The organism is Aeromonas sp. MR7 (assembly GCF_963899385.1).
GTDB classification, from domain to species: domain Bacteria; phylum Pseudomonadota; class Gammaproteobacteria; order Enterobacterales; family Aeromonadaceae; genus Aeromonas; species Aeromonas bestiarum.
Genome location: NZ_CAWQXH010000053.1, coordinates 1 through 56421 on the forward strand (window position 1 = coordinate 1; position 56421 = coordinate 56421).

Consider the following 56421-nt stretch of genomic DNA (forward strand, 5'->3'; position numbering starts at 1 on the left):
GCGGCCATAGCGCCGTGGAACCACCTGATCCCATGCCGAACTCAGAAGTGAAACGCGGTAGCGCCGATGGTAGTGTGGCATTCGCCATGCGAGAGTAGGACACTGCCAGGCACCCAATTAAACAGCGCCGTGCACATCACGACGTTGGCCGAGAGGATGACACCTCATTGAAACGGCAGACAATTTAGCAAAAAGCTAACCAGACAGCGGAGCGGTAGTTCAGTCGGTTAGAATACCGGCCTGTCACGCCGGGGGTCGCGGGTTCGAGTCCCGTCCGCTCCGCCACTATTTGAAAAGCCCTGAACGCAAGTTCAGGGCTTTTTTTCATTTTGGATATCCAAAATCCAGCACTCGCTGCTATTCCTTCCCCTCTTCCTGTATCCATACCACCTCATCCGATGATGTCGTGGGCCCTTGTTGCCGCTATAATGGCCGCCCTCAAGCAAGGTGGTGGTATGAAAGCAGAATATCTACAGCGATTCGGGGGCATTGCCCGTCTTTATGGTCAGAACGCACTCGGCTCCTTCAGCCAGGCCAGGGTCTGCGTGGTGGGCATTGGCGGGGTGGGTTCCTGGGCCGCAGAGGCGCTGGCGCGGGCCGGTATCAATCAGATCACCCTGATCGATATGGATGACATCTGCATCACCAACACCAATCGCCAGATCCACGCCATGCAGGGTACGGTCGGCCGCCTCAAGACCGAGGTGATGGCGGAACGCATTCGGGCCATCAATCCCGATTGCGAGGTGATAGAGGTGGACGACTTCGTCACAGCCGACAACCTGGCCGAGCATATCAAGCGGGAGTTTGACTATGTGGTGGATGCCATCGATTCGGTCAAGGCCAAGGTGGCGCTGATCGCCTTCTGCAAGCGCAACAAGATACCCGTAATAGTGGCGGGTGGTGCCGGCGGGCAGATGGATCCGACCCAAATCACGGTGGCCGATCTCGCCAAGACCATTCAGGATCCGCTGGCGGCCAAGGTGCGATCCGATCTGCGCCGCCTGCACAACTTCAGCAAGAACCCGGCGCGCAAGTTCGGGGTGGAGTGTGTCTTCTCAACCGAGCAGTTGAGCTATCCCGACGGCAATGGCGGCACCTGCCAGGCCAAGGCGAGCAGCGACGGCAACATGAAGATGGATTGTGCCTCCGGCTTCGGGGCGGTGACGCCGGTGACGGCGACCTTCGGATTGGTTGCCGCTTCCCGGGTGCTAAAGAAGATTGCCGAGCGGGGGGCTAAAGTGGAGCGCCTTGAGGCAGCCGTGAAGGCGGAAGAGATACCACCGATGGCAGGGGATCAGACCGACGCCTGATCCCGGATCGCCAGCACTATTGCCCTGAGCCCGTTACCCCGTGACGGGCTCAGGTGTTTCTCCAGCCCCAGTTCGGTGAAATAGCCGTCCATATCGAAGGCCAGGATCGCTTCCGCCGTCTTATGGTTGAGCGCCGCCAGCACGATGACGATAAGGCCGCGCACGATGCGGGCATCGGAGTCGCAGGCGAAGTGCCAGCAGCCATCTTCGCTCTTTTCACCTTTCAGCCAGGCCTGGCTTTCGCACCCTTTCAGGCGGTGCTCTTCGGTCTGCCACTCGGCGGGCTGCGCGGGTAGCGACTTGCCGAGCTGGATGATCAGTCGGTACTGGTTCTCCCAGCCCTTGACGGCGGCGAACTGTTGACGGATAGCATCGGCGTCAGGCTCCCGGCCGATTTGGGTGTAGGTTGCGAGCTCGCTCATTTCAATCATCCGCCTTAGAAGAAGTCACTTAACTTGTGCAGGGCTGCCAGCAGGGCGTCCACGTCATCCTGATTGTTGTAGCAGGCCAGCGAGGCCCTCATGGTACCGCCGATACCAAGGCTCTCCATCAACGGCATGGCGCAGTGATGGCCGACCCGCAGCGCTATGCCCTGCATGTCGAGCAGGGTGGCAGCATCCTGCGGGTGGATCTCATCGAGCAGGAAGGAGACCGCCCCTGCCCGTTGTGCCGGTTCACCGATGAGGTGCAGACCCGGCACTTGCCGCAGCCCCGCCACCAGATAGTCGGTGAGTCTCTGTTCATGCTGTGCCAGCGCGCCTCTGTCTTGTTGTATGACAAAGTCGATGGCGGCAGCCAGGCCTATGGCACCGGCGATGTGCGGGGTGCCGGCCTCGAACTTGAACGGCAGGGCGTTGAAGGTGGTGCCGCTGAAGCTGACTCTGTCTATCATCTCGCCGCCCGCCTGCCAGGGGGGCATCCTTTCCAGCAATTCTACCTTGCCCCACAAGGCGCCGATCCCGGTCGGGCCATAGAGCTTGTGACCGGAGAAGGCATAGAAGTCGCAGCCTATGGCCTGCACATCCACCTCTAGGTGGGCCACCGCCTGGGCACCATCGATCAGGGTCAGAGCGCCGACCGCCTTGGCCGCTGCCACTATCTGCGCGACCGGATTGACGGTACCGAGCGCATTGGAGACGTGGGCCACGCTCACCAGCCGGGTGCGCGGTCCCAGCATGGTGTGATAGGCGGCCATATCGAGATCGCCCCGCTTATCGAGGGGGATGACCCGGATCACCGCGCCGGTGCGCTGGGCGACCAGTTGCCAGGGCACTATGTTGGCGTGGTGCTCCAGGGTGCTGAGGATGATTTCGTCCCCCGCCTTGAGCTCGCTCAGGCCCCAGCTCTGGGCGACCAGGTTGATCGCTTCCGTGGTACCACGGGTCCAGATCACTTCTCTGCTGTGAGGCGCCTTGATAAAGCGGGCGACCGTCTCGCGGGCGGCCTCGAAGGCCCGGGTGGTGCGGCTGCTCAGGGCATGGGCGGCGCGGTGCACGTTGGCATTGTCGGCACTGTAGTAGTGATTGATCGCATCCAGCACCGCCTGGGGTTTCTGGGTGGTGGCGGCGTTGTCCAGATAGACCAGAGGATGGCCGTTGACCTGCTGCGCCAAGGCCGGAAATTGGCCGCGCAGCCTCCCATGCTGTTGCTGATTCATGCTCCCCTCGTCATCATCTGGAAAAGTCGGCCATGATCCTGAAAATGGCGCTCGAACACAAGGCACACGATGTTTGCCGACTGATGGTGTGTGGCGCAGCGATGCGGCTCGCCCGCTGATTTCTGTTACAATGCCGCCCCTCATCATAAGCCAAGAGATCCGGCCCATGAAGCTCAACCCCAATCAGAACGAAGCGGTCAAGTTTGTCTCCGGCCCTTGCCTGGTGCTGGCGGGAGCCGGATCGGGCAAGACGCGCGTCATCACCAACAAGATCGCCTATCTGGTGCAGCAGTGTGGCTATAACGCCCGTAACATAGCGGCCGTCACCTTCACCAACAAGGCGGCGCGGGAGATGAAGGAGCGGGTTGGTCAGACCCTGGGCCGCAAGGAGGCGCGGGGACTCATGGTCTCCACCTTCCACACCCTGGGCCTCGACATCATACGCCGCGAGCACAAGAGTCTGAATCTCAAGGCTAACTTCTCCCTGTTCGACGACACCGACCAGCTGGCGCTGCTCAAGGAGCTGACCGAGGCTGAGCTGGATAACGACAAGGACAAGCTGTCGGCCCTGATCAGCCAGATCTCCAACTGGAAGAACGACCTCATACTGCCGGCGCGGGCCATGCGTATCGCCCAAGGGCCGGAAGAGGTGCTGATGGCCCAGCTCTACGAGCGCTATCACCGCCAGATGGTGGCCTACAACGCACTCGACTTCGATGACCTTATCGTGATGCCGACCCTGCTGCTCAAGAGCAATGACGAGGTTCGCACCCGCTGGCAGAACAAGATCCGCTACCTGCTGGTCGATGAGTATCAGGACACCAACACCAGCCAGTACGAGCTGGTGAAGCAGATAGTCGGCGAGCGGGCCCGCTTTACCGTGGTTGGGGACGATGACCAGTCCATCTACTCCTGGCGTGGCGCCAAGCCGCAGAATCTGGTGCTGCTCAACGAAGACTTTCCGAGCCTCAAGCTCATCAAGCTGGAGCAGAACTACCGCTCCAAGGGACGCATTCTGAAATGCGCCAACATACTGATCGCCAACAACCCTCACGTGTTCGACAAGGCGCTCTTCTCCGAGCTCGATTACGGGGTGCCGGTCAAGGTGCTGTTTGCCAAGAACGAGGAGCACGAGGCGGAGCGGATCGCCGCCGAGCTGATGGGCCACAAGTTCATGAACCGCACCCGCTTCAAGGATTACGCCATCCTCTACCGGGGCAACCATCAGTCGCGCATCTTTGAGAAGGCGCTGATGACCAACCGCATCCCCTATCGCATCTCGGGCGGTACCTCCTTCTTCTCCCGTACCGAGATCAAGGACATCATGGCCTACCTCAAGCTGCTGGTGAATCCGGACGAGGACACCGCCTTCCTGCGGGTGGTCAACCTGCCGCGGCGGGAGATAGGCCCCACCACGCTCGAGAAACTTGGCCAGTATGCCAACCAGCGCGGCAAGAGCCTGTTTGCCGCCAGCTTCGAGCTGGGGCTGGAACAATCGCTCTCCGGCCGTGGTCTGGTGGCCCTGCAGGCCTTCACCAACTGGCTGGTGCGTCTCGGCGATCAGGCCCTGCGCGGCAACCCGGTGGAGGCGGTGCGGGACATGATCAAGGAGATCCACTACGAGGAGTGGCTCTACGAGACGTCCCCCAGCCCGAAGGCGGCCGAGATGCGGATGCAGAACGTCTCCACCCTCTATCGCTGGATCACAGAGATGTTGGAAGGGGATGAGCTGGAGGAGTCGATGACGCTCGCTCAGGTGGTCACCCGCCTTACCCTGCGCGACATGATGGAGCGCAACGAGGGGGAGGATGATGCGGATCAGGTGCAGCTGATGACGCTGCACGCCTCCAAGGGGCTGGAGTTCCCCTACGTCTTCATGGTGGGGATGGAGGAGGGCCTGTTGCCCCACCAGACCAGCATAGATGAAGACAATGTGGAGGAGGAGCGACGTCTCGCCTACGTGGGTATCACCCGCGCCCAGACCGAGCTGACCTTCACCCTCTGCAAGGAGCGGCGCCAATATGGCGAGTCGGTGCGGCCCGAGCCGAGCCGCTTCCTGCTGGAGCTGCCCCAAGACGATCTGGAGTGGGAGAACCAGAAGAAGGTGACGGCCGAGGAGCGCCAGCAGAAGGGGCAAGTCGGGGTTGCCAACCTGAGGGCGCTGTTCAAGAAGGATTGAGTCGGCGGCTAGCCGCGCTCACTCTTGGTCTGGGTGAGCAGGGGTGTGATATCGGCTCCCGGCATGGGGGGGGAGATGTAGCGCCCTTGCCCCATCAGGCAACCCATGTCGATCAGCTTCTGCAACTGCTGCTGGTTCTCGATGCCTTCGACCACCAGGGTGAAGTCCAGATCCTGGCAGATGTCCCGCATGGCGCGGATCAGCGCCAAATCCTTGGGGGATTGCAGCATGCGATGGGTGAAGCTGTCATCCACCTTGATGTAATCCACCGGGAAGTGGAACAGGGCGTTGAGGGAGGAGAAGCCGGTGCCAAAATCATCCAGACTGATCTGAATGCCCTTGGCCCTCAGTTCGTGCAGGGAGGTGAGGGCATCCGAATCCTGCCGCGACAGCTCCCGCTCGTTGAATTCAAAGATCAGATAGCCAGGCGCTATCCCCTCGGTTTCTATGATGTCCATCAGCCGCATGATCTGCTCGTGATTGACCAGATGCTTGCCGGAGAGGTTGATGGCGACCTTGAACTTGCTCTGGCCCGAAATGGGCAACCACTCTTTCAACTGTTGGCAGGTGTGGCGGAGGATCTGGTAATCCAGCTCCTGAATGAGGCCGCACTGCTCCGCCAGCGGGATGAAGTCGAAAGCATCCTTGAGCACTCCCTCTTCGGTGATCCAGCGCGCCATCACTTCCAGTCCGGTCAGGCGGCTGTCCTTGAGCCGGATCACCGGCTGGAAATAGGGCAGTATGCGACCCTCGCGCAGGGCCCTGGCCAGCATCTCTTCCGGTGAGGCCCAAGTCTGGGCAGAACACTCTTCCGAATAGCTGACGATACGGCTGCGCCCGTTGCGCTTGGCCTGATACATGGCCAGATCGGCTTGATGGAGCAGTTGGCTGATGTCGGTGGTCTGCTCCGATACGCTGGCCACCCCCAGGCTGACCGTGATGCTCAGCTCGTTGCCTTGCAGCCGGAAGGGATAGGAGAGGCGGCTGATGATGCGATTGAGCACAGGGCTGATATCGTCCTCATTCTTGCTGTTGTCCAGATAGATGACGAACTCGTCCCCGCCCAGCCTGGCCACCATGTCGTTCTGCCGGATGCAGGTTTGCAGACGGCGGCTCATCTCCTTCAGTAGTTGATCGCCTGCGCCATGACCCAGGGTGTCATTGACCTGCTTGAAATGATCCACATCGATGAAGATCAGCGAGAACCCGGGGGACTTGTAACGGTGGAAGTGGGTCATGGCATGGTTGAGGTGGTTCATCAGCAGGGCCCGGTTCGGCAACTGGGTCAGCGGATCGTGCAGGGCATCGAACTGCAGCCTGCGCTCCAGCTCCTGATGCTGCTTGAGCTGCTTCTGCAATCTCAGATTGGTCTGCCGCAGCTGTTGCAGGCGTTGATTGATGGAGTCTTCCGAATTGATATCGTGCAGCTGTTGCCGGATCCGTCTCAGCTCCAGCAGCAGGGTTAGCTGGCTGCGCAGGAAGTCGAGGAACAGCCGATCGTCCGTCTCCAGCGGCTGCGGGGTGCTGATGATGAAATGGGCGAAATATTGCTGCTGCAGCCGCAGAGGCTGGCTGTACCAGAACAGCTGCTCCCTGTGCTGCTCCATGTTGTTGGTGCTGTGACACATGCCTGCGATGAACTCATCGCCGTGCAGCGGCAGTTCGGGATAGATCTTTTCCAACTGGTGGCTGTCGATGCGCACCAGCAGCATGTCCTGGATGCTCAGCATCTGGCGCAGCACGGCTTCCAGCTGGGAGAACAGGGCCTGGCTGGGCAGGGTATTGGCCAGGCGAATGATGCGATTGATGCTCTCGATTTTTTTCTGCCAGTCCGGATCCTTGCGGATGAGCGGAGAAGCCAGTTCCGAGAGTTGCGAGCCGGCCTGGGTTTCATTCAATCGCTTGGCGAGGCACTCCAGCAGCAGGCGCAGGGTGGGCAACTCCTTGGGCTGGCTGCAGGCCAGCAACCACTGCACCTGGCCATGCTCAATGGGAAACACGCACCAGCCCTGGGCTTCATCAAGCTGGGTCAGCTGTTCTGTGAGTCGTGATTCCTCCAGCCCCAGCTGCAGTTTGAAACTGTCGGAAATCTGATGTTCGCATACCCAGTGCAGCCCAGCCTCTGACAAGCCCAGCATGCCGAAATGCTGCAGCGGGCAGAGCTGGTCCAATTGCTGGATCAGGGTGTCGTAATCTTTGGGCGTGGCAGAGGAGGGGGCAGGGAAATCCATAATAGCGGACACCAACGCCAGCAAGGGAGTCGAATACTGTGGTGCTATGGGTTGCGCTGACATAGAAACTCCCGGTTTGCCTACCCTACAAAGAGTAGCCGGAAGTGAACAGATTGAAAGGGCCGCAATTGCGGCCCTTTCAATCACTTAGAGCTTGTCGATCATATAGTGAATGGCGTTTTCGATCTCTTCATCGCTACAGGTGGCGCAAGTCCCCCGTGGCGGCATGACGCCGGTCTTGCCAGCGAAGCCTTCGATGGCATGTTTCTTCAATGTATCAATGCCTTGGGCAATACGTGGCTCCCACGCTGCCTTGTCACCGCGTTTCGGTGCACCGGCAATCCCCATGTCATGGCAGGCGAAGCAAGCGCCCTTGAACACGGCCTCGCCATCGCGTGGGCCTGAGGGGGCCGCCGTCGCAGGAGCTGCGCCTGCGGTCGCAATTCCTTCCAGATCCTTGGCGGTATAGACTTGACCGACAGGCTTGATCCGTTCGGCAATCGCTTCCGGTGACATATCATCGGCAGCAAGCACCACGCCGGACAGACTGGCAGCCGTCATCCCGACAACCAGCAAATAGCTCAGTTTTTTCAACACGCTCATGTACTCCCAGCAGGCTTTTATTATCCCTAGAAAACGACTGGATTATAACCGAATAGTTACAGCCATTTAAACGCTTGTGTGTGAAGTGTTAAGCACTCTGCGTGCAAAGTTTCTTCGTCAGATCACAAACTGGCGAGGAGAGGCGCAGAAAAAGAAACCCGGTCTTCACCGGGTTTCATGGGATTGAGGCGCCGGGAGGCTTATTTATCCCAGCTGAGGATCACCTTGCCGGACTGGCCGGAGCGCATGGCATCGAAGCCCTGCTGGAAGTCATCTATATCAAAACGGTGGGTGATGATGGGGGAGAGGTCCAGTCCTGACTGGATCAGGCTGGCCATTTTGTACCAGGTCTCGAACATCTCGCGACCGTAGATCCCTTTGATAAACAAACCCTTGAAGATCACCTTGTTCCAGTCGATGGCCATGGTGGCGGGCGGGATGCCGAGCATGGCAATCTTGCCGCCGTGGTTCATCTTGTCGATCATGTCCTGGAAGGCGCTGGGCACGCCGGACATCTCCAGCCCCACGTCGAAGCCTTCGGTCATGCCCAGCTCGCTCATCACGTCGGAGAGTTTTTCCTTGGCCACGTTGACGGCGCGGGTGGCGCCCATCTTGCGGGCCAGCTCCAGCCGGTATTCGTTGACGTCCGTGATCACCACATGGCGGGCGCCCACGTGGCGGCAGACGGCGGCAGCCATGATGCCGATGGGGCCTGCGCCCGTGATCAGCACGTCCTCACCCACCAGGTCGAAGGAGAGGGCTGTGTGCACTGCGTTGCCGAACGGATCGAAGATGGCGGCCAGCTCATCGGGGATGTTGTCCGGCAGCTTGAAGGCGTTGAAGGCCGGGATCACCAGATACTCGGCGAAGGCGCCCGGACGGTTGACCCCGACGCCTATGGTGTTGCGGCACAGATGGGTGCGGCCGGCGCGGCAGTTGCGGCAATGGCCGCAGGTGATATGGCCTTCACCAGAGACGCGATCCCCCACGGCGAAGCCGCGCACTTCCTGGCCGATGGCGACCACTTCCCCGACGTATTCATGGCCGACCACCATGGGCACCGGAATGGTCTTCTGGGACCAGTCGTCCCAGTTGTAGATGTGGATGTCGGTGCCGCAGATGGCGGTCTTGCGGATCTTGATCAGCAGGTCGTTGTGGCCGAGCTCGGGGGCCGGTACGTCCGTCATCCAGATGCCGACTTCTTTGTGCAGTTTGGAGAGTGCTTTCATGGTTGTTCCTTCACGATGAATGCAGAAAAAAGGGGCGTTCGGCCCCTTGATTCAAATCAGATAACGCCGAGTTCACGGCCGATGCGGATGAAGGCATCGATGGCCTTGTCCAGCTGCTCACGGGTGTGGGCGGCGGACATCTGGGTGCGAATGCGCGCCTGGCCCTTGGGCACGACCGGGAAGGAGAAGCCCACCACATAGATGCCGGCAGCCAGCATGCGGCTCGCCATCTCGGAGGCCAGCTTGGCATCCCCCAGCATCACAGGGATGATGGCGTGATCGGCACCCGCCAGGGTGAAGCCGGCGGCGCTCATCCGCTCGCGGAAATACTGGCTGTTCTCTTTGAGGCGAGCGCGCAGCGCGTGGCCGTCGGCCAGCATGTCGATCACCTTGATGGTGGCCGAGACGATGGACGGCGCCAGCGAGTTGGAGAAGAGATAGGGGCGGGAGCGCTGGCGCAGCCAGTCGATCGCCTCCTTCTTGCCCGAGGTGTAGCCACCGGAGGCGCCGCCGAGCGCCTTGCCCAGGGTGCCAGTGATGATGTCGACCCTGTCCAGCACGCCGCAGTATTCGTGGGTGCCGCGGCCGTTCTCGCCGATGAAGCCGACGGCGTGGGAGTCGTCCACCATCACCAGGGCATCGTATTTGTCGGCCAGATCGCAGATGGATGTGAGGTCGGCGATGACCCCGTCCATGGAGAAGACCCCGTCGGTGGCGATCAGCTTGAAGCGGGCGCCGTCGGCGTCAGCCTGCTTGAGCTGGGCTTCCAGCTCGGCCATGTCGTTGTTGGCGTAGCGATAGCGTTTGGCCTTGCACAGCCGCACGCCGTCTATGATGGAGGCGTGGTTGAGGGCATCGGAGATGATGGCGTCTTCGGCGCCGAACAGGGTCTCGAACAGGCCGCCGTTGGCATCGAAGCAGGAGGAGTAGAGGATGGTGTCCTCGGTGCCGAGGAAGGTGGACAGCCTCTGTTCCAGCACCTTGTGATTGTCCTGGGTGCCGCAGATGAAACGCACCGAGGCCATGCCGAAGCCGTGGCTATCCAGCCCCTGATGGGCCGCTTCGATAAGGTCCGGGTGGTTGGCCAGCCCCAGATAGTTGTTGGCACAGAAGTTCAGTACCTGCTCGCCACCCACCGCAATCTGGGCCTGCTGGGCCGAGGTGATGATGCGCTCCTGCTTGTACAATCCTTCCGCCTGCACCTGGCTAAGTTGCTCGGTCAGGTGACGATAGAATCCGTTAGACATCCTCGATCCTCATTGGCTATTTCAGCTGATTATCAACAATGGGCAGTATTTTACTGCAATCTGTTGCGGTGAATTCAAATGATTGTGCTGATATTCAACAATTGTGAAACAGATCTCACCCTGCTGGTTGGGCCAGTTGGCGGTAATGCTGCTCCAGCTGGCGGATCTGCCCGGCCACCTGGGGCTGTACATAGGGGCGCAGCAGGAACAGCACCCGCAATACCCCCTGATAGAGCAGCGGCTTGGTGATGCGGGTATTGGGCGCTTGGGCAATCTGGAACGGGATCCAGCAAGTCACCACCATCTTGATGGTCTGGCCAAGGTCGGGCAGGTCTTCGTCGTTGACGTCAATGATGCCCCCCTCACGCAGGCTCCTGAGCAGGGCAACCACGGAGGAGCGCAACTGCTCCTGGGCCTTGAGGTATTTCTGCTGCAGCGGCTCATCGCGACTCAGGATGTCCGGTAGATTTGCGTAGAAGAAACGGAACTGCCACATCAGATAGAAGATGGCATCCAGGTAGCCCATCAGGTTTTCCAGCTTGATCTCGTGACTGCGCGCCGGGGTGAAGCTCTCGCTCAGGTGGCGGGCGTATTGATCAAAAATCGAGTGGATGATGTCTTCTTTATTCCTGAAGTGGTAATAAAGGTTGCCAGGGCTGATGCCAAGATGGGCGGCAATGTGGTTGGTGGTGATGTTGCGCTCACCCTGATCGTTGAACAGCTCTGTGGCGCTGTGAATGATCCTGTCTCTGGTTTTCATCACTGTTCCCTCTGGCGGGCCCGTTGCATCAAGGTCGAATCCCCTTGCGGCCCGTGATAAACTTTTCGGCAATTTCAAATTGGCTCACTATACACAGCTTTAACAAGCAGTCACACGTGACCATCAACGTACGCGAGGCAAACTCCATGATCGTAGTAACTGGCGGTGCTGGCTTTATCGGCAGCAATCTGGTCAAGCAGCTGAACGCTCAAGGACGGACCGATATCGTGGTCATCGATGACCTGACCGACGGCACCAAGTTCGTCAACCTGGTCGATCTGACCATTGCCGATTACATGGATAAGGACGAGTTCCAGGCGCGGATCGTCTCCGGTGACGAGTTTGAAGAGTGGGACGACGGCATCGAGGTTATCTTCCACGAAGGTGCCTGCTCCGCGACCACCGAGTGGAACGGCAAGTTCATCATGGAGGTCAACTACGAGTACTCCAAGGATCTGTTCCACTACTGCATCGAGCGGGAAATTCCGTTCATCTACGCCTCTTCCGCTGCGACCTACGGTGGCCGCAACGACAACTTCATCGAAGATCCCAAGTTCGAGCAGCCACTCAACGTCTATGGCTACTCCAAGCAGCTGTTCGACCAGTACGTGCGCCGCTGGATGCCGGAGATAAACTCCCAGGTCGTGGGTCTGAAGTACTTCAACGTCTACGGTCCGCGCGAGCAGCACAAGGGCTCAATGGCTTCCGTCGCCTTCCACCTCAATACCCAGGTGAAGAAGGGTGAGAATCCCAAGCTGTTCGAAGGCTGTGACGGTTTCCCGAACGGTGGCCAGATGCGTGACTTCATCTATGTGGATGACGTCTGCAAGGTGAACCTCTGGTTCTGGCAGAACCCGCAGCACTCCGGCATCTTCAACTGCGGTACCGGTCGTGCCGAGCCGTTCCAGAACGTGGCCGAAGCCGTTATTCAGCATCATCAGAAAGGGGCAATCGAGTACATTCCCTTCCCGGATCACCTCAAGGGTCGCTATCAGAGCTTCACCCAGGCAGACATGACCAGGCTGCGCGGTGTCGGTTATGACGCCGAGTTCAAGACAGTGGCCGAGGGCGTGGCCGACTACATGGCCTGGCTCAACTGCTAACGGGTGAGCACAAGGCGGCAGTGTTGCGCGCAAAACCGGAAGCAGGCACTCGCCAGCTTCCGGTTTCTAGCGTCTGTTACGACTTGCCGTTCCTCTCTTCTCTACCGGGTAACCGCGCGATGAACATATTGATGGCACTCTCCCAGCTCGAAGTGACGGGAGCTGAGGTCTATGCCACCACGGTCGGTAACGAATTGACCCGGCGTGGTCACTACGTTTTTTACGTTTCAGACACGCTGACCAAGCCCACTCTGGGTGCGGTGTTCAAGCTGCGTTTCAACAAGCGCAGCATACTGCGCCGCTTCTGGCATGTGTTTTATCTCATCTACCTCATCAAGAAGCATCACATCCAGTTAGTGCATGCACACTCCCGAGCCTCCGGCTGGAGCAGCTATGTGGCCTGCAAGCTGACCGGTACTCCCATGATCACCACGGTTCATGGCCGCCAGCCGGTGCACGCCTCCCGCAAGGCTTTCCATGCCCTCGGGTTCAGGGCCGTGGCCGTCTGCGAGGATATTGCCCACCAGATCATCGACAATCTGGGGGTGGATCCGGCCATAGTGCAGGTGCTGCGCAACGGCATCGAGAGTGACAAGTTTCAGCCAGTGCCGGCCCCGCACAACGCCAGGCCGGTGATCGCCATCATTGGCCGGTTGAGCGGGCCCAAGGGTGAGCTCTGCTATCGCCTGCTGGACGAGGTGCTGGATCTGGATGCCTGTCAGGTTCGGGTGGTGAGCGGCAGCCAGCTGCCCGAGCGTTTCCACCGCTTCCAGAAGCAGGTCGATTTCGTCGGTTATGTGGATGATGTGCCTGCGCTGATGGCGCAATGCGATCTGGTGATCGGTGCAGGCCGGGTGGCGATGGAGGCGTTGCTGTGCGGGCGTCCCGCTTTTGCCATCGGCGAGGCCAAGGCCATCGGACTGGTGGATGAATCCAATCTGGCCGAGGCGCTGGCCAGCAACTTCGGTGACATAGGCCCCAAGGATCTGGCGATCGACTTCAGTGCCTTGAAGACAGAGATAGCACCCGCATTGGCCAGCAAGAGTGTGCCTGAGGCCATTCGCCAGCGCATTCAGGATGAGTACGGCTTGCAGGGGGTCGTATCCGGGCTGGAATCCATCTATCAGGATGCCGTGGTCGAGACATTGCGCCGCGAGATGCCTGTTATCATGTACCACCGCTTCATCGAGCATGACAGCGAGAAGGGGGTACATGGTACCTGGATGCCGATTGCCATGTTCGAGAAGCATCTTCGTTTAATGAAATGGTTGGGTTATGAAACTCTGACCTTCCGCGATCTGGCGGACAAGGGCTTTATTTATCGCCTTGAATACGGCAAGAAGTACCTGATGATCACCGCCGATGACGGCTATCAGGACAACCTGACCCGCATGCTGCCACTGCTGGAAAAATATGGTTACAAAGCAGTGGTATACGTGGTCACGGGAGAAGGTTATAACCGCTGGGACGTGGAGCATGCGAGCAACCCGGACACCCGGGTTGACCTGATGAATGGCGAGCAGCTCAAGGCGCTGACGGCCTCTGGCCATGTGGAGATCGGTGGTCATACTTTGACCCATCCTAGGCTGAGCAAACTTGCACCCGAGCAGCAAGCTCATGAAATAAGAGAAAATAAACGGCAACTAGAGTCCCTGCTCGGCCACCCTCTGCTGTCGTTCGCCTACCCTTATGGGGATATAGACGAGAGCGCCAAGGTGCAGGCACAGGCCGCAGGCTACCGTTTTGCCGTGGCGACCAACAGCGGTCCCAGAACCATGCACCAGGACCCTTTCCGGATCCGTCGCATCGCCATTTTCCCGCGTACCGATGTTTTTGGCCTGTGGCGCAAAATCCGGGGTAACTATGTCTTCAGGAAATCTTGATTGATGCTCAGCAGAAGCCTTGCATTGCTCGATAGAACAACCACAGCCCTGTTTGCGCTGACCATCCTGTTTTCCTTTTGCGGCTTGTTTCTGGCCCCTGCCGGCCAGAGCATTCAATCCAATCTGCTGGCCGTGACCGGCATATTCGGTTTGTTGAATTACTTTGTCGGCAAACAACGGGATGTCGGGCTCAAAGACCGTCGCATTCTCTGGGGGCTGCTGGTCTATGCCGCCATGATCTTCGTGAACCGGTTGATTCACGGTGATCAATACGGGGTCATGCGCGGGCTGTTTTATGTCGTCGTCTTTGCGCTGATGATGCCGCGCAAGCCGATCCTGTTGATGCTGGGTTATCTGGCCATTGTACTGGGCGGGATGGGATTGGGCATCCTCAGCATCTGGCAATACCAGCACGGCATTGCCAGGGTGGAAGGCTTTACCAACGCGATTCTCTTCTCGCAGGCGGCGCTGACGCTGGCAATCCTCAACTGGTTTGTCTTTCAGCAGAGGCGGCTGCCAGGATGGTTTCGGAGGGGGGCTCTGATTGGCCTGATTGCGGCCCTGTTTGCGCTTTATCTCTCCCAGAGCCGGGGGGTCTGGCTCGCATTCGGAGTGATCCTCGCCTACGTCATCTGTTACAAGGCCTATTTCAAGCCGTGGAAATACATTGCGGTGGCCATCCTCTGCATGGCTACGACGGGGGCAATATATCAAAATAATCAATTGGCACAGGCTCGCATACTCTCCGCAGTATCTGAATACAAGTTGGTAGAAGCAGGTGCATATTACTCGTCTTGGGGCTTGCGCGTCATTGCTTGGCAGAGTGCCTGGCTGGGATTTCTGGATTCACCCTTGGCTGGGGTGGGGACAAACGGATTTGACGCACTGAAGCGAAGCCAGGCTGAGAGCGGGGTACTATCACCATCTATTCTCAGCTCAGAGTTAGCTCATGCCCATAACCAATATATGCAGAACCTGGTAGTTCGAGGCGGTATCGGATTTATTGCACTTGTGATATTTCTTGGCCTGCCGCTCTATTTTGCCGCGAAAAATATAAACAGGATTTCTGCAGGGGTACTGGTGCCTCTGGCGTTTGCGATTAATTCGCTAAGCGATGTTCCGTTTGAACATCAAGGGGTGCTCTATTTGTACACGCTCAGCCTGGTTTTCATCTGGTTTGCCCATGAATTTGAAAAGGATACCTGTACGTCATGATTCCGGTTTTTGTCATCAGTTTGGCTCGCAGCGTTGAGCGGCGGGCGATGGTTGTACAGCAGATGGCGCATCTGGGCATCAATTTCGAGTTTGTAGATGCGACCGATGGGAAAGCATTGAGCAGTGCGGAACTTGCCAAGGTTGATTTGGAGCTGGCCAAAGAAGTGTGTGGCCATGAACTGAGTTTTGGCGAGATTGGCTGTGCCATGAGCCATATCCGGGTTTATGAGCGCATCGTCGCCGAGGGAATTGATCGCTGCGTGGTGTTGGAAGATGACATTTACCTGCACATGCACAGCAAGGCGATCATCGAGACGATAGTGCACTCCTGCCATTCGGAGATCGTCTTCCTGCATCATGGCAAAGCCAAGCGCTGGCCAATTCTTTCCTCCTTGCCGGGTGGTTATCGGCTTGCCAGATATCTGACACCGAGTCGCGCCTCCAGGAGAGGGATCCTGTCGACCGCAGGGTATGTTCTGACCCTGGCAGGGGCGAAGAAATTATTGCAGTGTGCTTATCCGCTGCGCATGCCTTCCGATTATCTGACTGGTCGCCTGCAGCTTAATGGCCTAGCTGCCTCCGGTGTTGAGCCCTGTTGCCTGGATGTGGATCTCTTTACCACCACGATTGATGATCGGGCTTACGGCCACTATCTGGAATAGGCGGGTTGTCCTGGCCAGGATTGGGGTCAGTAACCCCCCTGCTATCCTGACCGGCGAAGTAGGGCCATACATGCTGGATAATCTATGAATTTCAAAAAGTTGCTTACCCATTCCATTGCCAAGTGGGTCATTGGCAGCCAGCCTGCTGCTATCCCGAGCCCCGTCGGAACAGAAGTGGCAAGCGTGCTGCTGGTCGGTTATGACGCCATCGGCGACTTCATTCTGTCATTGCCCGCCATTGCGCAGCTCAGGCGCCTGTATCCAGCCGCCCGATTTGACCTCGTGTGCAGCCAGCGCAATGCACTGCTGGCGGCATCTGTGCCCGGTATTGATCAATGCCATGTGATCACCCTGAACGACACCCTGTTGCCAGCGGGCATGTGGTGCAAACTGCGCGAGCTCAGGCAACGGCACTATGACGTGGTCATCAACCTGTTCGATGAGCCTGACGATATCGCCATGACCAAGCTGTTGTTGCTGGCCAATGGTCGATTGCAGTCATTGCCCCTGCGCTTCAAGAGCGAACAGCAGCAGAAGTTGCTGCCGCTGTTCAACAAGAAGGCCACCATAGTGCCGTCACGCCCGATCCGGGATCATTTCGTCTATCGCATGCTCAGCGTGGCGGGGGATCAAACGGATGTACTGGTCACCATACCATCGCCCTGCAATGAACAGCTGGATACCAGTGGCTATGGGCGTTATCTGCTGGTCAATCTGACCGGCAGTCAGGTGGGCAATTCGATGGCGGATGAGCAAATCAACGGCATTCTGGCTCAATTGCCTGTGTATGCTGGGGTTTCCTATCTGGTCTTCTCCAGGCGCCCTTTGGCATGCCAGCGGCAGGACATGACAGCCCTGTTTCCCGACACCATTCTAGATGCGGCAAAGATTATCAAGGATGCGCAGGGTGTCATCTCGACCGATACCTCCATCATCCATATCTCGTCTTCGTTCGGGGTGCCCACCCTGGTGTTGATGAACAACGAGTCCTGGCGCGATGCCTTTATTCCACTCTCTGGCCGCAATATCATCCTGAGATCGACCACGGACAACCTTTCCGCGCTTTCGCCTGCCGAGATCAGCCGTCAGGTCGATGCCTTGATGGCACTCTAGTCACGTCAGACAGTTATCATACCTTCCCAATTCAACGGCCATCTTGGTGGATTCATGTCATTAATCAACGACCTGCAACTCAAACGTGACATTCTTCGCCGCAAGATGGGACGGTTCCTGTTTGATCGAAAACGGCCTGAACCCACCAGGGAGAGCGAGGGAAAAGTCGTCCTGCTGCGCTGGGATGCCAAACTGGGCGATGCGATCGTCTCGTCCTGGGTGGCCCGCGAACTAAAGCGGGTCAACCCGGCACGCGAGGTGTGGATCGTGACAACGGCAGCCATGGCTCCCCTGTTTCGCGATCATTTCGGCATGGATAGGGTCATCGAGGTGCCCAAGCGCCCCGGTTATTGTCAACTCAGGCGGCTGGCACAGTCACTGGGGGAGGTTGGTTGCATGGTTCATTTTGGCAAGATGTTGAAGATGAAGGATATCTTTTTCATCAGCCAGGTCAGGGCAGATTGGGTCGCCGGCATGGACGATGCCCTGCAGGCCATCAATCTCAAGCTGGGAGCCGCGTCCAGCGGCATGCACTTCTCCGACAAGTTTGCCCTGCTGTTGAATCGACTCGGGGTGGCAGACCCGGATCGGCGCTACATCATCCCCGCTTTGGGTCAGGAAGCGTCGGTTGCGAGCTGGTGGCCAGATGATGTCGTGCTCTGTTTCAACCCTTATGGCAGCGGCAGTTCCCGCCGTCTGAAACCTGAGCTGATCCGGCAGATGCTGGAGAGGATGCTGGACGCCTGCCCATTTGCCATCTGTCTGCTTTATCCACCGGGCATGGAGGCTGAAGTCGCGGGGATCCGGGCCGGACTCTCCCGACCCGAGCGCATGGTATTGTCACCCGATGCACCCTCGCTGGCGGGCCTGTTTGCCCAGTTGCGTCAGAGTCAGGGCCTCATCTCGGTGGACACGGCGACCATACATATCGCCGCCGGGCTGGAGCAACCCATTCTGGGTCTCTACAACCCGGATATAGGGGGTGGCAACGAGAATTTCCTGGAGTGGCATCCCAACTCCCCGTCAGCGACCGTCCTGTTCTCGGAGAATCTCCGCGAACAGGACATCAACTCTCTCAACCTGACCGAGTTCGACCGGCTATTCAGGCAGTGGCTGCTTGCCAATCAGGCAGCGTTGTCAGTCGGGCAATCACCAGCTCGGGTGTGATGGCGCGCAACAGGGTCTCATCGATGAAGTCCTTTTCCGCATTCTGCGGCAGCTGGAAAGCCGGTCCCTTGGCATCGAAGATATCGATGGCCTGATAGCGGGGGTGGTTGACCGGATTGGCGATGATCTTGTCGCCGCCGGGGGCCACTATGGTCAGCAGGGGCAGGTCTATGGCCTGGGCCATGTGGCGGGGGCCCGTGTCGTTGCCGACAAAAAGCTGGCAATGGGCAAACAGCCCCACCAGCTCCCGTACCGAGCGGGTCTTGATCTGATCAAACACGCTGCCCTGCAAGGCGGTAGACAGCAGCGGCTTGAGACCGCGGTTGTACTCCTCTTCCCCCGGCCCGCAGTAGATCAGGATCTGGGCGTTGTGCTGTTCGATGAGCCACTGGGCAACCTGGGCGAAGCAGTCGATGGGCCAGCGCTTGTAGTGCCCCAGCGAGTTGACGCCCATGGCGATCAAGGGCCGTGCGAGATCGACGCCGGCCGCCTGCAAGGTTTCCCGTCCCTGCTGTTTCTCCTCTTCGCTGAGCCAGAGATGGTAATTGCGATCTTCTTTGGCCAGTTTGAGCGGCTTGAGCAGCGAGAAGCGGTCGTCGATCAGGGTACTGTTGCCCTGGAATTCGGTGTCTTTGCGAAAGCGCACTATGCGGTTGTGGCCGAGCCGCCAGGGGAAGGAGTCAAATCCTATCCGCAACCTGGCGCCGGAGAAGAGGCAGGTCAGCAGGCCTATCATCTGGCCCTGGCTGTTGACCACCACGTCATAGTGTTCGCGGCGGATAGCCAGCAGCAGGTCTTTCATGTAGCGCCAGTCGTTGCGCCTGGCTTTCTCTATGATGAGGAGTCGATCGATATTGGGATTGCCCTGCGCCATACCCGCGCAATAATCCATGACCAGATAGTGAACTTCCCCGGTTGGATCGTTCTGCTTGAGGTTGTTGCACAGCGCGGTGGAGATCAGCACATCCCCTATCTGTTTGGTTTGTACTACAAGGTATTTCATAAGGCAGGCCTCAATAGAGGTCGTTGTTGAGCATCAGCGTGACAGCATACCGCACAAGCGAGTCAGATGCTGTCGGCCAGGAATGAAAATCCGATCTGGCTCAAGCCAAGGGTAGTGTGGTGCAGGCATTGAGTAGAAGCCCGTCGTTGACGGGCTTCTTGCATCCATTACTCGATGTTCTGGATCTGCTCGCGCATCTGCTCGATGAGCACCTTCAGCTCGACGGCAGACTGGGTCACCTCGGCGTTGATGGACTTGGAGCCCAGCGTGTTCGACTCGCGGTTGAACTCCTGCATCATGAAGTCGAGACGGCGGCCACAGGCGCCACCCTTCTTCATGATCTTGACGGTTTCGCTGATGTGCATCTCCAGGCGATCCAGCTCCTCGGCCACATCGATCTTCTGGGCCAGCAGCACGATTTCCTGCTCGATACGGGCCGGATCCAGTTCCACCTTGGCTTCGGTCAGGCGATCGGTGAGCTTCTGGCGCTGCCACTCGATGATCTGCGGCAGGTGTATGCGCACCTTCTTCACTTCCACCTGGATGCCGTCCAGACGCTGCTGGATCAAGTTCTTGAGATTGGCCCCTTCGCTGGCGCGGGAGGCGATGAAGTCTTCCATGGTCTGGTCAAACCCGCCGAGCAGCTCGGTGGCAACCGCGTCCATGTCCTGCTCGGCGGCGGCCATGACACCCGGCCAGCGCAGCACGTCGACCGGGTTGAGCTGGCCTTGGCCCGCTTCTTTCATTACCCAGTTGGCGCTGTCGATGATGAGCCTGGCCAGCTCTTCATTGATGTGCAGCTGGCTGGCGGCGGCCTGAGCGGCTTCGAAACGCAGGTTGCACTCCACCTTGCCGCGTTGCAGCTTGGCACGGAAACGCTCACGCAGCACCGGCTCCAGGCTGCGCAGTTGCTCCGGCAGACGGATATAGGTTTCCAGATAGCGCTGGTTGACCGAACGAATTTCCCAAACGGCTGTGCCCCAGTCGCCCTTGAATTCCTTGCGGGCGTAGGCGGTCATGCTGTGAATCATTGATTGTTCCGGGCTTGATGAAGTGTGCGGCCAGTATACTCAGCCAGACTTGTCCCGTCAGCCATAGCCGTGGCTTTAGAACCCGTTCCGGCTTTTGTGGGACAGAGTTGAGCCGGGCCCGGTACTGCCCCGGCTCATGAACGAGGGTGATGGACGCCGGTTTCTGTGCGCTCCCTCGCCCTTGCGATGACTGCTCACGACCGATGATGAACGGCGTCTTAGCGGCTGATATTTGGGGCTGGATCACTTATACTCCTTCGCCAATTTGAGCCAGCCCAGAGGTCCGTTCCATGTCACGTCCAAGCGATCGCAGTGCCGCGCAACTTCGCCCGGTTACCATTACCCGCAATTTCACCAAACATGCAGAAGGCTCAGTGCTGGTGGAGTTCGGTAACACTCGCGTGCTCTGCACCGCCAGCGTCGACACCAGCGTTCCGCGCTTCCTGAAAGGGAAGGGTCAGGGTTGGGTCACCGCCGAATACGGCATGCTGCCGCGCTCCACCCATTCGCGCATGAACCGTGAAGCCGCCGCCGGCAAGCAGAGTGGCCGCACCCTGGAAATCTCCCGTCTGATCGCCCGCTCCCTCCGTGCTGCCGTCGATCTGACTGCGCTGGGCGAGCACTCCATCACGGTGGACTGCGACGTGCTGCAAGCCGATGGTGGCACCCGCACCGCCGCCATTACCGGTGCCTGCGTGGCCTTGGTGGACGCGCTGAACTGGATGGTAGGCAAGGGCATGCTCAAGCAGAGCCCGCTCAAGCAGATGATTGCTGCCGTCTCCGTCGGCATGTATCAGGGCGAAGCCATCTGCGATCTGGAGTACATCGAAGACTCCGCCGCCGAGACCGACATGAACGTGGTGATGACCGAAGATGGTCGCATCATAGAGGTGCAGGGCACCGCAGAGGCGGAACCCTTCACCCATGAGGAGCTGCTGGCGATGCTGGGGCTCGCCAAGGGCGGCATTGAAGAGATCATTGGGCTGCAGAAGCAGTCGCTTTCATAATTTTAAAAACGCGGCATTGACCGCGTTTTTTTATACCCCCACACAAGTAAACGACAAGCCAAGCAAGGAGCCAGAATGAAAGCCTACCAGCGTCAATTTATCGAGTTCGCCCTGGAGAAACAGGTCCTCAAATTCGGTGAATTTACCCTGAAATCCGGTCGTAAAAGCCCCTACTTCTTCAACGCCGGTCTGTTCAACAGCGGTCGCGATCTGGCCCGCCTCGGCCGCTTCTATGCCGCTGCCCTGATGGATGCCGGCATCGAGTTCGATGTGCTGTTTGGCCCGGCCTACAAGGGGATCCCCATCGCCTCCGCCACTGCAGTGCAGTTGGTGGAGCAACACGACGTGGATGTGCCCTGGTGCTTCAACCGCAAGGAGGCCAAGGATCACGGCGAGGGCGGCAATCTGGTGGGCAGCCCGCTCAAGGGGCGCATCATGCTGGTGGACGACGTCATCACCGCCGGCACCGCCATCCGCGAGTCTATGGATCTGATCCAGGCCAACGGCGCCTCCCTGGCCGGGGTGCTGATCGCGCTGGACCGTCAGGAGAAGGGCAAGGGGGAGCTCTCTGCCATTCAGGAGGTGGAGCGCGACTACGGCGCCCACATCATCGCCATCATCCAGATGGCGGATCTCATCGCTTATCTGGAAGAGCAGCAGGCGGAGCGGCCGGAACTGGCCGAGCAGCTGGTTGCCATGCAGGCTTATCGCGCCCAGTACGGTATCTGATAGTCGGCTGGCCTTATAAGGCGTGACGTCAATACGGCGGCGCCCGTCGCCTGCCCGTGGGATCCGGCAGGGGGCGGGCGCCGTTTTTTTCATGTTTAAAAAAGTGCGTGTCGTGGCTTGAGCTTGCCCTTACAGTAAAGGTTAGGGTTTAGCGGTCGGCAGCCAGTTTGGCCGATTGGTTCCGAGGAGGAACAGCATGAGCACCCAACTTCAACCCCCCATTCATCTGCAACTGCCGCTCAGCGGCATGAGCTGCGCCAACTGCGCCAGCCGCATCAGCACAGCCCTCAACCAGCTCGATGGCGTGACAGCCACCGTCAACTTCGCGCTGGAGCAGGCGGCCATCGAGCTAGGTGACCCGGCCCGCTTGCCCGAGGTACTCGACAGCATCACAGGGCAGGGTTACGGCTACGGCCACGAGACCCTCTCCTTCCAGATCAGCGGCATGACCTGTGCCGGTTGCTCCGCGCGTCTCAACAAGATGCTGGCGGCGCTGCCGGGCGTGCTCTCGGCCGAGGTCAATTTCTCCATCGAGCAGGCCCGTATCGAGCTGGTGCCCGGCATGCTGACCCCGGCCTCGTTGCGCGAACAGATAGAGGCGCTCGGCTTTGGTGCCCAGCTGGCACAGGGCTCGGCCAGTGCGCGCCGCCAACAGTTACAGGCGCGTGAAGAGCAGGAGGCCGCCGCCGCGCACAAGGCGCTGATCCAGGTTGTTATTTCGGCCCTGCTGACCCTGCCGCTGCTGGTGGGCATGATCGCCATGGCGGGGCTGCTGCCCTGGCATATGCCCGCCTGGCTGGAGCTGGTGCTCGCCACCCCGGTGCAGTTCTGGATCGGGGCCCGTTTCTATCACGGCGCCTGGCTCGCCCTCAAGAACCGCGCGGCCAATATGGATGTGCTGGTGGCGACCGGCACCAGTGCCGCCTACTTCTACAGCCTTTACCTGCTGCTGACGCTGGGGATGGCCGCCAGCGGCAAGCTCTATTTCGAGGCGAGCGCCATCATCATCACGCTCATTTCGTTGGGCAAACTGCTGGAGGCCCGCGCCCGCCGCAGCACCCAGTCCGCCATTCGCGAACTGATGGCGCTGCGGCCGGAAACCGCCACCGTCTGGCGTGGCGAGAGCTGGCAGAACCTGGCCATCGACGAGGTGCTGCGCGGTGACAGGCTGCGGGTGCTGGTGGGCGAGCGGGTGCCGGTGGATGGCAAGATAGTGAGCGGCGAGAGTGAGCTGGATGAATCAATTCTCACCGGCGAGAGCCTGCCGGTGCCGCGGGGTATCGGGGAGAGCGTGCTGGGCGGCGCCATCAACCGCTCCGGCGTGCTGGAGATCGAAGCCACCACAGTGGGGGAGGATTCCAGCCTCAGCAAGATCATCGCCCTGGTGGAGAGCGCCCAGATGGGCAAGGCCCCGCTGCAACAGCTGGTGGACAAGGTGTCCGCCGTGTTCGTGCCTGTGGTGATGGCCATAGCCCTGTTCACCCTGCTGGTGTGGTACGCCATCGGCAACGACTTCGGCCAGGCACTGCTGGCCGCCGTGGCCGTGCTGGTGATCGCCTGTCCCTGCGCGCTGGGGCTGGCGACGCCAGCAGCCATCGTCACCGGCACCGGGGTGGCGGCCCGTCACGGCATCCTGATCAAAGACGTGGATACCCTGCAGAAGGCCCACGCCATCAAGGCGCTCATCTTCGACAAGACAGGCACGCTCACTCAGGGGCGGCCCGTGCTGGCGAGCTGGAGCGGCAATGCCGAGCAGTTGCGGCTGGCAGCCGCCTTGCAGCAGGCGAGCGAGCATCCGCTGGCACTGGCCATGCGTGAGGCGGTCGGCACAGACGTGGTGCTGCCCCAGCCGGAGGAGGTCGAGGTGCGGGTCGGTGCCGGGATCAAAGGCTTGGTGGCGGGCCATGAGGTGGCCATCGGCAACGCCGCCCTGCTGGCTCAGCTCGGGATTGAGCAGCCGCAGCAGGATGAACAGCCTGCCGACGGTGCGACCCGGGTCTGGGTCGCCATCGACGGCGTGGCCGTCGGCATAGCCGCCCTGGCCGATACCCTGAGGCCGGAGAGCCCGGAAGCCATCGCCACCCTGCGCCAGCGCGGCATCGCCAGCTGGCTGGTGAGCGGCGATGCGCCGGCACCCGTGGCCCATATCGCCGCCAAGCTGGGGCTGGACGGGGCGTTCGACTCTGTGCTGCCCGCCGGCAAGGTAGACAAGGTGGAGGTGCTGCGCGCACAAACCAGCGGGCTGGTGGCCATGGTGGGGGACGGGGTGAACGACGCCCCTGCGCTGGCGGCGGCGGATGTGGGCATCGCCATGGGCTCAGGCTCGGACGTGGCGATGGAGACGGCCTCCATCACCCTCATGCGATCGGATCCCAGGCTGGTGGCCGATGCCATCGACATTTCGGCGGCCACCTGGCGCACCATACAGCAGAACTTGTTCTGGGCCTTCGTGTTCAACATCATCGGCATTCCGCTGGCGGCACTGGGCTATCTCAGCCCCGAGCTGGCGGGCGCGGCCATGGCCCTGAGCAGCATTACCGTATTGAGCAATTCCCTGTTACTGAAACGCTGGCAGCCCAAGGCGGGCACCCATGCCGGCGCTCACCTGGATTCGTAAGGAGTCATCAATGAACATCAGCAAGGTTGCCAAGGCCACGGGGCTGACCGCCAAGACCATACGTTACTACGAGAGCATCGGCCTCATCTCGGCGCCGGTACGCAGCGATAACGGCTATCGCAGCTACACGGAAGGGGCGCTGCGGGAGCTGCGCTTCGTCAAGCGGGCGCGGGAGACAGGCTTCAATCTGGAGGAGTGCCAGGAGCTGCTGGCGCTCTACCGGGACGAGCACAGGACCAGTGCCCAGGTGAAGAAGCTGGCACAGGAGAAGATTGTCGATCTGCGGGCCCGCATCGCCGGCTTGCAGGCCATGCTGGCCTCCCTCGAGGGGCTGGTTTGCTGCTGCCACGGGGATGAAAGCCCCGAGTGTCCCATCCTGGACGAGCTGGAGCGCGGCTGACCAACCGCTTAATAACGGACGTTTTATTGTTGGCCCGGAAGGGGTAGTGGTAGACTGTGCGGCTCTTGTACAGGGAGTACGCAGTTGACTCAGAGTGTGACACGTCAGGTGAAGCAGGCCATCATGGCCCAGCTCTATACTCACGCCTCATTCAGCCTGCCTTGCCTGGGTCTGCTGGCGCTCGGCTGGAGCCTGTTGTTCCACGATTACCTGCCCGCCGGCGAGGCGCTCGGCTGGCTGGCACTGGTCAGCCTGCTGCTGCTGTGTCGCGGCTGGCACCTGCGCTGGCGTCAGCCCAGGCTGGCGCAGATCCCCTTGCCTGTGCTGGAGCGCGAGCTGTTCATCGGGGTCACCATCACCTCCATCATCTGGGCGCTCGGCGTGCTGCTCTACATGGACAAGCTGCCCGACACCTATCGCGCCGCTATGATGATGCTCTCCAGCCTGATCCTCACCGGCAGCGCCATCATGCTGTTTGGCAGCCGCCGCTCCCTCTACGGCGCCGTCTTGCCGCTCGGGCTGGCCATGCTGTTCGAGCTGGGGGCTGGCAACGAGCAGGAGCGGATCGTCTCCGGCATGCTGGCGGGCTATCTGTTTGTCTTCTTGCCGACCCTGCTGCGCCGTCTGCGGCGGGATCAGGTCGCCTCCCTCTATCACCGCTTCTCCAACGCCGATCTGGTGGCCGAGCTGAAGGCGGTCTCAGAGCACCTCAAGCTCACCTCCCGGCTGGATGGCCTGACCGGCATCGCCAACCGCGCCCATTTGGATTACAGCCTGGAGCGGGCCTGGCGCCGCTGTCATCGTGCCAGGGCGCCCCTGTCACTGGTGCTGGTGGATGTGGATTACTTCAAGCAATTCAACGATCTCTATGGTCATCAGCTGGGGGATGAGTGCCTGCAGCGGGTGGCGGGCCTGCTGGCCGAGGTGCAGCGCCGCGAGGATGATCTCGCCGCTCGCTACGGCGGGGAGGAGTTTGCCCTGCTGCTGCCCTGTACCAGCATGCAGGGGGCGCTGCAGATCGCCGAAAACGTGCGGGTGGCGCTCAAGGAGCTGGGCATTCCCCACCAGAAATCCCTGGTTTCCGGCCGGGTCAGTTGCAGCTTCGGGGTGGCGACCCTGGTGCCGGATCAGAGCGGCTCCATCGCCGAGCTTATCCAAAAAGCGGATGCGGCCCTCTATCAGGCCAAGCATAATGGGCGGGATCGTATCGAAGTAGCCTTGATGGGTAAGGTTGCCTGAGTTTCACATGACAGATTTAAAGAGGTTGTCTATGCAATGTCATCGTATCGAAGAGCTGCTGGAGTTGTTGCAGCCTGCCTGGATCAAGGAACAGGACCTCAGCCTGGTGCAGTTCGTGGCCAAACTGGCGGCGGAAGCCGGCTATGAGGGTGCCTTGTCCGACCTGACCGACGACATGCTGATCTACCACCTCAAGATGCGGGAATCCGACAAGCAGGCGATGATCCCCGGCCTGGCTAAGGATCATGTACCCGACTTCAAGGAAGCCCTGCTCAAGGCGCGCGGCATCAAGTAAAGATTGCTCCAGCTGGAGCCTTTGATGGTGTTCAAAGGAATCTCTTAGAAAGGCGTTTCGTCAACTGGCGACACGCCTTTTTTGTTGCTTGAAATTGCGACATCACTCGAACATTAGATACATTTTACCCACACAATTAGCAGGTTGTTTAAGATATAATCCGCCCCATAACAAATAAGGGAGCTGTGTCTTGCAATGGCCGATCATGAAAAAATCGATATCAAGGATGTCACCGGCGATGTAACGGGGACGTACAACCCCAATACCTTCAAAGCCGGCGATGACAGGTTCAATCCCGGCAACCGCATCTACGTGAGGGCGCAACCCGGTTACTGGCAGCGGGTGCGCAAGGCCATGGGCTGGTTCTTCGTGGTGCTCTTCGTCGCCTTGCCCTGGTTGCGTTATGACGGTCGTCAGGCCGTGTTGTTCGATATCGGCCATCAGCAGTTCCACATCTTCGGTGCCACCATCTGGCCGCAGGACCTGACCCTGTTGGCCTGGATCTTCATGATCGCCGCCTTCGCGCTCTTCTTCGTGACCACCTTCCTCGGCCGGGTCTGGTGTGGCTATCTCTGCCCGCAGACGGTGTGGACCTTCATGTTCATCTGGTTCGAAGAGAAGCTGGAAGGGGCGGCCAACAAACGGCGCAAGCTGGATGCGGCTCCCTGGAGTGGCGAGAAGCTGGCCCGCAAGGGCGCCAAGCATCTGGCCTGGATCCTGCTGTCGCTGGGCACCGGTCTCACCTTCGTTGCCTACTTCCAGGATGTGTTCCAGCTGGTGCCTGACTTCTTCACCCTGCAGGCGAGCGGCTGGGTCATCTTCTGGGTGCTGTTCTTCGCCGCCTGTACTTACGGCAACGCCGGCTGGATGCGCGCCATCATGTGTATCCACATGTGCCCCTATGCCCGCTTCCAGTCCGCCATGTTCGACAAGGACACCTTCATCGTCGGCTACGACACCAAGCGTGGCGAGACCCGGGGTGCCCGTGCCCGCAAGGCCGATCCCAAGGCGCTGGGGCTGGGTGACTGCATCGACTGCGATCTCTGCGTGCAGGTCTGCCCGACCGGCATCGACATCCGCGACGGCCTGCAGTACGAGTGCATCAACTGCGGCGCCTGCGTCGATGCCTGTGACCAGACCATGGATCGCATGGGCTATCCGAAGGGGCTGATCAGCTACACCACCGAACACAAGCTGGCCCACAACAGCACCCATGTGGCGCGGCCCAAGCTGCTCGGCTACGGCCTGGTGATGGTCATCATGCTGGGGGTGTTCGTCTACAACGCCATGTCCATCATGCCGATGGGGCTCGACATACTGCGGGATCGCAACCAGCTGTTCCGCGAGAACAGCGAGGGGCTCATCGAGAACACCTACACCCTCAAGATCCTCAACAAGACCCTGCATGCCCAGACCTATCAGCTGGATGTGGAGGGGCTGCCGGAGCACCAGTGGTTCGGTCCGCGCGAAGTGACCCTGAAGGCGGGCGAGATCTACACCCTGCCGGTGAGCGTGGCCGTCGACCCCTTCAACCTGAAGAAGCCGACTCTGGACATCCAGTTCGTGCTCAAGCGGGATGGAACGGCACCGGATGACAGCAAGGGCACACTGCGCCAGGCCAGCAAGTTTATCAGCCGGCTATGATGCTGGAGAGAGCTGTGGAGGGCCGGTCAGTTCAGGCCCCCAGTGACCGCAGTGATGGCAGGAAAGCGTGGCGCAACCGGTTGGGTTGAACGCCATTGAACCGAGTGGTGATAGACTGGGGCGCAACGGCGCCCCTTTCTTATGGTGGATGACATGCGTTTCAACTATTCCGACCTCAATCCCGATCTCATCATGGACGCGCTGGATCTCAGCGGCCTGCGTATCGACTCCGGCCTCATCGAGCTCAACAGCTACGAGAACCGGGTCTACCAGTTTCAGGACGAGGATCGTCGCCGCTACGTGGTGAAGTTTTATCGTCCCGGTCGCTGGAGCCGGGCCCAGATCCTGGAAGAGCACGACTTTGCCGCCCGCCTCAATGAGGCGGAGATCCCGGTCGCCGCCCCCATCGTCTTCGCCGGCGAGACCCTGCTGGAGCATCAGGGCTACCCCTTCGCCATCTGGCAGAGCGTGGGGGGCCGCCAGTTCGAGGTGGACAACCTGGATCAGCTGGAGTGGGTGGGGCGCTATCTCGGCCGCATCCACCAGATAGGCGCCAGTCGCCCCTTCCATCACAGGGTCCGGCTGGATGTGGAGAGCATGCTGCACGAGCCGCGTCAGCTGCTGGCGTCCGGCGAATGGCTGCCGAGCGGGCTGGCCAAATCCTTCTTCGGCGTGCTCGACGAGCTGATCAAGCACGTCTGTGACGCCATGACCCTGGATGTGGCACAGATCTCCCTGCACGGCGACTGCCACCCGGGCAACATCCTCTGGCGCGACGGTCCCATGTTCGTCGATCTCGATGACTGCCGTACCGGCCCCGCCATCCAGGATATCTGGATGCTGTTCAACGGCGAGCGTCACGAGCAGCTGATCCAGCTCGATACCCTGTTGGCGGGCTATGAGGAGTTCATGGAGTTCGACCCGCGTGAGCTGGCGCTGATCGAGCCGCTGCGGGCCATGCGCATCGTCCACTACATGGCCTGGCTGGCCCGACGCTGGGAAGATCCGGCGTTTCCACGCCACTTCCCCTGGTTCAATACCGATCACTACTGGCGCCAGCAGATCGCCATACTGCACGACCAGCTGGAAGCGCTCAAGGCACCGCCACTGACGCTGACGCCGGGGTGGTGACGCAGCAGATCCCCATATCTGCCGCACGACCCGCTGGAGGCGCTCAAGGCACCGCCTCTGACGCTGACGCCGGGGTGGTGACGCAGCAGATCCCCATATCTGCTGCACGACCAGCTGGAGGCGCTCAAGGCACCGCCTCTGACGCTGACGCCGGGGTGGTGATACAGCAGATCACCATGTCTGCCGCACGAACCGCTGGAGGCACTCAAGGCAACGCTTCTGATGCTGACGCCGGGATGGTGAGCAAAGGGAGGTACGGTGGGTCGTCGGCATATACCCAGCGATTGTCAGCCGATGGCGCTTCCTGCCGTTGAGCCTGCCGGTGTGGTCCTTTGCCATTGACGCCAGCATAGCGACACAATAGGCTTGGCACTGCTTCGGTTCGCCGGGCGTGCCTCACAGTGATCCCTTAACAGGAAACGTCATGAAAAAAGTACTATTTTTCCTCGCTGCCATGCTGATGATCCCCATGGTTCACGCCGCCCCCGAATTCAAGGAAGGCGTTAACTACGACGTGGTCAAACAGACGGGTAGCGCCCAACCTGAAGTGCTGGAGTTCTTCTCCTACTACTGCCCCCATTGCGCCAAGTTCGAGCCGATTGCCGCGGATCTGAAGAAGAATCTGCCGGAAGGCGTGCCGATGAAGAAAAACCCGGTGGCCTTCCTGGGCCGCGAGATGGGTCCGGAGATGCAGCGTGCCTACGCCGTTGCCAGCCTGCTGAATGTTGAAGGCAAGCTGACCCCGGCCATCTTCGACAAGATCCACACCCAGCGTCAGTACCCGCAGAGCCGTACCGACGTGAAGCAGATCTTCGTGGACAACGGCGTGCCGGCCGAAGAGTTCGACGGTGCCGTCGACAGCTTCGCGGTCTCCGGCATGGTCTCCCAGTTTGACCGCAACACCGAGAGCTACAACATCCGCGGTGTGCCGGCCTTCTTGGTCAACGGCAAGTACATGGTGAAGATCGAATCCATTACTTCCCAGGAGCAGTTCAACCAGCTGGTGAAATTCCTGCTGGCCAAGAAAGACTGATCCCGCCAGACCCGATGAAAAAAGCCCGCCGGTGCGAACCGGCGGGCTTTTTGTTTGGCATCAGATTGGCCGGAGTCAGACTCCGACGTGGAAGGCCTGCTTGAGGTTGCGGATGAAGTCCGCATCCCGGCACAGGGTCTTGCCCGGGCTGTCGGAGATCTTGGCGACCGGGCCGCCGTTGCACTCCATCAGCTTGAAGACGATGTTCATGGGAGTGACGCCGGGCAGATCGCAGGTGAGCTTGGTGCCTATGCCGAAGCTGGTGTTGATGCGGCCCCGGAAGTGGCGGAACAGCTGCACCGCCTTGTCGAGGTTGAGCCCATCGGAGAAGACCAGCGTCTTGTCGGTGGGATTGATGCCGAGCTGCTGGTAGTGGCTGATGGCCTTCTCGCCCCACACCACGGGATCGCCTGAGTCGTGGCGCAGCCCCTGATAGCGGCTGGCCAGCTCGAAATCGAAGTCGCGCAGGAAGGCGTCCATGGTGATGCAGTCGGTCAGGGCTATGCCGAGGTGGTTGGTGAACTCGTCCAGCCAGCTGGTGAGGGCGGCGCGCTGGCTGTGCTCCAGCGGGAAGCCGAGCTGCTGGTGGGCCTGGAACCACTCGTGGGCCTGGGTGCCCACAGCCGACAACTGGTACTTCTGGGCCAGCAGGTAGTTGCTGGTGCCGCGAAACGCCGGCAGGCGCTCCTTGAGACGGCCCACCACGGCATCCTGCACCGCGTGGGAGAAGCGGCGGCGGGTGCCAAAATCGATGAGGTTGAACTCGCTCATCTCCTCGCTGCTCAGCTCATGTTCCAGCTTGTCGATCTTCTGATCGAGCCGATCCAGCGCCTGGCTGACGCCAAACTGGGGGTAGCGGAAGCGGTTGCGCATCTCGCTGATGATGGCGAGCACAGGGATTTCCCACAGGATCACATCCTGCCAGGGCCCTTCGACCCGCACATTGATGCGGCCATCCTGCTCGAACACCTTCAGCAGGGAGGCATCGAGCGGCTTGCGGCGCAGATGATCAAGATAGTCGGCGGTGAAGAAGGGGCGCTCGGCCAGAAAATTGAGCTCGGGTCTGGTCAGCCGCAGGGAGCCGGCGAGGCGCAGCTGCTCCTCGATCTGGCCCATCATGGGCAGCAGATCCTCTTCGTTGCGGCTGTGGAACTCAGCCACCACCTCGGCATCCGGATAGCGATGGAACACCGCCTGCTGCATATGCAGCTTGTAGGCGTCGGTGTCGAGCAGGCTGGTGAGGATCGGTGGCATATCAGGCTCCCCGCAGGCTGGGGAGCGCGATGACGTTCCCCTGCCGCATAGGTAAGGTGCAGGCGCCGGTATCGGCTTGGCGGGTGAGGATCGGCGGCATATCAGGCGTCCAGCAGGCGTTGTACATCGATCAGGGTCTGGGCCAGTTCGGCACCCGCCTCGATCATCTGGGTGCAGGCGCAGGCAACCGTCTCGGGAGCTATGCCACGGCAGGCATCGAGATGGACGATCACCCGGAAACCGGCGTGGCACAGTTGCAGCACGCTGGTCTTGACGCAGTAGTCGGTGGCCAGGCCGCCGACCAGCACGGTAGTGACGCCACGGGCATGCAGAAACTCGATGAGCCCGGTGCTGCGCCGTTCGGCCAGATCGTGGAAGCAGGTACCGTAGGGATGCAGATCCGGCTCGACCCCCTTCCAGACGAAGAAGTCGTAATCTATGGGGGCGGGCAGACCATCGAGCAGCTCGAAGCCCTGGGTGCCCGGCACGCAGTGCACAGGCCAGGTGAGATCGGCATTGGGCAAGTCCAGCGGCAGCAACATGCCGGCGGGATCGCTGACGGCCCAGGCGGCGTTGGCAGGGTGAGAGTCCTTGCTGCCGATCCGCAGGCTGGCGAGGGTGGCCTGAGCGTTGAGCGCAGCCACAATATCATCCCCGCCCACGACGGGCAGTTCGTTCGGGCAGAGGGGGGTAAATCCCTTCTGCGCATCAATATCCAGGCTGGCGACGGTTCCCATTGAGTGGCTCCTGCACATACTATTCGTGTGATATTATCTACCAAACATTAATCGAAGGCGAGCAGGGCGATCGGCATGTTGAGAATGAGTCTGGATATGGTGGTGCTGCGGTTGAACGAGGAGCGGCTCGAGCTGCTGCTTGAAACCCGCGATCGCCCCCCCTTTGCCCACTGCTGGCAACTGCCGGCGCTGCGCATCGACGAGACTCGGGATCGGGACTTGGACGCGGCTCGCCACCGTCTGCTGGGGGAGTGGGGGCTGGGCCACTGCTACAGCGAGCAGGTCTGCACCCTCGGCAATCTGGAGCGGGATCCCCGCGGCTGGTCCACGACGCTGGTCTATCTCTGTCTGGTCGAACCGGATGTCGAGGCCATCCACGGCTGCTGGCATCCGCTCTCGGCCCTGCCCGGCCTCAGCCTCGCCTTCGATCACACCCAGCTGATCGCCAGAGGGCTGGAGCGGCTGCGGATCAAGAGCCGCTACAGCACCTTGCCGCTGCAACTGCTGGGGCCCGAGTTCACTCTCTCGGAGGTGCAGCGCGCCTTCGAGATCATCCTGCAAACCCCCATGAACACGGCTGCGTTTCGCAAGCGGATCCATCGCGCCGACATCCTGGTGGATACGGGCCGCAAACGCACCGGCAAGCAGCGCCCCGCCATCCTCTACCGGATGGAGAGCCCCTGCTGCGTCATGTTCGATCAGGTGATGCATGGAGCGGAAGCATGAGCAAAACGCCGCCCCGGGTGCTGGTGAGTGCCTGCCTGCTGGGTCAGCCGGTACGTTACGACGGCCGGAGCAAGGGGATCGTCAGCGACTGGCTGACGGCGCTGGGGGCCGAAGGGCGGACGCTGTCCTTCTGCCCCGAAGTGGCGGGCGGCCTGCCGACCCCGCGTCCCCCTGCCGAACGACAGGGCGAGCGGGTGCTGACCGCGAGCGGGCTGGATGTGACGACCGAGTTTGATCGCGGCGCCGAGCTGGCGCTGGCACTCTGTCAGGCGCAGGGCATTCGCTTTGCCCTGCTCAAGGAGGGGAGCCCCTCCTGCGGCAGCGGCCGCATCTACAATGGCCGCTTCGAAGGCGTGTCAGTGACGGGCGAGGGCAAGACCACGGCCCTGCTGCGTCGCCACGGGATCAATGTCTTCTCGGAGGATCAGTTGGCCGAGCTGGCCTCTGCACTCTCTTTGGATCCCTCTTTGGCGGTATTTGGCAGCGGTTCCTGATCCCGCTGCCAGCCGCCCAGCACCTCGTCCTTCTCCTGCCAGCGCTGGTTCAGCCAGCCCTGAAAACCCCGCTTGAACTGCTTGTCATTGAAGTAGTCACCGACCAGCGCCTCGTCCACCGGCAGCTCCTCGATGCGCACCCGAATGCGCTTCATCCGCCCCATCAGGAAGTCCTTGAACGGGGTCTCTGCGTTGTCCGGATAGCTGATGGTGACGTTGATCAGGCTGTCGAACTGCTCCCCCATGGCCGCCAGGGTGAAGGCCAGCCCGGCAGCCTTGGGTGGCATCAGGTGGCGGTAGCGGGAGCGGGCCGCATCCCGCTTGGGCTCGGTGAAGCGGGTTCCCTCCACGAAGTTGATGACTGTGGTGGGGATGTGGCGAAACTTCTCGCAGGCGTTGCGGGTGGTCTCTATATCCTTGCCGCGCAGATGCGGGTTGCGCAGCAAAAACTCCCGTGAATAGCGGCGCATAAAGGGCATGTCCAGCCCCCAGCAGGCGAGTCCCAGCAGCGGTATGTAGATCAGCTCGTGCTTCATGAAGAACTTGGGCACCGGCAGCCGATCCCGAAACAGGTGACCCAGCACCACTATGTCGGTCCAGCTCATGTGGTTGCTGACGATGAGATACCAGCCATCCTTGCGCAGTCGGGTGTCATCCTCAATCTGCCAGTCGATGCGGGTGGTGAGGCGGATCACCAGGGCGTTGCAGGCCAGCCAGAGGCGCATGAAACAGTTGTTGAGGCGGCTGCAGGCGCGGCCAAAGGCCGGAATGGGCAGCAGCAGCTTGGCCAGCGACACCAGCAGGATCAGGCTGGCGCACAGGGCGGTGAACAAAATGGTCAGGCTGGTACTGATGAGCAGCACCAGGGGGCCGGGGAGCAGGGTTGGCATGGGCGTCGTTTACTGCGTCTTGTCCGCCAGCAGCTGGTTCAGGGTCTGGTCCTTCTCGCGCCAGATCCCGTTCAGCCACTGTTGAAACTCTTGTTGGAACTCGGGGTCATTGAAGTAATCCCCCACCAGATTGCGTTCGATCGGCAGAAAGCGGACCCGAACCTTGATCTCCTTGACCCGACCGCACATGAAGTCCCAGTAACTGGGGATGCCGCCAGGATAGGCGATGGTCACATCCACCAGCTTGTGCAGCTGATCGCCCATGGCCGCCAGGGTGAAGGCGATGCCGCCAGCCCTCGGGTGCAGCAGGTGGCGATAGGGTGCGGCCTGTTTGTCGTGCTTGCGGGCGGTGAAGCGGGTGCCCTCCACGAAGTTCATCACGCTCACCGGAATGTGGCGAAACTTGGCACAGGCCTGGCGCGTTGTTTCTATGTCTTTTCCCTTCAGATGCGGCCTTTTTTCCAGAAATTTACGGGAATAGCGCCGCATGAAGGGGAAATCCAACGCCCACCATGCCAGACCGAGAAAAGGTACCCAAATCAGTTCTTTCTTGAGGAAAAACTTCAGGAAGGGGATTTTCTGATTAAAAATCCGCTGCAGCACCAGTATGTCGACCCAGGATTGATGGTTGGCAATGACCATATACCACTCATTCCGGTTCCCTTTGTCCACTCCGACCACCTCGAAAGGCGTTCTGATGATGGTTTTCTGGATCAGATTGTTGAAACCTATCCAGCAACTGGCACAGCCGTCCAGCAGAGCATTGCAGAGGGTGCGCCAGCCCTTGAGCGGCAGCAGCAGCTTGATCAGACCAAGCAGCAGTATGGGGACAAACCAGAACAGGGTGTTGAGGAAATAGAGCAGGGTCGAGAGGCTGCCGCGCAGTCGCTCTATCAGCTTGTTGTGCATGAGTCGGGTCCGTCTTCTTGTCTGTGGGTGGCAACCAAGTGGTCAGATCTGTGGCCATAATATCAGCCGATGGTCCGCTAGACCATGCACAGGGCCATCGGCAGCCCGGGACTCATGTTTTCTGCATGGCGCCAGTCAGCCGCTGCGCAGTCGCGACAGCAGTCGGTCCATGGCGCGATAACCGAGGGCCTCGATCAGGTGCTCCTTCTCGATGGCGGGCCGTCCCGCCAGATCCGCTATGGTGCGCGATACCCGCAGTATGCGGTGCCAGGCCCGGATGCTGAGCCCAAGCCTCTGGATGGCATTCTCCAAAAAGTCGGCATCTTGCGGTGATAATCGGCAAATGTCCTCTATCTCGCGACTATCCAGCAGGTTGTTGAGCTTGCCATTGCGGCTCAGCATCCGCTCTCGCGCCCCTAGCACTCGATCGCGGATCTGCTGGCTCGACTCCCCCCGTTCCGCCTTGCCGGTGAGGCTGCCCTTGGGCAGCAGCGGCACCTCCACCGTCAGGTCGAAGCGATCGAGAAAGGGGCCCGAGAGCTTGCCGAGGTAGCGCAGTATCTGATCCGGGCTGGAGCGGGTCTGGCCGTCGCCATAGTGACCGCAAGGGCTGGGGTTCATGGCGCCGACCAGCTGGAAGCGGGCGGGGAAATCCACCTGACGGGCGGCCCGGCTGATGGTGATGTGGCCGGTCTCCAGCGGTTCGCGCAGGGAGTCGAGCACCTTGCGCTCGAACTCCGGCAGCTCGTCGAGAAACAGCACGCCGTTGTGGGCCAGCGAGATCTCGCCGGGTCGCGGGTGGCTGCCGCCGCCCACCAGCGCTACCGCCGAGGCGCTGTGATGGGGCGTGCGGTATGGCCTGTGATGCCAGTGGCCGGCACGCGGGGTCAGGCCGCCGATGGAGTGGATGGCGGCGGTCTGCTGCGCCTCCTGCTCGCTCAGCGGTGGCAGAATGCCGGGCAGGCGGCTCGCCAGCATGCTCTTGCCTGTGCCGGGCGGGCCTATGAACAGCAAGTTGTGGCTGCCGGCGGCGGCGATCTCCAGCGCCCGCTTGGCCTGGGACTGGCCTATCACATCCTGCAGATCCGGTACATCGGGCAGGGCATCCGTGGTTTGGGGGTCCGGTAGCGGCAGCTCGTACTGACCCGCCAGCCAGGCGGTGACGGCCAGCAGCTGGTGGGCGGTGCGCACCTCGGCATCCTGAATGAGGGAGGCCTCCGGGCCGTTCTCCCGCGGCACCAGCAGGGTGCGCCCCGCGTCGCGGCAGGCGAGCACGGCAGGCAGTACCCCGAGCACGGGCCGGATCTCGCCGGTCAGGGCCAACTCCCCCAAAAATTCGTGATCGAGCAGGTATTTTGCCGGTATCTGCTTGGAAGCGGCGAGAATGCCGATGGCGATGGCCAGATCGAAACGGCCACCCTCCTTGGGCAGATCGGCGGGGGCCAGATTGACCGTGATGTGTTTGGACGGGAACTCGAAGTTGCCGTTGAGCAGGGCGCTGCGCACCCGATCCCGCGACTCCTTCACCGAGGTTTCCGGCAGGCCCACCATGTTGAAGGCGGGCAGGCCGTTGGAGAGATGAACTTCCACCGTGACTTGCGGTGCCGCTATCCCCAGGCTGGCACGGCTATAAACCACAGCTAATGACATAAATCCCGTCCTTGGTTTGATGTATGTGCTAGTTAACCGTTTTTTGTTAGTTTTTTATGCCAGCTATCCCGATGCGGCTCAGTCAAAATCAGAGTCTTGTCAGGTAAAAAAGGCTTGCCCAATAAAAATCACCGTGCTAGTTCTAATAGCCATTCGCGGTGCAAACCGCCCCAATTTCACAGGATTTCCGGTTGTAACTATGAACATGGCCTCCCGTTTCGTCAGCATTATTGTGGTCCTAGTGGTGATTATTATCTCACCGCTCGGGGCTCGTTTAGCTGCACGGAACAAGGGATAGACCCACCACCGGACAGAACGAAACAAGCGACCCCCGAGCCTCACAGCTCGGGGGTTTTTTTTCGACTACAGGACAGGATTTTCCACATGAACGGCGCGCAGTTTTTGGTACAGGCTCTCAAGAAACAGGGTGTGACCCAGGTGTTTGGTTACCCAGGCGGAGCCATCATGCCGGTCTACGACGCCCTGTATGACGGGGGTCTTGCCCATCAGCTCTGCCGCCACGAACAGGGGGCCGCCATGGCGGCGGTGGGCTACGCCCGTGCCTCCGGTCAGGTGGGGGTCTGCATCGCCACCTCCGGCCCCGGTGCCACCAACCTAGTGACCGGGCTGGCGGAGGCGCTGCTCGATTCTGTGCCCCTGGTGGCCATCAGTGGTCAGGTGCCCTGTTCTGCCATAGGTACGGATGCGTTTCAGGAGGTCGACGTGCTCGGCATGTCCCTCTCCTGCACCAAGCACTCCTTCATGGTGACGGATGCCGCCGATCTGGGCAGGGTGCTGGCGGAAGCCTTTGCCATCGCCACCGAAGGGCGCCCGGGTCCGGTACTCATCGACTTTCCCAAGGATGTGCAGCTGGCCGCCGTGCCCACCCAGAGCCCGTTGTTTGCGGTGGAGGAGCCTCAGGCGCTCAACCCGTCAGAGTTGACGGCTGCCCGCACCCTGCTGGCCGGTGCCGAGCGCCCCGTGCTCTATGTCGGTGGCGGTGTGGGCATGGCCAATGCCGAGCAGCAACTGCGCGAGTTTGCCGCCGTCACCGGCATGCCGGCCGTCACCACCCTCAAGGGGATAGGGGCGCTGGATCCCGACAGCCCCGTCTACCTCGGCATGCTCGGCATGCACGGCACCAAGGCCGCCAACTACGCGGTGCAGCAGAGCGATCTGCTGCTGGTGGTGGGTGCCCGTTTCGATGACAGGGTGACCGGCAAGCTGGAGGAGTTTGCCCCCGAGGCCAGGGTGATCCATCTGGACGTGGACGCCGCCGAGTTCGGCAAGCGCCGCGCCGCCGAGGTGGGCATCACCACGGATCTCAAGCGGGTGTTGCCCGCCCTGGCCATGGCGCTGGCCATAGATCCCTGGCGTGAGCACTGCGCGAACATGGCTCGCGAGTATGCATTTCGCTACGACCATCCCGGCCAGCCCATCTATGCCCCAGCCCTGCTCAAGCAGCTGTCGGCCCGCCTGCCGGACACCAGCGTGGTGGCCTGCGACGTCGGCCAGCACCAGATGTGGGTGGCCCAGCACATGCGCTTTACCAGCCCGCGCAACCACCTCTCCAGCGCCGGCCTCGGCACCATGGGTTTCGGCCTGCCCGCCGCCATCGGCGCCAAGATGTCGCGCCCCGATGACGAGGTGGTGCTGGTGAGCGGTGACGGCTCCTTCATGATGAACGTGCAGGAGCTCGGCACCATACGTCGGGCCCAGCTCAAGGTGAAGATGGTGCTGCTCGACAACCAGCGTCTCGGCATGGTGCGCCAGTGGCAGGAGCTGTTCTTCGACGGCCGTTACAGCGAAACCATACTCTCCGACAACCCGGATTTCGTCGCCCTGGCCGCCGCGTTCGGCATTCCGGGTGAGACCATCACATGCAAGGAGCAGATAGCCGGTGCCCTCGAGCGCCTGCTGGCAAGCGAGAGCGCCTATCTGCTGCATGTGGCCATTTCAGAGGAAGAAAACGTCTGGCCCCTGGTTCCGCCGGGAGTCGCCAACCACAAGATGATGGAGCAACACCCATGAACCCGCACACCTTTGCGCAGCCAACAGCTGCACAACACACCCTGCATATTCACGCCCAGCCCAGACCCGAAGTGATGGAGCGGGTACTGAGGGTGGTGCGCCATCGCGGCTTCGCTCTCTGCGCTCTCACTATGGAAACGAGAGCGGAGCAGGATTGCCAACAGCTGCGGATCACGGTTACTGTCGAGTCGGAGCGTCCCATCCAGCAGTTATGGAGCCAGCTGGTCAAGCTGGTGGATGTCTCCCGGGTCGATGCACTGGAACAGCAACCCCGGATCAGAGCTTAAGGAGCAACTGCAATGTCACAGCCTTCCCAATCCCCCACTCAGCCCAAGTACATCTGGTTCAATGGCGCCCTGGTGCCCTGGCAGGATGCCCAGGTGCACGTCATGAGCCACGTCCTGCACTACGGCTCCTCCGTGTTCGAGGGTGTACGCGCCTACGATACCCCCAAGGGCACCTGCATCTTCCGGCTGCAGGAGCACACCCGCCGCCTGTTCGACTCCGCCAAGATCTACTGGATGGACGTCCCCTACAGCGAGGCCGAAGTGAATGAAGCCTGCCGCACCGTGGTGCGCGAGAACGGCCTGAAGAGCGGCTATCTGCGCCCGCTGGCCTTTGTCGGTAATGTGGGGCTGGGGCTGCATCCGCCGCTGGATGCCAAGGCCGATCTCATGGTGGCGGCCCTGCCGTGGGGCGCCTATCTGGGGGAAGAGGGGCTGAAAAACGGGGTGGATGTGTGCGTCACCTCCTGGAACCGGCTCGCCCCCAACACCATTCCCACCGGTGCCAAGGCCGGCGGCAACTACCTCTCCTCCCAGCTGATCAGCCGGGAAGCCAAGCGCAACGGCTATGCCGAAGGGCTGGCACTGGATGTGAACGGTTACCTGAGCGAGGGGGCGGGGGAGAACCTGTTCCTGGTGAAAAACGGCGTGTTGTTCACTCCGCCCGCCACCGCCGCCATCCTGCCCGGCATCACCCGCGACACCATAATGACGCTGGCCCGCGATCTGGGTTATGAGGTGCGCGAGCAGGCGCTGCCCCGTGAGGCGCTGTACGTCGCAGACGAGATCTTCATGACGGGCACAGCCGCCGAGGTGACACCTGTGCGTTCGGTGGACCGCATGAAGGTAGGCGCCGGCTGTCGTGGCCCCGTGACCGAGCAGTTGCAGAACGCCTTCTTTGGCCTGTTCAACGGTCAGACCGAGGACAAGTGGGGCTGGCTGACGCCGGTCAACGACTGATGAGAGAGGGGAGGCGTGACGCCTCCCCGAGTCGCTTCCGGTCAGGGCATCAGCCTAGTGCCCTGACCAGGATCGATTCCCGATCCGCGAGTCACACATTCAAGAAATCATGCGCCCCATGGGCATTCAGGGAGTAGAGACAATGCCGAAGTTGAGATCCGCCACCACCACCCACGGACGTAACATGGCCGGGGCCCGCGCCCTCTGGCGTGCCACCGGCATGACAGATCAGGATTTTGGCAAGCCCATCATAGCCGTGGTCAACTCCTTCACCCAGTTCGTGCCCGGCCACGTTCACCTCAAGGATTTGGGCCAGCTGGTGGCCCGCGAGATCGAAGCCGCGGGTGGCGTCGCCAAGGAGTTCAACACAATCGCCGTGGATGACGGCATCGCCATGGGCCACGGCGGCATGCTCTATTCGCTGCCGTCCCGGGAGCTGATCGCCGACTCGGTGGAGTACATGGTCAACGCCCACTGCGCCGATGCCATGGTCTGCATCTCCAACTGCGACAAGATCACCCCGGGGATGCTGATGGCCGCCCTGCGCATCAACATACCCGTGATCTTCGTCTCCGGCGGCCCCATGGAGGCGGGCAAGACCAAGCTCTCCGATCAGATCATCAAGCTGGATCTGGTGGATGCCATGATCCAGGGGGCCGATCCCAAGGTCTCCGACGCCCAGAGCGACCAGATAGAGCGCAGCGCCTGCCCCACCTGCGGCTCCTGCTCCGGCATGTTTACCGCCAACTCCATGAACTGCCTGACCGAGGCGCTCGGCCTCTCCCAGCCGGGCAACGGCTCCATGCTGGCGACCCACGCCGATCGCGAGCAGCTGTTCAAGCTGGCGGGCCAGCGCATCGTCACCCTGGCCAAGCGCTGGTATGAGCAGGATGACGAGACGGCCCTGCCGCGCAACATCGCCACCAAGGCGGCGTTCGAGAACGCCATGGCGCTGGACATCGCCATGGGTGGCTCCACCAATACGGTGCTGCACCTGCTGGCGGCGGCGCAGGAGGCCGGGGTGGACTTCACCATGGCCGATATCGACCGCATGTCGCGCAAGGTGCCCCAGCTGTGCAAGGTGGCGCCCTCTACCCAGAAGTACCACATGGAAGACGTGCACCGCGCCGGTGGCGTGGTCGCCATCCTGGGCCAGCTGGAGAAGGCGGGTCTGGTGCACGGCGATACCCGCACCGTACTGGGCGGCTCCCTGGCTGAACTGCTCAACGAATACGACGTCAGCCGCCAGCCGAGCCAGGAGGTGGTGGACTTCTACCGCGCCGGTCCGGCCGGGATCCGCACCACCAAGGCGTTCAGCCAGGATTGTCGCTGGCCCGAGCTGGATGTGGATAGAGCCGAGGGCTGCATCCGCTCGCTGGACAATGCCTACAGCCTGGAGGGCGGCCTGGCCGTGCTCTCCGGCAATCTGGCCCTTGATGGCGCCATCGTCAAAACGGCTGGCGTGGATGACGAAAACCTCTGCTTCCGTGGCCCGGCCCGGGTATTCGAGAGCCAGGACACGGCGGTTGCCGGCATTCTGGATGGCACAGTCAAGGCCGGTGAAGTGGTGGTGATCCGCTACGAAGGGCCAAAAGGGGGTCCCGGCATGCAGGAGATGCTCTATCCCACCACCTATCTCAAGTCCATGGGATTGGGCAAGCAGTGCGCCCTGATCACCGATGGCCGCTTCTCAGGCGGCACCTCGGGTCTTTCCATCGGCCACGTCTCGCCGGAGGCGGCCTCCGGCGGCACCATAGGGCTGGTGGAAGATGGCGACATCATCAACATCAATATTCCGGCTCGCAGCATGGTGCTGGAGGTGGCCGACAGTGTGCTGGCTGCCCGCCGCGTTGCCGCCTCGGCCCGTGGCTGGAAGCCGCTGGACCGTCAGCGTCAGGTCTCCTTTGCCCTGCGCGCCTACGCCATGCTCGCCACCAGTGCCGACAAGGGCGCGGTACGAGATCGCAGCAAGCTGGAGGAGTGATGATGACACTTAAGGCAAATTACCCGTATTCCGTCTGTGCCGTGCCGAGCATGGTGCGCGTTCATCCCGGCAAGGCGGAGGAGTAACCATGGTCTCTGCGGCAGATTATCTACGCAAGGTGTTGCTCTCCCCCGTCTATGAGGCGGCGCGGGTCACCCCCTTGCAGACCCTTAAAAAACTCTCCGAACGGCTCGGCAACCAGGTCTCCCTCAAGCGGGAAGACTTGCAGCCGGTGCACTCCTTCAAGCTGCGCGGCGCCTACCACAAGATCGCCACCCTGACCCAGGAGCAGAAGGATCACGGCGTCATCGCCGCCTCTGCCGGCAACCATGCCCAGGGGGTCGCCCTGTCGGCGGCCAAGCTCGGCATCAAGGCCATCATAGTGATGCCCAAGACCACGCCGGACATCAAGATAGATGCGGTGCGCCGGCTGGGTGGCAACGTCATGCTGTTTGGCAACAGCTTCGACGAGGCCTATGCCGAGAGTCGCCGCCTCTCCGAACTGGAGGGCTACACCCTGATACCGCCGTTTGACGACGTCGAGGTGATCGCGGGCCAGGGCACTATCGGCAAGGAGCTGCTGGAGCAGGATACCCACCTCACCCACGTCTTCGTGCCTGTGGGGGGCGGCGGCCTAGCCGCCGGTGTGGCCGTCTACATCAAGCAGTTGCTGCCGGATGTGAAGGTGATCGGGGTGGAGGCGGAAGGCTCCGCCTGCCTCAAGGCCGCCATGGAGGCCGGCGAGCCGGTCAATCTGGATCGGGTCTCGCTGTTTGCCGACGGAGTGGCGGTCAAGCGCATCGGCACAGAGACGTTTCGTCTGTGCAACCAGTATCTGGACGAGGTGGTGACCGTCTCCAACGACCAGATCTGCGCCGCGCTGAAAGACATCTTCGATGACTGCCGTGCCATCGCCGAGCCGTCGGGGGCTTTGTCATTGGCGGGACTCAAGGCCTACAGCGAGCGCGAGCAGGTCAAGGGCGGCCGGATGGCGGCCATTCTCTCCGGTGCCAACGTCAACTTCCACAGCCTGCGCTACGTGTCGGAGCGCTGCGAGATAGGCGAGAAGCGCGAGGGCATGTTGGCGGTGACCATACCCGAGCGCAAGGGGGCCTTCCTCGACTTCTGTCGCCAGCTCGGCCCGCGCATGGTGACCGAGTTCAACTACCGCTACGCGGATGCGGCCCAGGCCTCCCTGTTCGTCTCGGTGCGCCTCACCGGCGGCGACGAGGAGCTGACCCAGATCCAGCACCAGCTGGAGGGAAATGGCTACCCTGTGGTCAACATGACCGAGAGCGAGCTGGCCAAGAACCACGTGCGCTACATGATTGGCGGCCGCCCGGCCCGGCCCCTGGGTGAACGTCTCTACAGCTTCAAGTTTCCGGAGCAACCGGGCGCCCTGATGCGCTTCCTGGAGACCCTGGGCTGTCGCTGGAACATCAGCCTGTTCCACTACCGCAACCACGGCGCCGACTACGGCCGCGTGCTCTGCGCCTTCGAGCTGCCGGACGAGGACGTGGCCGCCTTCCACGACTACCTGCGCGAGATTGGCTACGGCTGGAAAGAGGTCAGCGATGACCCCGCCTACCGGCTGTTTCTGGCCAGCTGATGACCCGCAGTAGACAAGCATGGAGGCCGCAAGCCTCCCTCTTTTTTTGCGGTCGTGGCGGCTGACAAGCAGGGGCAACCCGCTGGGCCGGTTGCTGCCCGGACCTTTATTGTGATCCTGCATCTGAGCCGTTTTTCCAGTCGGGAATGTCGTCAGCTTCACACTCTTGAGTCCCAAGTCATTTGAGGCCGGCGAGAGATGGGATAACCTGATGAACGGGGCCGGGTTCGCCCCATCAGGGAAGATAAGCGCATAGCGCGCCCATAACGACTCATTGCAGAGGCTTTCACCATGAACAAATCGATACTTGCCGTGCTGGTCAGCGGCCTGCTTACGACGGGGGCCGTGCAGGCTGCCGCCCAGGACAACACCTGGTATGCCGGCGGCAAGGCCGGTTGGTCCAACTACTTCGATGTCGACCAGAAGCAGGTTGTCTCGGATACCCTGGGCGCGCTGCAAAACACCAGCACCAGCAAGGATGCACTCGGGCTGGGTGCGTTCGCCGGTTATCAGCTCAACCCCAACCTGGGGTTCGAGTTCGGCTATGACTGGTTCGGCAAGTACACCTCGTCCGGTGATCTGAGCGGGGTCAGGGTGGAGGGGGAAGCCAAGAGCCAGATGATCCAGGCCACCATGAAGATAGGGTTCCCGGTCAACGACGCGCTGGATCTCTATGGCCGGATCGGCGGCGGCTACGCCTGGACCAACAGCGAGCTGTCGGCCCAGACCTCGACCGATTTCATCAAGGAGACAGGCAACAAGCATGGGGCCGCGTTTGTCGGGGCGCTGGGGGCCGAATACGCCATTGATCGTGACTGGGCCACCCGTATCGAATATCAGTACACAACGCCGCTGGGGGATACCTCCCTCGATCGCTCCGGCATAGAGATGGATAACGGCCTGCTCTCCGTCGGCATGCTCTACCGCTTCGGTCAGCAGGGGGGCGATGTGGTGGCCCCAGCACCTGCGCCGGCCGTGGCGCCCGCTCCCGCAGCCGTGGTCGTCACCCAGCAATTCAGCCTGAGCTCGGATGTGCTGTTCGAGTTCAACAAGGCCACCCTGAAGCCGGCCGCCAGCCAGGCGCTCGATACCCTGTTCAGCCAGATAGTGGCCGCCAATCCCAAGGATGGCGTGGCGACCGTGATCGGACATACCGACCGCATAGGCTCCGATGCCTACAACCAGTCCCTGTCGGAACAGCGTGCCCGCAGCGTGGCCGACTACCTGATCGCCAAGGGACTGTTTGCCGACAAGGTACGGGTCGAGGGGCGTGGCAAGTCCTCCCCCGTGACCGGCAACAACTGCAGCAGCGGTTCCAAGCCTGCGCTGATCGCCTGTCTGGCACCGGATCGCCGGGTGGAAGTGCGGCTGGAAGGTGTCTCCCAGGCCGCCAAGTAAGGGTACTGGCATGAATCACAACAAGGGAGGCTTTGGCCTCCCTTGTTGTTTATATGGCCTTGGGCCGCCACAGCCGCACCCGCTGAAAGCCGTGGCCCAGCAGGATCAGCAGCAAGGCTCCGGGCAGCACTGTGTGCCACAGGAAGGGCCACTCTTGCCCCGTCATCAACACCAGCAAGGGGTTGGCGCCGGCGGGCGGGTGTATGAGGTTCAGGCCCTGCATCAGCGCTATGGCCAGCCCCACTCCCAATGCCAGCTGCAGTTCCAGCGGCAAGGGGAGCGACTGTACCAGCAGGCCGACCGTGGCCGTCAGCAGGTGGCCCCCGAGCAGATTGTACGGGCGGGCCAGCGGGCTGGCCGGCAGTGAAAACAGCAGCACGCAGCTTGCCCCGAAGGGCGCCATGATCAGGGCCGTGTGCCAGCTGACGTTCAGCCAGCCCAGTACCCCGATCGCCAGTGCCGCGCCCACGCCTGCCCATAACGGGCCATACCATTTTGTCATCACGTTTCCCTCTTGGTTTGTCTGACGTGATTAGGCACATTAGGTAGACAGATCGGTGTACTTCAAGGGGAAAATGACGTGAGTGAAAAACGGCAGCAGCTGATGGAAACCGCCTATCGGCTGTTCAATCGTCATGGCTTTCACGCAACCGGCATAGATCGCATCTGGGCGGAGGCAGGGAGCACCAAGCGTACCCTCTACCGTCACTTTCCCACCAAGGATGCGTTGATCGAAGAGGTGCTGCTGTCCCGTGAGCGGGAGTTTTTTGCCCTGCTTGAGGCGCGGCTCGCGGGTCGGGAGGGCAGGGAGGATCGGTTGCACGCCCTGTTCGACGGATTCGGGGAGTGGTTTGGCCGCAGCGACTTCTATGGCTGCAACTTCATCAATGCCAGCGCCGAGTTTGCCGACCCGCGTCATCCGGTTCGCAAGCTGGTGGTGGCACACAAGCAGGCGCTGCTGAACTGGGTCAGGGCGCAGCTCGGGTGCAGCCTCTCGCACGCCACCGGGCTCTGCCTGCTGCTGGAGGGAGCAGTGGTGATGGCCCACAGCTATCAGCAGCCGTTGGCGCTGGAGCAGGCCAGATCACTGGCCCTGGCCTTGTTATGTGCCGATGGCTCGGCTGCCACGCTCTGATATAGCCAATCGGTGTTAAGCCTGACGCGACATCCGGTCGATAACTGACCAGATGTATGGCGCCGAGGATCAACGTATGCGCATCGATCACTACGATCTCCAGGGAGAGGTACAGCACCAGTATCAACAGCTGCAGGCTCGCAAGGTACGCAACCTCGGGCCCGTCGCCCCTGCCGTGTCCGGGAGCCCTGCCGGGAATGAGGCCACGCCCACGACGGATCGGGTGGTGGCCGAACTGATGCGCACCGTCAGCGCGAGCGTCATGCAAGGGAGCGTGAGCCAGCCAGGCGGCGCCAGTGCCGAGAGCGTGCCCCCTCTGGTCAAGCCGGAAGAGGAAGAGGCCAGTCCCGACGAGGGGCTGGATAATCGGCTGCGGCTCATCAAGCTGATGATAGAGGCCATGCTCGGCCACGAGATAGAGCTGCCGACGCCCATCAAGCCGGCCGAACAGACCGCGGAGGGGGTGCCGACCCCGCAAGGGGAGGCAACTCAGGCCGCCCCCGAGCCGGATCAGGCGGTGGAGGTAACCGATACCCTGTTGCAGCGGGAGCAGCTCAACGTGGTGGCGGCGGCCAGCGTCGAGACCAAGGATGGTCAGACCCTGCAGCTCGATCTCGGCTTTGTGCTCGACTGGCGCCAGCTCGATATCAGCCAGCGCCGCACCACCCTCAATGCCCTCAAGGATCCGCTGGTACTCAGCCTGGATGGCAAGATTGCCGATCTGACCGAGGCGCGGGTCAACTTCGACATCGATCAGGATGGCAAGGACGACAGCCTGCCGGGTCTGGGCGAGGGCAGCGGTTTCGTGGCGCTGGATCGCAACGGCAACGGCACCATAGACGATGGCGGCGAACTGTTCGGAGCCCGCTCGGGCAACGGCTTCGGCGAGCTGGCGGCACTGGATGAGGATGGCAACGGCGTGCTGGATGAAGGCGACAAATCCTTCTCGGCCCTGCAGTTCTGGCGCCCGGACAATGCCCCCGTTGCGCTGGTGGAGCTGGGGATTGGCGCCATACTGCTGCACCCTCTGGATACCCCCTTCAATCACCTGGGCGAGGGCGGCAATCAGGGGGTCTTGCGCCAGTCAGGTCTCTATCTCACCGAGCAGGGCAAGGGCGGCTGGGTGCAACAGATAGACCTGAGGGTCTGATCCCGGGTCCTGGCTGGCGCATAGCGGGATCGCGAGTCGCCGCCAGCACCTGAGCAATATACCAACTGGCTCAGTTCAGCTCAGTGGGGTCTATGTCCAGACTCCAGCGCACCTTCTTGGTCTCGGGCCAGCCATCCAGCTCCTTGACCGCCCAATCCAGCAGTTGTGCCAGGGGGGCCCGGTTCGGTCCCTGCACCAGCAGCTGCATGCGGAATTTGCCCGCCTTGCGTTCCATGAAGCCGCTGATGGGCCCCAGCACCTGCACGTGGGGGTAACGGGCGCTGCGCAGTGTCTCGGCGAGGCGGGTGAGGAACAGCTGCACCTCGTCACGGCCAGTGGCCTCGGCCCGGAACAGCCCCTGATAGCTGAACGGCGGCAGCCCCAGCAGGCGGCGCTCCTTGAGCGCGGTATCCGCAAAATGGCCATAACCGTTCTGGGTCAGGTCCTGCAGCAGGGCATGTTCCGGGTGGTGGCTCTGCAACACCACCAGCCCGGGCTTGCTGGCGCGCCCGGCGCGCCCGGCCACCTGGGTGTAGAGCTGGGCCAGCTTCTCGGCGGCGCGAAAATCGGCGCTGAACAGGGCGCCATCCACATCCAGCAGGCCCACTAGCGTCACATCCGGAAAGTGGTGGCCCTTGGCCAGCATCTGGGTGCCGATCAGGATCTTGTATTTGCCCGCCTTGATGTCGCCGAGATGGGTCTCCAGCTCCCCCTTGCGGCGGGTGTTGTCTCTGTCGATGCGCACCACCGGGTATTGGGGGAAAACCGTGGTGAGCAGCTGTTCCAGCTGCTCGGTGCCGACTCCCGAGCCGATCAGCTCCTTGCTGCCGCACTCGGGGCAACTGTGGGGCAGGGGGCGCACGCTGTCGCAGTGGTGGCAGTGCAGGCGACGCCCTGCCTGATGCCAGGTGTACCAGGCGTCGCAGCGCTCACAGGCGGCGCTCCAGCCACACTGGTGGCAGATCAGCGAGGGGGCATAGCCACGTCGGTTGAGAAACAGCATCACCTGGTTGCCGGCCACCAGGTGCTCCGCCATCAGCTGCTCCAGCTGGGGAGAGAGCCCGGCCTGCAGCCGCACGCTCTTGATGTCCAGGATCACCTGGCGGGCGGTCTGGGCGTTGCCGGCGCGCCGCGTCAGGCTGAGGTGGTGATACTTGCCGGTTCTGGCGTTGTGCAGCGTCTCCAGCGAGGGGGTGGCCGAGCCGAGCAGGATGGGAATGCCGGCGCGATGGGCCCGCATCACCGCCAGATCCCGGGCGTGGTAGCGAAAACCGTCCTGCTGCTTGAAGGAGCCGTCGTGCTCCTCGTCAATGATGATGATGCCGAGGTTCTTGAACGGGGTGAAGACGGCAGAGCGGGTGCCGATCAGGATGGCGGCGCCGCCGTCGCGGCAGGCGAGCCAGGCATCCAGCCGTTCCCGATCGTTCATGGCCGAGTTCATCGCCACCACGGGCACCTTGAAGCGGCGACGGAAGCGATTGATGGTCTGGGGAGTGAGGCCGATTTCGGGCACCATCACCAGCGCCTGCTTGCCCGCCTTGAGCAGGGGCTCGAGTATGCTCAGGTACACTTCTGTCTTGCCTGACCCCGTGATGCCGTCCAGCAGGAAGGCGCCGAACTGGTTGCTCTGACTGGTGACGGCGGATACCGCCAGCGCCTGTTCGCCGTTGAGGCGCAGCCCCTCTCCCGCGTCAAAATGCGTCGCCCAGTCGCCGTCGTGGCTCGGCTCCAGGATGCGCTTCTCCAGCAGCCCCTTCTTCTCCAGCGCCGTGAGTGCCGCACTCTGGATCTCCTCCTGCTTGAGTGCTGACGGCGTCTGTGGCCCCTTGCGCAGCAGGGCGAGGGCCTGTTGCTGCTTGGCGGCCCGCTTGAGCTCGTTGAGATCGATCGCCATGCCGGCCTCGGTGGCAAACCAGAACTCCAGCTCCCGGTAGGCGGCGGGCTCCCCCTTGCGCACCAGCACCGGCAGGGCGTGGGGCAGCACCTCTCCCAGCGGATGCTGGTAGTAGCTGGCGCTCCAGGCCATCAGCGCCAGTATGTCCGGCCCCAGCACGGGGGCGCTGTCAAGCACTCGCTTGATGGGCTTGAGCTTGTTGCGGGGGACCTGGCTATCGGTCGGATGCTCCACCACCAGCCCGACCAGGGTCTGGGGGCCGAAAGGGATCTCGACCCGACAGCCGGGCTCAGGCAGGGGCAAGGGAGAGAGATAGTCGAAGTGACGGCGTAACGGCACCGGCACAGCCACACGAACCAGATCCAGCGTTTGGGAAGAATTCACCAGGGATTGCCTATTTTTTCTGCGAAGCCACTTGCCTGATCTCAGGCATTTCCTATATTATTCGCAGCCTTTGAAACTGTGTTCAACAATCGTGTGGTGTCCGACAAGAGATCGGATGGCGACACGGCCTATTATCGAGGTTGTCCATGAAAGCTAATATCCATCCCGAGTACGTCGCCATCACCTGCAAATGCTCTTGCGGTAACGTCATCAATACCTTCTCTACCCTGGGTAAAGATCTGAACCTGGACGTGTGCTCTGCATGCCACCCGTTCTATACCGGCAAGCAGAAAGAAGTTTCTAGCGGCGGCCGCGTAGACAAGTTCAACAAGCGTTTCGGTGGTCTGACTGCCAAGAAGTAATTCTACTTCTGAAGAATTCTGAAAAAGGCGCCCATCGGGCGCCTTTTTTATTGCGCGGCGTTCTGTATTGAAGCGGTTTGCCCTATGGTGTTGGCTCAATCATGGGAGAAAAACAGATGCGCACATGTCTGGTGATGGGAGCGGCAGGATATATAGGGTCTTACCTGGTGCCCCACCTGCAGGGGCTGGGTTATCGGGTGATCGCCGGGGCTCGTCGTCCCTGCCGTTTGCCGCTGGGCGTGGAGTTTCGTCTCGCCGACAGCCTCAAGCCCATTACCCTGCTGCCCGCGCTGGCGGGCATAGACACCGTCTTCTATCTGGTGCACGCCATGGGGGCCGGCGCCGACTTTCACCGGCTGGAGCAGCAGGGGGTGAAGAACTTCGCCGCCGCCGCCCGCGCCGCCGGGGTACGCCGCATCATCTATCTGGGGGCCATCCAGCCCGAGCGTTGCAATAGCCGTCACCTCAATTCCCGTCGCCATTGTGGCGAGCTGTTTCGCGAGGCGGGCGTGCCGACGGTGGAGCTGCGCTCCGGCATCATCATAGGGCCTGGCTCGGCCGCCTTCGAGGTGATGCGGGATCTGGTGTTCAACCTGCCCATGATGGTCACGCCCAAGTGGGTGCGCTCCCGCACGCCACCCATAGCGCTCTCCAACCTGTTGCACTACCTCGGCGGGCTGGTGGAGGTCGAGGGGGTGGATGGCCGGGTGCTCAACGCCGTCGGCCCCGAGCTGCTCAGCTATCAGCAGCAGTTGCAGAAGTTCGCCGCCCATATCGGCAAGCGCTGTCCCATCATCCCCATCCCGTTTCTGAGCCCCCGTCTCTCCGCCTGGTGGCTGCAATTCGTCACGTCTGTGCCGCAACCCGTGGCCAAGGCGCTGGTGGGCGGCCTCAAGCACGACATCCCGGCAGATGACGGCCCGCTGCGGGCCCTGCTGCCGCAAACCCTGCTCAGCTTCGACGAGGCGCTCGGAGAGAGTCTGGCGCTGGAGCAGAAGCTGGGGGCCGAGCAGCAGGGGCAGGAGACGCCGCTGGGGCTGCGCTGGCGCCACCCCGAGTACGGCTTCTATGACCGCACCGCCAGCGGGGAGGCCATCTGTCTCGCTTCGCCCGAGGTGGTGTGGCAGGTGTTGCAGCAGCTGGGGGGCGAGCAGCGCTACTTCTACATGAACGAGCTCTGGGTGGTGCGCGAATGGATGGATCACCTGATCGGCGGCCCTGCCCGCACCCGAGGCCGCACCAACCCGGATCGCTTCGTGAAGGGGGACATGCTGGACTCCTGGCAGATCCTCGGGGTCGACGAGGGGCGCAGGCTGGATCTGCTGTTCAACATGAAGGCCCCCGGAGTGGGGCGGCTGGAGTTCAACATACTGCCGGAGGAGTCCGGCCTGACCCGCATCAAGGTGACTGCCCACTGGCATCCCCAGGGGGCCTGGGGACTGGCCTACTGGCTCGCCATGCTGCCGTTTCATCTCTTCATCTTCCAGGGGATGACGGAGGCCATCGCCAGGCAGGCGGAGGCGAAAGCGGGCATCCCTGTGATGGGGTGAAACCATATCTATAACTAAATAGGTATTGGTGGTTGGCATGACATGCTAATTACTGGCTTGTCAGTGGTGGCGAGGCGATACTTTCCTCTGTGAAAGCCCGATGGTTTTCTTTATGATCTCCAGCCCTCGCCCGCTGGCGAGCCAATGCACCACTCCATTCACTTCCGTATCGGGGTCCCCCATGTCCGATCTGCGTCACGATCTTCGTCAACAAGCACTCGATTACCATGCCCAGCCCGTGCCGGGCAAGATTACCATCGCCCTCACCAAGCCCGCCGAGACAGCCCACGATCTGGCGCTGGCCTACAGCCCGGGTGTGGCCGAGCCGGTGCGCGAGATCGCCGCCAATCCCGATGATGCCTATCGCTACACCGGCAAGGGCAACCTGGTGGCCGTCATCTCCAACGGTACCGCCATCCTGGGGCTGGGCAATCTGGGCCCGCTGGCGTCCAAGCCGGTGATGGAGGGCAAGGCCCTGCTGTTCAAGTGCTTCGCCGGCATAGACGCCATCGACATAGAGGTGAAGCACGAGACCAGCCAGCAGTTCATCGACACAGTGGCGGCCATCGCCGACACCTTCGGCGGCATCAACCTGGAAGACATCAAGGCGCCCGAGTGCTTCGAGATCGAGCAGGCGTTGATCGCCCGCTGCGACATCCCGGTATTCCACGATGACCAGCACGGTACCGCCATCGTCACCGCGGCCGGTCTGCTCAATGCGCTGGAAGTGCAGGGCAAGCGCATCGAACAGAGCCGCATCGTCTGCATGGGGGCCGGGGCTGCCGCCACCGCCTGCATGGACCTGCTGATCAAGTGCGGCGCCGCGCCACACAACATCTTCATGCTCGATCGCCAGGGGGTGATCCACACAGGCCGCACCGATCTCAACCAGTACAAGCAGCGCTTCGCCAACGACACGCAGCTGCGCACCCTGATGGATGTCATTGAAGGGGCGGATGTGTTTGTCGGCGTCTCCGGCCCGGACGTATTGCCTCCGGAGGCTGTGGCCCTGATGGCCCCCAACCCGGTGATCTTCGCCTGCTCCAACCCGGACCCGGAGATCAAGCCATCCCTGGCCCACGCGGTGCGGGGCGATCTCATCATGGGCACGGGCCGCTCGGATTATCCTAACCAGATCAACAACGTGCTCTGTTTCCCCTTCATCTTCCGCGGCGCGCTGGACGCCCGCGCCAGCCGCATCAACGATGCCATGAAGATAGCCGCGGTGGAGGCGATCCGCGGTCTGGTCAAGGAGCCGGTACCGGCCGAGGTGCTGACCGCCGCCGGGGTGAGCGCGCTTTCCTTCGGCAAGGATTACGTCATTCCCAAGCCGATGGATGCCCGCCTGCTGCCACGGGTGGCCCGCGCCGTGGCGCTGGCGGCGGTAGCTTCCGGCGTGGCGCGCATCGCGCTGCCGGCAGATTACATGCTGAAATAAACTGGCGGTGCCATACCGACCACGACAGAAGGGGCCCCTGGGGGCCCCTTTTCATTACGGGAAGCTTGATACGTCGTTATTTGGTCTTGGGAGCGACCTTGACGGCCGGTGCCTTGGCATGAGTCGCCTTGTGGTGTTTTTTCACCACCTTGGTCTGGGTCGCCTGGGGAGCGGCGGCCTTGGTGGGGGTGGCTGCCATGGTGAAGCCGGAGGTCAGGGCGAAGACAGCGGCCAGGCTCAGGGGGATCAGCTTGTTCATATTCCAGTTCCTCATTCGGGTTGATGACATGGAGCGTTTCTCCATGACTTCATCCTAGGGCCGTTCCGCTGGCGGTTCAGTGAGTGGCTGGTGACGGTTTGTATCCAAATGTACGGGCAGCTTCAGGCAGAAGCGGGCACCGCTGCTGCTCGGCAGCAACTGCACCTCGCCACCGTGGTGGCGGGCTATGCTACGCACTATGGCGAGACCGAGGCCGGCGCCGCCGGTACGGCGATCCCGGCTCTGATCCAGCCGCACGAAGGGCTCGAAGATCTGGGGCGCCAGCGCCGGGTCTATGCCGGGGCCGTCGTCGGCCACCTCCAGCAGATAGTGATCCTGCTGCTGGCTCATGGCGAGGGTCACCCGGCTGGTGGCGTGGCGCAGGGCATTGCCGATGAGGTTCTCCAGCGCCCGGTCCAGCAATCGGGTATCGCCGCGCCAGGGCAGGGGATTGGCGGGGTGACTGAATTCGAGCCGGGTTTGTGGCCGCAGCGCCTGCCAGTCCGGGAGACGGCTGCCGGCCCAGCCGGCCAGCTCCAGCTCGCTGCATTGCAGCGGCAGCTCGGGACGATCCAGCCTGGCGTAGGTGAGCATCTCCTCGATGAGGGCGTCCAGGGCCCCCAGATCGCGATCCAGCCCCTGTTGTTCTTCTGCCGATGGCTGCGGGTCCAGCATGGCGAGCCGGTAGCGCAACCGCACCAGGGGTGTGCGCAGCTCGTGGGCGATGGCATCGGTCAGCTGCTTGCGACTGGCCAGCATGGCCTGCAACTGTTCCGTCATCTGATCGAAGGTGCGTCCCACCCGGCCCAGGCTGCTGCCGGCGGGCAGGCCGGTGCGGCTGGAGAGATCCCCGTCGCCGACCCGGCGGGCCGTCTGTTCGAGCCGCTGCAGGCCGCGCCAGTGCGGGCGCAGCCAGAGCAGGATCGGCAGACCCAGCGAGAGACCTATGGCCAGCAGCAGCCCCACATCCACCCAGTGCAGCTCGTGCAGATAGGAGAGATAGGGGACGGGGCCGACGATCAGCACCTGATCCGTCTCCGGGATGCGCTGCAGGAAGGTGTCATCCTCCTCGACTATGACTATGTTGCCCGCCTCGAGAAAGGCCTGATCCTCCTTGGCCAGCGGCTGGTTGGCGAGGGCGCCTATCTGCAGCGGCAGGGTAAGCTGGCGGCTCTGCTCCGCCATGCGTACGGGCCAGTGTTCCGGCGGCAGGCGGGCCAGTTCGCCGGTGAGCAGGCCGAGGGAGCCTTGCATCATCCGCTCCAGATAGCGGTCACCCGCCCGCTCGGCACTGACCTGATAGACGATGCCGACCAGCAGTATGGCCAGGGTGAAACAGCCGATCAGCAGCAGGTAGAACTGGATAAACAGGCGGCGCATGGGATCTTTCCTCTTTCCTGGATTGCGTCCGGGCGTTGCGTCTTTGCCCCCTCATCCCCCGCATGGAGAGAAGGGAGCATCAAGCTCATTCCCAGGCGTGGGGCACCAGCAGATACCCCTTCTGGCGCACCGTCTTGATGCGGGTCGGGTTGTTGCTGTCATCCCCCAGCTTGCGGCGCAGGCGGGAGATGGCCACATCCATGCTGCGGTCCTGGCCATCGTAGTCGCGGCCACGCAGGCTGCGAAACAGCGCCTCCCGTCCCAGGATCTGGCCCGCATGGCAGGCCAGCTCCCACAAGAGGTCAAAATCGGCGGTGGAGAGGGGGATGCTGTCGCCATCGAGGCGCACATCCCGACCCGGCCCGTCGATCTGCAGGCGACCGAACTGCAGGCGCTGGGGCGGCGTACTGGCCACGGCTGTTTGCGGTGCCTGTCCCTGCTGGCGGAACTGGACCCGCAGCCTGGCCAGCAGCACGGGGGGCGGCGTGGTCTTGAGGATGTAGTCGTTGGCACCCAGCTCCAGGCTGAGGATCTGGTTCATGTCGCTGTCGAGGGAGGTGAGCATGACGATGGGGCCCTTGAAGCGCGGACGCAGATCCCGGCACAGGGAAAGGCCGTCCTGCCCCGGCAGCATGATGTCGAGCAGCACCAGGTCGGGCTGCTCGGCCAGGGCCCTGGCCAGCGCCAGGTCGCCTCTGGGCTCCAGCAGCACCTCCATGTCGTGGCGGGCAAGCCAGCTGCTGATGAGCTGGCCTATTTCGGGATCATCTTCAACAAAAAGAATGCGTTGCATTGTGGCATGACACCCAGGCTGTGGCGCGGATGCGCGTGCCGCCAGCATAACGGCTCCGGCCGCCGCGTGCACTGGTATAAATAATCAAACAGGGCCCGCAGGCCCTGTCTTGTTTTGCTGGTCTAGCGGGGAGCTGTGCCCCGGCGGCATCAGCTTGTCTTGCGCTTGAGATAGACCCCGGCTTCCATATGGTGGGTCCAGGGGAACTGATCGAACAGGGCGAAGCGGGCGATCTCGTGGGTTTCGCCCAGTACCGCCATGTTGGCCTGCAGTGTCTCTGGGTTGCAGGAGATGTAGAGGATGTTGTCGTACTCCTGCACCAGCCGGACTGTGGCATCGTCGAGGCCGGCGCGGGGCGGGTCGACGAAGATGGTGTTGCACTGGTAGGCGCCGAGATCGACCCCCTTGAGGCGGTTGAACTCTCGCTCGCCGCGCATCGCCATGGTGAACTCCTCGGCCGACATGCGCAGTATGATCAGGTTGTCGACGCCGTTGGCGGCGATGTTGAACTGGGCTGAGTCCACGCTCGGCTTGGCGATCTCGGTGGCCAGCACCTTGCGGAAATTCTGGGCCAGGGCGATGGAGAAGTTGCCGTTGCCGCAGTAGAGCTCCAGCAGGTCCCCCTCGCTGCCCTTGGTCACGTCCAGCGCCCAGCCCAG

General features: G+C 61.7%; 50 protein-coding genes, 1 tRNA gene and 1 rRNA gene (1 of these 52 only partly in view). 32 read left to right on the forward strand and 20 right to left on the reverse strand.

Annotation, left to right across the window (positions count from 1 at the left end):
• From rrf to tcdA, 3 genes are all read left to right on the forward strand, one after another.
• Positions 1 to 111: ribosomal RNA gene (gene rrf, locus AACW87_RS21755) — 5S ribosomal RNA — on the forward strand; the annotation flags it as partial.
• 97 nt (positions 112 to 208) lie between these two features.
• Positions 209 to 285, forward strand: a tRNA-Asp gene (locus tag AACW87_RS21760).
• Positions 286 to 455: 170 nt separating this feature from the next.
• Positions 456 to 1313 carry a tRNA cyclic N6-threonylcarbamoyladenosine(37) synthase TcdA gene (tcdA, locus tag AACW87_RS21765; RefSeq protein WP_241326139.1) on the forward strand — a complete coding sequence of 286 codons (858 nt, stop codon included), beginning with the start codon at positions 456 to 458 and terminating at the stop codon, positions 1311 to 1313.
• On the opposite strand, the gene AACW87_RS21770 is transcribed toward tcdA, so the two are convergent.
• Together AACW87_RS21770 and AACW87_RS21775 are read right to left on the reverse strand one after the other, a co-directional pair.
• Positions 1298 to 1735 (reverse strand): SufE family protein, encoded by a 438-nt coding sequence (locus tag AACW87_RS21770; protein WP_241326140.1) that lies wholly within the window; start codon positions 1733 to 1735, stop codon positions 1298 to 1300. The two genes, tcdA and AACW87_RS21770, sit on opposite strands and share 16 nt — an antisense overlap.
• A gap of 14 nt (positions 1736 to 1749) precedes the next feature.
• The gene (locus AACW87_RS21775) at positions 1750 to 2970 is read right to left on the reverse strand and encodes an aminotransferase class V-fold PLP-dependent enzyme (protein WP_241326141.1); all 1221 of its coding nucleotides are present in this window, start codon (positions 2968 to 2970) and stop codon (positions 1750 to 1752) included.
• Positions 2971 to 3136: 166 nt separating this feature from the next.
• Here AACW87_RS21775 and rep point away from each other — a divergent pair, with 166 nt between their 5' ends.
• Positions 3137 to 5149: a DNA helicase Rep gene (gene rep, locus AACW87_RS21780; protein WP_098981367.1), complete on the forward strand. Its 2013-nt coding sequence runs from the start codon at positions 3137 to 3139 to the stop codon at positions 5147 to 5149.
• An 8-nt stretch (positions 5150 to 5157) separates the two neighbouring features.
• On the opposite strand, the gene AACW87_RS21785 is transcribed toward rep, so the two are convergent.
• The 5 genes from AACW87_RS21785 to AACW87_RS21805 all read right to left on the reverse strand — a co-directional run bounded on the left by AACW87_RS21785 (position 5158) and on the right by AACW87_RS21805 (position 11219).
• The gene (locus tag AACW87_RS21785; RefSeq protein ID WP_098981370.1) at positions 5158 to 7443 is read right to left on the reverse strand and encodes a putative bifunctional diguanylate cyclase/phosphodiesterase; all 2286 of its coding nucleotides are present in this window, start codon (positions 7441 to 7443) and stop codon (positions 5158 to 5160) included.
• 84 nt (positions 7444 to 7527) lie between these two features.
• Positions 7528 to 7983: a c-type cytochrome gene (locus AACW87_RS21790; protein ID WP_042870432.1), complete on the reverse strand. Its 456-nt coding sequence runs from the start codon at positions 7981 to 7983 to the stop codon at positions 7528 to 7530.
• Between the two features lie 200 nt (positions 7984 to 8183).
• Positions 8184 to 9212: an L-threonine 3-dehydrogenase gene (gene tdh / locus AACW87_RS21795; RefSeq protein ID WP_103472345.1), complete on the reverse strand. Its 1029-nt coding sequence runs from the start codon at positions 9210 to 9212 to the stop codon at positions 8184 to 8186.
• Between the two features lie 56 nt (positions 9213 to 9268).
• A complete protein-coding gene (locus AACW87_RS21800) occupies positions 9269 to 10459 on the reverse strand; it encodes a glycine C-acetyltransferase (RefSeq protein WP_241326142.1) in 1191 nt (396 codons plus the stop codon).
• A gap of 115 nt (positions 10460 to 10574) precedes the next feature.
• The gene (locus tag AACW87_RS21805; protein WP_241326143.1) at positions 10575 to 11219 is read right to left on the reverse strand and encodes a TetR/AcrR family transcriptional regulator; all 645 of its coding nucleotides are present in this window, start codon (positions 11217 to 11219) and stop codon (positions 10575 to 10577) included.
• Between the two features lie 146 nt (positions 11220 to 11365).
• On the opposite strand from AACW87_RS21805, the gene rfaD reads away from it, so the two are divergent.
• The 6 genes from rfaD to AACW87_RS21835 all read left to right on the forward strand — a co-directional run bounded on the left by rfaD (position 11366) and on the right by AACW87_RS21835 (position 18362).
• Positions 11366 to 12322, forward strand: coding sequence for an ADP-glyceromanno-heptose 6-epimerase (rfaD, locus tag AACW87_RS21810; protein ID WP_241326144.1), 957 nt, complete (start codon positions 11366 to 11368; stop codon positions 12320 to 12322).
• Between the two features lie 119 nt (positions 12323 to 12441).
• Entirely contained in the window at positions 12442 to 14205 is a 1764-nt protein-coding gene (locus AACW87_RS21815; protein WP_241326145.1) for a polysaccharide deacetylase family protein, read from the forward strand.
• Positions 14206 to 15420, forward strand: a complete 1215-nt coding sequence (locus AACW87_RS21820; RefSeq protein WP_241326146.1) for an O-antigen ligase family protein — start codon at positions 14206 to 14208, stop codon at positions 15418 to 15420.
• Entirely contained in the window at positions 15417 to 16082 is a 666-nt protein-coding gene (locus AACW87_RS21825) for a glycosyltransferase family 25 protein (RefSeq protein ID WP_241326147.1), read from the forward strand. Before AACW87_RS21820 ends, AACW87_RS21825 begins: the two co-directional genes overlap by 4 nt.
• An 84-nt stretch (positions 16083 to 16166) precedes the next feature.
• Complete coding sequence (locus AACW87_RS21830) at positions 16167 to 17195, forward strand: glycosyltransferase family 9 protein (RefSeq protein WP_241326148.1); 1029 nt, start codon at positions 16167 to 16169, stop codon at positions 17193 to 17195.
• Positions 17196 to 17249: 54 nt separating this feature from the next.
• A complete protein-coding gene (locus tag AACW87_RS21835; protein ID WP_241326149.1) occupies positions 17250 to 18362 on the forward strand; it encodes a glycosyltransferase family 9 protein in 1113 nt (370 codons plus the stop codon).
• Here AACW87_RS21835 and AACW87_RS21840 read toward each other — a convergent pair.
• Positions 18298 to 19365: a glycosyltransferase family 9 protein gene (locus AACW87_RS21840; protein WP_241326150.1), complete on the reverse strand. Its 1068-nt coding sequence runs from the start codon at positions 19363 to 19365 to the stop codon at positions 18298 to 18300. The genes AACW87_RS21835 and AACW87_RS21840 overlap by 65 nt on opposite strands.
• Before the next feature lie 167 nt (positions 19366 to 19532).
• On the reverse strand, positions 19533 to 20396 hold the full coding sequence (locus AACW87_RS21845; protein WP_103472337.1) for a YicC/YloC family endoribonuclease: 864 nt from the start codon (positions 20394 to 20396) through the stop codon (positions 19533 to 19535).
• Between the two features lie 290 nt (positions 20397 to 20686).
• On the opposite strand from AACW87_RS21845, the gene rph reads away from it, so the two are divergent.
• From rph to AACW87_RS21890, 9 genes are all read left to right on the forward strand, one after another.
• The gene (gene rph / locus AACW87_RS21850) at positions 20687 to 21403 is read left to right on the forward strand and encodes a ribonuclease PH (RefSeq protein ID WP_043142571.1); all 717 of its coding nucleotides are present in this window, start codon (positions 20687 to 20689) and stop codon (positions 21401 to 21403) included.
• Positions 21404 to 21478: 75 nt separating this feature from the next.
• A complete protein-coding gene (gene pyrE / locus AACW87_RS21855) occupies positions 21479 to 22132 on the forward strand; it encodes an orotate phosphoribosyltransferase (RefSeq protein ID WP_241326151.1) in 654 nt (217 codons plus the stop codon).
• A gap of 196 nt (positions 22133 to 22328) precedes the next feature.
• On the forward strand, positions 22329 to 24749 hold the full coding sequence (locus AACW87_RS21860; RefSeq protein ID WP_241326152.1) for a heavy metal translocating P-type ATPase: 2421 nt from the start codon (positions 22329 to 22331) through the stop codon (positions 24747 to 24749).
• 10 nt (positions 24750 to 24759) lie between these two features.
• Positions 24760 to 25149 carry a Cu(I)-responsive transcriptional regulator gene (cueR, locus tag AACW87_RS21865; protein WP_042035872.1) on the forward strand — a complete coding sequence of 130 codons (390 nt, stop codon included), beginning with the start codon at positions 24760 to 24762 and terminating at the stop codon, positions 25147 to 25149.
• A gap of 84 nt (positions 25150 to 25233) precedes the next feature.
• Complete coding sequence (locus AACW87_RS21870; RefSeq protein WP_241326153.1) at positions 25234 to 26388, forward strand: GGDEF domain-containing protein; 1155 nt, start codon at positions 25234 to 25236, stop codon at positions 26386 to 26388.
• 31 nt (positions 26389 to 26419) lie between these two features.
• Positions 26420 to 26683, forward strand: coding sequence for a YihD family protein (locus AACW87_RS21875; protein ID WP_042870400.1), 264 nt, complete (start codon positions 26420 to 26422; stop codon positions 26681 to 26683).
• A gap of 195 nt (positions 26684 to 26878) precedes the next feature.
• Positions 26879 to 28327 carry a cytochrome c oxidase accessory protein CcoG gene (gene ccoG / locus AACW87_RS21880; RefSeq protein WP_043142559.1) on the forward strand — a complete coding sequence of 483 codons (1449 nt, stop codon included), beginning with the start codon at positions 26879 to 26881 and terminating at the stop codon, positions 28325 to 28327.
• A 141-nt stretch (positions 28328 to 28468) separates the two neighbouring features.
• Entirely contained in the window at positions 28469 to 29458 is a 990-nt protein-coding gene (locus AACW87_RS21885; protein WP_043142557.1) for a serine/threonine protein kinase, read from the forward strand.
• Positions 29459 to 29882: 424 nt separating this feature from the next.
• Positions 29883 to 30491, forward strand: a complete 609-nt coding sequence (locus AACW87_RS21890; RefSeq protein ID WP_042870394.1) for a thiol:disulfide interchange protein DsbA/DsbL — start codon at positions 29883 to 29885, stop codon at positions 30489 to 30491.
• A gap of 75 nt (positions 30492 to 30566) precedes the next feature.
• Here AACW87_RS21890 and pncB read toward each other — a convergent pair whose 3' ends face one another.
• Both pncB and AACW87_RS21900 read right to left on the reverse strand, forming a co-directional pair.
• The gene (gene pncB, locus AACW87_RS21895; protein ID WP_241326154.1) at positions 30567 to 31745 is read right to left on the reverse strand and encodes a nicotinate phosphoribosyltransferase; all 1179 of its coding nucleotides are present in this window, start codon (positions 31743 to 31745) and stop codon (positions 30567 to 30569) included.
• Between the two features lie 101 nt (positions 31746 to 31846).
• Positions 31847 to 32482, reverse strand: a complete 636-nt coding sequence (locus tag AACW87_RS21900; RefSeq protein WP_241326155.1) for a nicotinamidase — start codon at positions 32480 to 32482, stop codon at positions 31847 to 31849.
• A gap of 75 nt (positions 32483 to 32557) precedes the next feature.
• Between AACW87_RS21900 and AACW87_RS21905 the strand changes: the two genes are divergently transcribed.
• Entirely contained in the window at positions 32558 to 33208 is a 651-nt protein-coding gene (locus AACW87_RS21905; RefSeq protein ID WP_043142945.1) for an NUDIX hydrolase, read from the forward strand.
• A complete protein-coding gene (locus tag AACW87_RS21910; protein ID WP_241326156.1) occupies positions 33205 to 33702 on the forward strand; it encodes a DUF523 domain-containing protein in 498 nt (165 codons plus the stop codon). The genes AACW87_RS21905 and AACW87_RS21910 overlap by 4 nt, the downstream gene beginning before the upstream one ends.
• On the opposite strand, the gene AACW87_RS21915 is transcribed toward AACW87_RS21910, so the two are convergent.
• From AACW87_RS21915 to AACW87_RS21925, 3 genes are all read right to left on the reverse strand, one after another.
• Positions 33633 to 34592 (reverse strand): acyltransferase, encoded by a 960-nt coding sequence (locus AACW87_RS21915; protein ID WP_241326157.1) that lies wholly within the window; start codon positions 34590 to 34592, stop codon positions 33633 to 33635. The two genes, AACW87_RS21910 and AACW87_RS21915, sit on opposite strands and share 70 nt — an antisense overlap.
• Positions 34593 to 34601: 9 nt before the next feature.
• A complete protein-coding gene (locus AACW87_RS21920; protein ID WP_098981446.1) occupies positions 34602 to 35501 on the reverse strand; it encodes an acyltransferase in 900 nt (299 codons plus the stop codon).
• Positions 35502 to 35636: 135 nt separating this feature from the next.
• Positions 35637 to 37151, reverse strand: coding sequence for a YifB family Mg chelatase-like AAA ATPase (locus AACW87_RS21925; RefSeq protein WP_241326158.1), 1515 nt, complete (start codon positions 37149 to 37151; stop codon positions 35637 to 35639).
• Between the two features lie 384 nt (positions 37152 to 37535).
• Here AACW87_RS21925 and ilvG point away from each other — a divergent pair, with 384 nt between their 5' ends.
• From ilvG to ompA, 6 genes are all read left to right on the forward strand, one after another.
• A complete protein-coding gene (gene ilvG / locus AACW87_RS21930; RefSeq protein ID WP_241326159.1) occupies positions 37536 to 39182 on the forward strand; it encodes an acetolactate synthase 2 catalytic subunit in 1647 nt (548 codons plus the stop codon).
• Positions 39179 to 39469 (forward strand): acetolactate synthase 2 small subunit, encoded by a 291-nt coding sequence (gene ilvM, locus AACW87_RS21935; protein WP_103472325.1) that lies wholly within the window; start codon positions 39179 to 39181, stop codon positions 39467 to 39469. The genes ilvG and ilvM overlap by 4 nt, the downstream gene beginning before the upstream one ends.
• Positions 39470 to 39481: 12 nt before the next feature.
• On the forward strand, positions 39482 to 40426 hold the full coding sequence (locus AACW87_RS21940; protein WP_241326160.1) for a branched-chain amino acid transaminase: 945 nt from the start codon (positions 39482 to 39484) through the stop codon (positions 40424 to 40426).
• A gap of 142 nt (positions 40427 to 40568) precedes the next feature.
• Positions 40569 to 42410: a dihydroxy-acid dehydratase gene (gene ilvD, locus AACW87_RS21945; RefSeq protein ID WP_042654432.1), complete on the forward strand. Its 1842-nt coding sequence runs from the start codon at positions 40569 to 40571 to the stop codon at positions 42408 to 42410.
• Positions 42411 to 42498: 88 nt separating this feature from the next.
• The gene (gene ilvA, locus AACW87_RS21950; protein WP_241326161.1) at positions 42499 to 44019 is read left to right on the forward strand and encodes a threonine ammonia-lyase, biosynthetic; all 1521 of its coding nucleotides are present in this window, start codon (positions 42499 to 42501) and stop codon (positions 44017 to 44019) included.
• A 291-nt stretch (positions 44020 to 44310) separates the two neighbouring features.
• Entirely contained in the window at positions 44311 to 45417 is a 1107-nt protein-coding gene (ompA, locus tag AACW87_RS21955) for a porin OmpA (protein WP_241326162.1), read from the forward strand.
• Between the two features lie 49 nt (positions 45418 to 45466).
• Here the strand turns inward: ompA and AACW87_RS21960 are convergent, their stop codons facing one another.
• Positions 45467 to 45919 (reverse strand): HPP family protein, encoded by a 453-nt coding sequence (locus AACW87_RS21960; RefSeq protein WP_241326163.1) that lies wholly within the window; start codon positions 45917 to 45919, stop codon positions 45467 to 45469.
• A 78-nt stretch (positions 45920 to 45997) separates the two neighbouring features.
• On the opposite strand from AACW87_RS21960, the gene AACW87_RS21965 reads away from it, so the two are divergent.
• Together AACW87_RS21965 and AACW87_RS21970 are read left to right on the forward strand one after the other, a co-directional pair.
• The gene (locus AACW87_RS21965; protein ID WP_241326164.1) at positions 45998 to 46552 is read left to right on the forward strand and encodes a TetR/AcrR family transcriptional regulator; all 555 of its coding nucleotides are present in this window, start codon (positions 45998 to 46000) and stop codon (positions 46550 to 46552) included.
• A 52-nt stretch (positions 46553 to 46604) separates the two neighbouring features.
• On the forward strand, positions 46605 to 47702 hold the full coding sequence (locus AACW87_RS21970) for a hypothetical protein (RefSeq protein WP_241326165.1): 1098 nt from the start codon (positions 46605 to 46607) through the stop codon (positions 47700 to 47702).
• Between the two features lie 70 nt (positions 47703 to 47772).
• Here AACW87_RS21970 and priA read toward each other — a convergent pair whose 3' ends face one another.
• Positions 47773 to 49980, reverse strand: coding sequence for a primosomal protein N' (priA, locus tag AACW87_RS21975; protein ID WP_241326166.1), 2208 nt, complete (start codon positions 49978 to 49980; stop codon positions 47773 to 47775).
• Positions 49981 to 50126: 146 nt separating this feature from the next.
• Between priA and rpmE the strand changes: the two genes are divergently transcribed.
• The 3 genes from rpmE to AACW87_RS21990 all read left to right on the forward strand — a co-directional run bounded on the left by rpmE (position 50127) and on the right by AACW87_RS21990 (position 53330).
• Positions 50127 to 50342 carry a 50S ribosomal protein L31 gene (gene rpmE, locus AACW87_RS21980; RefSeq protein ID WP_033129027.1) on the forward strand — a complete coding sequence of 72 codons (216 nt, stop codon included), beginning with the start codon at positions 50127 to 50129 and terminating at the stop codon, positions 50340 to 50342.
• 116 nt (positions 50343 to 50458) lie between these two features.
• Positions 50459 to 51892 carry a DUF2867 domain-containing protein gene (locus tag AACW87_RS21985; RefSeq protein WP_241326167.1) on the forward strand — a complete coding sequence of 478 codons (1434 nt, stop codon included), beginning with the start codon at positions 50459 to 50461 and terminating at the stop codon, positions 51890 to 51892.
• 181 nt (positions 51893 to 52073) lie between these two features.
• Positions 52074 to 53330, forward strand: coding sequence for a malic enzyme-like NAD(P)-binding protein (locus tag AACW87_RS21990; RefSeq protein WP_241326168.1), 1257 nt, complete (start codon positions 52074 to 52076; stop codon positions 53328 to 53330).
• Between the two features lie 76 nt (positions 53331 to 53406).
• Here the strand turns inward: AACW87_RS21990 and AACW87_RS21995 are convergent, their stop codons facing one another.
• The 4 genes from AACW87_RS21995 to trmA all read right to left on the reverse strand — a co-directional run.
• On the reverse strand, positions 53407 to 53589 hold the full coding sequence (locus tag AACW87_RS21995; RefSeq protein WP_021138483.1) for a hypothetical protein: 183 nt from the start codon (positions 53587 to 53589) through the stop codon (positions 53407 to 53409).
• 54 nt (positions 53590 to 53643) lie between these two features.
• Positions 53644 to 54969, reverse strand: coding sequence for a two-component system sensor histidine kinase RstB (gene rstB, locus AACW87_RS22000; RefSeq protein ID WP_241326169.1), 1326 nt, complete (start codon positions 54967 to 54969; stop codon positions 53644 to 53646).
• Between the two features lie 85 nt (positions 54970 to 55054).
• Positions 55055 to 55762 (reverse strand): two-component system response regulator RstA, encoded by a 708-nt coding sequence (gene rstA / locus AACW87_RS22005; protein ID WP_043142902.1) that lies wholly within the window; start codon positions 55760 to 55762, stop codon positions 55055 to 55057.
• Positions 55763 to 55911: 149 nt separating this feature from the next.
• Positions 55912 to 56421 carry the final stretch of a tRNA (uridine(54)-C5)-methyltransferase TrmA gene (gene trmA, locus AACW87_RS22010; RefSeq protein WP_241326170.1) on the reverse strand. The gene runs 624 nt beyond the window's last position, so only the last 510 of its 1134 coding nucleotides appear in the window; the start codon falls outside the window, past its right edge; the stop codon is at positions 55912 to 55914.

Excerpts from the sequence above, each read along its gene's own strand:
- AACW87_RS21805 (WP_241326143.1), bottom strand. The coding sequence starts at position 11,219 with ATGAAAACCAGAGACAGGATCATTCACAGCGCCACAGAGCTGTTCAAC.
- pncB (WP_241326154.1), bottom strand. The coding sequence starts at position 31,745 with ATGCCACCGATCCTCACCAGCCTGCTCGACACCGACGCCTACAAGCTG.
- ilvA (WP_241326161.1), top strand. The coding sequence starts at position 42,499 with ATGGTCTCTGCGGCAGATTATCTACGCAAGGTGTTGCTCTCCCCCGTC.
- AACW87_RS21830 (WP_241326148.1), top strand. The coding sequence starts at position 16,167 with ATGAATTTCAAAAAGTTGCTTACCCATTCCATTGCCAAGTGGGTCATT.
- AACW87_RS21920 (WP_098981446.1), bottom strand. The coding sequence starts at position 35,501 with ATGCACAACAAGCTGATAGAGCGACTGCGCGGCAGCCTCTCGACCCTG.
- tcdA (WP_241326139.1), top strand. The coding sequence starts at position 456 with ATGAAAGCAGAATATCTACAGCGATTCGGGGGCATTGCCCGTCTTTAT.
- AACW87_RS21960 (WP_241326163.1), bottom strand. The coding sequence starts at position 45,919 with ATGACAAAATGGTATGGCCCGTTATGGGCAGGCGTGGGCGCGGCACTG.
- rfaD (WP_241326144.1), top strand. The coding sequence starts at position 11,366 with ATGATCGTAGTAACTGGCGGTGCTGGCTTTATCGGCAGCAATCTGGTC.
- AACW87_RS21860 (WP_241326152.1), top strand. The coding sequence starts at position 22,329 with ATGAGCACCCAACTTCAACCCCCCATTCATCTGCAACTGCCGCTCAGC.
- AACW87_RS21885 (WP_043142557.1), top strand. The coding sequence starts at position 28,469 with ATGGTGGATGACATGCGTTTCAACTATTCCGACCTCAATCCCGATCTC.
- ilvD (WP_042654432.1), top strand. The coding sequence starts at position 40,569 with ATGCCGAAGTTGAGATCCGCCACCACCACCCACGGACGTAACATGGCC.
- AACW87_RS21790 (WP_042870432.1), bottom strand. The coding sequence starts at position 7,983 with ATGAGCGTGTTGAAAAAACTGAGCTATTTGCTGGTTGTCGGGATGACG.
- AACW87_RS21825 (WP_241326147.1), top strand. The coding sequence starts at position 15,417 with ATGATTCCGGTTTTTGTCATCAGTTTGGCTCGCAGCGTTGAGCGGCGG.
- AACW87_RS21770 (WP_241326140.1), bottom strand. The coding sequence starts at position 1,735 with ATGAGCGAGCTCGCAACCTACACCCAAATCGGCCGGGAGCCTGACGCC.
- ccoG (WP_043142559.1), top strand. The coding sequence starts at position 26,879 with ATGGCCGATCATGAAAAAATCGATATCAAGGATGTCACCGGCGATGTA.
- AACW87_RS21925 (WP_241326158.1), bottom strand. The coding sequence starts at position 37,151 with ATGTCATTAGCTGTGGTTTATAGCCGTGCCAGCCTGGGGATAGCGGCA.
- AACW87_RS21890 (WP_042870394.1), top strand. The coding sequence starts at position 29,883 with ATGAAAAAAGTACTATTTTTCCTCGCTGCCATGCTGATGATCCCCATG.
- rep (WP_098981367.1), top strand. The coding sequence starts at position 3,137 with ATGAAGCTCAACCCCAATCAGAACGAAGCGGTCAAGTTTGTCTCCGGC.
- AACW87_RS21835 (WP_241326149.1), top strand. The coding sequence starts at position 17,250 with ATGTCATTAATCAACGACCTGCAACTCAAACGTGACATTCTTCGCCGC.
- AACW87_RS21845 (WP_103472337.1), bottom strand. The coding sequence starts at position 20,396 with ATGATTCACAGCATGACCGCCTACGCCCGCAAGGAATTCAAGGGCGAC.
- rph (WP_043142571.1), top strand. The coding sequence starts at position 20,687 with ATGTCACGTCCAAGCGATCGCAGTGCCGCGCAACTTCGCCCGGTTACC.
- rstA (WP_043142902.1), bottom strand. The coding sequence starts at position 55,762 with ATGCAACGCATTCTTTTTGTTGAAGATGATCCCGAAATAGGCCAGCTC.
- AACW87_RS21785 (WP_098981370.1), bottom strand. The coding sequence starts at position 7,443 with ATGTCAGCGCAACCCATAGCACCACAGTATTCGACTCCCTTGCTGGCG.
- AACW87_RS21970 (WP_241326165.1), top strand. The coding sequence starts at position 46,605 with ATGTATGGCGCCGAGGATCAACGTATGCGCATCGATCACTACGATCTC.
- AACW87_RS21840 (WP_241326150.1), bottom strand. The coding sequence starts at position 19,365 with ATGAAATACCTTGTAGTACAAACCAAACAGATAGGGGATGTGCTGATC.
- tdh (WP_103472345.1), bottom strand. The coding sequence starts at position 9,212 with ATGAAAGCACTCTCCAAACTGCACAAAGAAGTCGGCATCTGGATGACG.
- AACW87_RS21985 (WP_241326167.1), top strand. The coding sequence starts at position 50,459 with ATGCGCACATGTCTGGTGATGGGAGCGGCAGGATATATAGGGTCTTAC.
- AACW87_RS21995 (WP_021138483.1), bottom strand. The coding sequence starts at position 53,589 with ATGAACAAGCTGATCCCCCTGAGCCTGGCCGCTGTCTTCGCCCTGACC.
- AACW87_RS21915 (WP_241326157.1), bottom strand. The coding sequence starts at position 34,592 with ATGCCAACCCTGCTCCCCGGCCCCCTGGTGCTGCTCATCAGTACCAGC.
- AACW87_RS21900 (WP_241326155.1), bottom strand. The coding sequence starts at position 32,482 with ATGGGAACCGTCGCCAGCCTGGATATTGATGCGCAGAAGGGATTTACC.
- AACW87_RS21990 (WP_241326168.1), top strand. The coding sequence starts at position 52,074 with ATGTCCGATCTGCGTCACGATCTTCGTCAACAAGCACTCGATTACCAT.
- AACW87_RS21905 (WP_043142945.1), top strand. The coding sequence starts at position 32,558 with ATGTTGAGAATGAGTCTGGATATGGTGGTGCTGCGGTTGAACGAGGAG.
- AACW87_RS21775 (WP_241326141.1), bottom strand. The coding sequence starts at position 2,970 with ATGAATCAGCAACAGCATGGGAGGCTGCGCGGCCAATTTCCGGCCTTG.
- rstB (WP_241326169.1), bottom strand. The coding sequence starts at position 54,969 with ATGCGCCGCCTGTTTATCCAGTTCTACCTGCTGCTGATCGGCTGTTTC.
- cueR (WP_042035872.1), top strand. The coding sequence starts at position 24,760 with ATGAACATCAGCAAGGTTGCCAAGGCCACGGGGCTGACCGCCAAGACC.
- pyrE (WP_241326151.1), top strand. The coding sequence starts at position 21,479 with ATGAAAGCCTACCAGCGTCAATTTATCGAGTTCGCCCTGGAGAAACAG.
- AACW87_RS21875 (WP_042870400.1), top strand. The coding sequence starts at position 26,420 with ATGCAATGTCATCGTATCGAAGAGCTGCTGGAGTTGTTGCAGCCTGCC.
- AACW87_RS21800 (WP_241326142.1), bottom strand. The coding sequence starts at position 10,459 with ATGTCTAACGGATTCTATCGTCACCTGACCGAGCAACTTAGCCAGGTG.
- ilvM (WP_103472325.1), top strand. The coding sequence starts at position 39,179 with ATGAACCCGCACACCTTTGCGCAGCCAACAGCTGCACAACACACCCTG.
- AACW87_RS21815 (WP_241326145.1), top strand. The coding sequence starts at position 12,442 with ATGAACATATTGATGGCACTCTCCCAGCTCGAAGTGACGGGAGCTGAG.
- ompA (WP_241326162.1), top strand. The coding sequence starts at position 44,311 with ATGAACAAATCGATACTTGCCGTGCTGGTCAGCGGCCTGCTTACGACG.
- AACW87_RS21910 (WP_241326156.1), top strand. The coding sequence starts at position 33,205 with ATGAGCAAAACGCCGCCCCGGGTGCTGGTGAGTGCCTGCCTGCTGGGT.
- AACW87_RS21940 (WP_241326160.1), top strand. The coding sequence starts at position 39,482 with ATGTCACAGCCTTCCCAATCCCCCACTCAGCCCAAGTACATCTGGTTC.
- rpmE (WP_033129027.1), top strand. The coding sequence starts at position 50,127 with ATGAAAGCTAATATCCATCCCGAGTACGTCGCCATCACCTGCAAATGC.
- ilvG (WP_241326159.1), top strand. The coding sequence starts at position 37,536 with ATGAACGGCGCGCAGTTTTTGGTACAGGCTCTCAAGAAACAGGGTGTG.